Raw genomic sequence first — 57,671 nt, forward strand, 5'->3', positions numbered from 1 at the left:
AATGGACATTAGTATCGGAAACAGGAAAGGGAGGCGAAAGACGGTTTAAATGATGCGCTTACATATAGACTATTATCATAGGTGGACCAAATGAGGATAACTGGATGAAAAAATGGGCAGTAATAATTTCTGCAGTCGGACTGGCGTGTGCTGTTTCCGGGTGTTCCAGTGATTACGTCATGGCGACCAAAGATGGCCGTATGATTTTGACCGATGGAAAACCGGAAATTGATGATGATACGGGGCTGGTGAGTTATCACGATCAGCAAGGTAACGCGATGCAAATTAACCGTGATGATGTTTCACAAATTATTGAACGTTAACAAATGAGGTCAGCATCTGGCTGGCCTTAAGATTTTTCTCTTTCCCTTTTCCCTTCCCTCTGCCATTTTTATATTCCTTATGTCGTGATTATAAAAAGGAAACGGCTATGCAATATCACCGTATATCCCACAGTTCGCTGGAAGTCAGCACCCTGGGGCTTGGCACGATGACGTTTGGTGAACAGAACAGCGAAGCCGACGCCCACGCACAACTCGACTATGCCGTCGCTCAGGGCATTAACCTTATCGACGTTGCCGAAATGTACCCAGTGCCACCGCGCCCCGAAACGCAAGGGTTGACTGAAACCTACGTCGGCAACTGGCTGGCGAAACATGGCAGCCGCGAAAAGTTAATTATCGCCTCCAAAGTGAGCGGACCTTCGCGCAATAATGACAAGGGAATTCGTCCGGATCAGGCGCTGGACCGGAAGAATATCCGCGAAGCGCTGCATGACAGTCTCAGGCGCCTACAGACTGATTACCTCGATCTTTATCAGGTGCACTGGCCGCAGCGCCCGACCAACTGCTTCGGCAAACTCGGTTATAGCTGGACAGATTCTGCGCCTGCGGTTTCGCTGCTGGATACGCTGGACGCACTGGCAGAGTACCAACGCGCGGGGAAAATTCGTTATATCGGCGTGTCAAACGAAACTGCATTTGGCGTAATGCGCTACCTGCATCTGGCAGACAAACACGATCTGCCGCGCATTGTCACCATTCAGAATCCCTACAGTCTGTTAAACCGCAGTTTTGAAGTGGGTCTGGCAGAAGTCAGCCAGTATGAAGGGGTCGAACTGCTGGCCTATTCGTGCCTGGGTTTCGGCACTCTGACCGGGAAATATCTCAACGGTGCAAAACCCGCTGGCGCACGTAATACGCTCTTTAGCCGGTTCACCCGCTATAGCGGTGAGCAAGCGCAAAAAGCCATCGCGGCGTATGTTGATATCGCCAGACGTCATGGTATCGATCCTGCTCAGATGGCACTCGCTTTTGTACGCCGCCAACCATTTGTTGCCAGCACTCTGCTGGGCGCAACCACGATGGAACAGCTGAAAACTAACGTCGAAAGTTTGCATCTGGAGTTGAACGAAGACGTATTGGCTGAAATTGAAGCGGTGCATCAGGTTTATACTTATCCGGCACCGTGATCCTTTCGCCTGGTGTTTTGCACCAGGCGTCTCTTCTCTCTACTTTTCAGAATATATTCACTACTTTTCGCCGCATCTTTCCTGACAAAGCGCAATAGACTCTTCGGGTCAACGCCAGCACGCGTTTCAATATCTGCTCCCATTGTTAAGGATAACCATGTTAATTTTCAAACCTCTTCCCCTCGCCATGTTGCTTACTGGGTGTCTGTCCTCTGCCTGGGGAGCGCAGTTAACCCAACCGCTGACACTTAAAGACGTCACTGTTTATCTGCATGGTGCCAGCCTGCAAGGTGAAGAGACACTCAACTTACCGGCAGGTGAAAGCGAAATTATCTTTACCAATATTGCCGATTCGGTAACCGACGACAGCATCGCCATTTCTATCGATAACGGAGTGACGGTGCTTTCCTCACGTATCGCGTTAATGGAAACACAGCCGAATGCGCTGCCGTCAGATATTCAGCAACAGTTAAAAGCAGCAAAGGTGGAACAGGCAAAGCTGACCGCCGAGAAAAACAATATCGCGGCTCAAATTAAGGTATTAGAGGCAAATAGCACATTAACCAATAAAAGTGCCGCCGAAGTTGGCAAGTATCTGCAAATGGTGAAAGAGAAAAATGGCGAATTGCTAAGGGCCGACAATGAGTTAAAACAGAAACTTGATGATAATCAGCTCATTATCGATAAGTTAGAGCAGCGTGAAAATCAAAGTAACGGGGAGTCCGAAGGAGCGAATGAACCTCAGGTGATTATCGCTAAAGTCTATGCCCCCAAAGCCGTCACTGCGAAGGCGGTGGTGCGCTATATGACACCAGATGCTGTATGGACGCCGCTCTATGATATTCACGCCACGGCCATAAACCAGCCGCTGCGTCTGGTTTATAAGGCTAATATTCGCCAGTATACGGGATTGCCATGGAAAAACGTTAATCTCGTGCTCTCGACCAGTGAACCTGATACCCATCTCACGCTGCCGCAACTGGAAACACAGTATGTGGATGTTCCGGAGTATGGTAGTGCAAACGGCTCGCTTTCAGCATCACCCGTGGTGAGACAGCGTTCGGAATATTTGTCTGACCAGGATGCATCAGAATTGCAGAAAGCCCTGCAGGCCGGTTTGAAAAAAGAAAGGGAGCAACAAGCCGGACGCAAGTATGCCGCACAGGCAGCGCCAGCTTCGGCGCGACCAGAAAGTTTCACCGCGCAAAATGTTCATTATGCGCTTTCGCTGCCGTGGCAAATCGACAGCGATAACACCGCGCGCACGGTGGTCATTAAGGAAGTGTCGATCAACGGTGAATATCGCTTCTTTGCCATTCCGAAAATCAGTAATGACGCGTATCTCCAGGTGCGAATTAAAGAGTGGGAACAGTTGAATCTGATCCCCGGTGAAAGTCAGATCTTCTTTGGCAACAACCGTACCGGTGTGGGCTATTTGCAGCCGCCGGAAGATGGTAAGTCGCTGGATATTCAGCTTAACCGCGATCCTAAGCTGATTATTCAGCGTAAAGCCGTACTCAAAAAAGAGAATGCGTTATCTATCTTTAACGACAGCGCGGTGCGCAACTTCAGTTACACCCTCAATGTAAAGAACAGCTATGGCGAAGCGGTGGATATCACTCTGCTCGACCAGCTCCCTGTCAGTGCGAATAGTGATATTACGGTGGAAAAAATGCAGTATGGCCAGGCGCAGTTTGATGCAAAAACGGGTGAACTGTCCTGGACGCTGAAACTGTCAGGCAAAGAGAACGTAAGTCTGCCATTCTCATACAGCGTGAAGTATCCGAAAGATATGCACCCTTCGGGAATGTGACCTTCACCAGATGGCAGAATATGCCATCTGGTAAAAGCTTAATGACGGCGCTGCCAGATCCACAGTGCCGTTATTGCCAGCGCAAACAGCGCACCGAAGCCAATGCCAATAGGCACGACCGGGATGCCTACCATTACCGCCAGCGAGTAAATGCCCAGCATCAGTAACATGGCACTGTTTTCGCCAAGGTTTTGTACTGCAATCGCATTCCCCGCCCCGACGCTCTTTTTACCCCGCTCTTGTAACAGTGCATTGAGCGGTACAACAAAAAAGCCGCCCAGCACGCCAATCAGCATCAGCAAGGAATAGGCTGGCAGCAGCTCGTGTTGCAGGGAGAAAATCAGTACCACCACACCAATCAAAATCCCGGCGGGCATGCAGCGTGACACAGTTTCCAGCGTAACCAGCTTCGCTGCCGCACCTGCGCCAACCACGATGCCAATCGCAACCATCGCGTTGAGATAGGTCGGCGTGGCATTATCAGTAATGCCCAGCGCCACCGGCACCCACAGCACCAACAGAAAACGCAGCGTCACGCCCGCCCCCCAGAATAAACTGGTGCCCACCAGCGAAAAACGCGTTTCACCATTGCGCCATAGCGAGGTGCAGGCATTCAGGAAACTGCGAATCATGTTGATGAGATTCCACGACTGCCCTGGGCGCGCCGCCGCCAGTTTGGGAATGTAGATATTGGCAACGACCGCACCACCGTAGGCCAGCGCACATGCTGCCAGAGCGACCAGGACATGCCAGTCAGCCAGCACACCACCGGCTACGGAACCGAGCAAAATCGCCGCTATGGTAGAGGCTTCCATTAAACCGTTAGCTTTTACTAACTGACTACCAGTGGTTAATTCGCCGAGAATACCGTATTTAGCCGGTGAATAGGCTGCCGCACCAACACCCACCAGCGTATAGCCGAGAAACGGATTGATACCAAAGCAGATACTGGCTGCGCCCAACAGCTTGAGGCCATTGGCAAACATCATCACCCGGCCTTTGGCGAAGCTATCTGCCACCTGCCCGACAAACGGAGCGAAAAGAATGTAAGCACCTACAAACACCATTTGCAGGATAGGCTGGCTCCACTCCGGATAGAACTGCGCTTTCAGTAACGCCAGAGTGGCAAACAGAAGCGCGTTATCGCCAAACGCAGAGAGAAACTGCGCCACGATAACCGCTTTCATTCCCTTCGACCACAACGAAGTGTTAGTGTACACTGACTCACTCATCGTGTTGTTCCGCTTCATCTACCCAACTTTTCAACGTGACAAAGTCAGGTTTGCCGCTGCCCAGTAATGGCATCTGTTTCAGATAGCGAATATCGCGCGGTACAGCAAGCTCCGGTACGCCATGCTCGCGGGCGTACTGTTGCAACTTATCGCGCGTCAGTTCGTTATCTGTGGTGAAAAGCACCAGCGCCTCACCTTTGCTGGCATCGCTCTTAATCGCAGTGGCATGCACTTTATCTGGCGAAACACCAAGTGCCAGTTGTTCCACCATTTCCAGCGACACCATTTCGCCTGCGATTTTGGCAAAGCGTTTTGCGCGGCCCTGAATCTGCACAAAACCCTGCTCGTCGAAACGCACAATATCGCCAGTGTCATACCAGCCGCGCTCCATTTCGCCGTGAACATTCTCGGCGGTGGGCACTTCCAGTACGCCAGGCTTCTCCACCCGCAGGTAGCCATTCATTATGTTCGGCCCTTTCAGTTGCAGGCGTCCACCGTCTTCGATACCAGGGACCGCCAACAGGCGTGCATCCATTCCAGGTAGAATACGCCCTACTGTACCAGGTTTTGCCGCCATCGGTACGTTGATGGAAACGACTGGCGCGCACTCGGTCACACCATAGCCTTCAAGGATGCGCAGGCCAAATTTATCCTGCCAAAGCTGTTTGGTACTTGCTTGCAGTTTTTCTGCGCCTGCCACCACATAGCGTAGACGATAGAAGTCATATGGGGTGGCAAAGCGCGCGTAGTGACCGAGGAAAGTCGAGGTACCGAACAACACGGTGCAACTGCGGTCATACACCAGCTCCGGCACAATGCGGTAATGCAGCGGGCTTGGATAAAGGAACACTTCTGCGCCTGTGAGCAGTGGCGTAAACAGGCCTACCGTCAGCCCAAAGGAGTGAAACAGCGGTAACGCCGACATAAAGCGATCGTTGGTGGTGAAGTCAGCAATCGTTTTAATCTGCTCGACGTTCGCCAGAATACTTTTATGGCTATGGACGACACCTTTTGGATGGCCTTCAGAACCGGAGGTAAAGAGTATCAGCGCCTCTTCTTCCGGCTGCTGTTTTACCTGGGCCAGACGCGGCATCAACAGATGGGCGAATATCCACACTTTGTCGGCAGTGGTAACATCCGCTTTTAAATCTTCCAGATAAACCCAACGCACCTGAGTAAGCTGTTCCGGCAAATGCCAGAGTTTGCCTTTATCGAGAAACTGGCGGGAGGTGAAAATGGTTTTGATTTCAGCCGCCGTAATAGCACTGGTCAGCCCTTTTACCCCAGCAGTGTAGTTCATCATTGCGGGAATGCGGCGACGAGCAATGGCCCCGAAAATCACTGCCGCACTGATGCCCGCATTGGGCAGCATTAAGCCGATGCGTTCGCCTTCAACGCTGTATTTTTCAAGGATACGACCGACAAACAGCGTTTTCGTGAGCAATTTGCGATAGGTGTCAGGGATAAAGTTGACGTCTTCGACACATTTTTTCCCGGCGCCGAAGCGGTACATTGCACTCAGTAAAGATTCGTACAGCGTTTCGCGCGGACGTATCGCCATTCGCGCTTCCATCATAATTTGATGTAGCATTTCGCCAGCAATTTTACGACGCTCACGGGCACGCGGTGCATCCGGCATCTGCACCTGCGTTGGTGGCAATATATGCAGAGTAATTTGCGGAAACAAGCGACGTTTAACCAAACCTTTTAAACGGCTGAAGTGCGTAAGTTCTGCCCCTTCAATACGCACCGGAATAACCGTTGCACCAGACTTCGCCGCAACAAAACCTGCGCCATCGTAGATTTTCATTAGCGAGCCGGTTGTCGTGATTCGCCCTTCCGGGAAAATCACCACTGGTCGGCCCTGTTCCACCAGACGTACCAAATGTTTAATCGCCATAGGTTGGGTCGGGTCGAGAGGAACAAAGTCGATAAATGATTTCAGCCAACGCATATACCACTGTTGGCTTATTGAAGTGTAAACGGCAAATACCGGACGCACGGGTAAAAACAGTCCAAGCAAAATGCCATCAATAAAAGAGACATGATTAGGCGTGATTAGAACGCGCTCGCCCTTTAGTGCCTGAGTGTCACCCGTAACGCGAACGCGATACAAAACACGGCACAAATTTCGAAAAAAGCTAAAAAGCATTCCAACTCCCTTTGCTCTGATTCAGTAAAAGCGAATGGAGGGAGATTACACGAGATAAAGGAGGCGAGCGACAGTAAATTAGGTGCGAAAAAAAACCTGCGCATCCGCGCAGGTTGGTGCAAGAGACAGGGTACGAAGAGCGTACCGAATAATCTCACCAATCAATACCTCTGGGATCTTGATTGTGGTCTGCATAACGACTCTTCGCCAGCGAGAAAACGCAAAGGAATGAAGGGAAATGCAACGAGGTGTGTAAATTGTCGGTTACTGTTACAGATTGAATGACAGGCAAAAAAAACCTGCGCATCTGCGCAGGCTGGTGTAATTCATGTGCTCAACCCGAAGTTGACTTCACCTATCAATACCTCTGGGATCGCCACTTTAGCAACCTGAAGCCAAACGCCACCAGCGGTCAATCGCAACAGCATTTCGCAAAGTGTAACCAAAGGTTTGCAATCTCTTTTTTTGTCTTACTTATTTGCGTTTGGCTCACATTCCCCACGATGAAAACACGCCGCCCCTTGAACCAACGGGCATTTTCCGTAACACTGACAGAATGTAAGCGTTTACCCACTAAGGTATTTTCATGGCGACCATAAAGGATGTAGCCCGACTGGCAGGCGTTTCAGTCGCCACCGTTTCCCGCGTCATCAATAACTCTCCAAAAGCCAGCGAAGCTTCTCGCCTGGCAGTGCATAGTGCGATGGAATCTCTTAGCTATCACCCAAACGCTAACGCCCGTGCGCTGGCGCAGCAGACCACTGAAACGGTTGGTCTGGTCGTTGGTGATGTTTCCGATCCGTTTTTCGGTGCTATGGTGAAAGCGGTCGAGCAGGTGGCTTATCACACCGGTAATTTCTTATTGATTGGCAATGGTTACCACAACGAACAAAAAGAGCGTCAGGCCATTGAGCAACTGATCCGCCATCGCTGTGCTGCGTTGGTCGTCCATGCCAAAATGATCCCGGATGCCGATTTAGCCTCATTGATGAAACAAATGCCCGGTATGGTGCTGATCAACCGCATCTTGCCTGGCTTTGAAAACCGTTGTATTGCTCTGGACGATCGTTACGGTGCCTGGCTGGCAACGCGTCATTTAATTCAGCAAGGTCATACCCGCATTGGTTATCTGTGCTCTAACCACTCTATTTCTGACGCCGAAGATCGTCTGCAAGGGTATTACGATGCCCTTGCTGAAAGTGGTATTCCGGCCAATGACCGGCTGGTGACATTTGGCGAACCAGACGAAAGCGGCGGCGAACAGGCAATGACCGAGCTTTTGGGACGAGGCAGAAATTTCACTGCGGTAGCCTGTTATAACGATTCAATGGCGGCGGGCGCGATGGGCGTGCTCAATGATAATGGGATTGATGTACCGGGTGAGATTTCATTAATTGGCTTTGATGATGTGCTGGTGTCACGCTATGTGCGCCCCCGCCTGACCACCGTGCGTTACCCAATCGTGACGATGGCGACCCAGGCTGCCGAACTGGCTTTAGCGCTGGCAGATAAACGCCCTCTCCCGGAAATCACTAATGTATTTAGTCCGACGCTGGTACGTCGACATTCAGTGTCAACTCCGTCGCTGGAGGCAAGTCATCATGCAACCAGCGACTAACTGTCGTTAAAGCAATTCCAGCGCCAGTAATTCTTCAATGGTCTGGCGGCGGCGAATCAACCGCGCCTGACCATTATCAAACAGAACTTCTGGTAACAGCGGACGGCTATTGTAGTTGGATGACATTGATGCGCCATATGCTCCCGTATCATGCAGTACCAGATAATCCCCCGCCTTCACTTCAGGCAAGGCGCGGGTTTCGACATTTCCCCCTTCCTGCTGGGTAAAGACATCGCCCGATTCACATAACGGCCCGGCGACGACGGTTTCCACCGTTGGCGAGTGTTCCAGAGAACGACCATCAGCGGCCAGGGCACTGATATGGTGGTAACTGCCGTACATTGCCGGGCGCATCAGATCGTTAAACCCGGCATCAACCAGCACAAAGTGGCGGCGCCCCATTTGTTTGACGCTCCGCACCTGGGTAATTAACACGCCAGACTGCGCGACCAGGAAGCGACCCGGTTCAATTTCCAGTTTCACAGGGTGGCCCAAATGGCGAGCGATTTGCTCACGCGCGGCATTCCACAGACCATAATAATGTTCGGTATCAACTGCCTCTTCACCCTGTTGATAAGTAATAGAAAGCCCACCGCCCGCAGAAATAGCCTGTAAATCCTGGCCAAATTCGATGACCTGACGCACCATAGCTCCACACACCTGTTCCAGATGCGCATAATCAACGCCGGAACCAATGTGCATGTGAATGCCGACCAGCTGCAAATGATGACGTTGTATCACGTCCAGTGCGGCGGGCAGATCGGTATACCAGATGCCGTGCTTGCTATTTTCACCACCGGTATTGGTTTTTTGGCTATGCCCGTGACCAAACCCCGGGTTAACGCGCAGCCATACCCGATGTCCTTGCGAAACCTGGCCCAGTTGGTCGAGCATATCGACAGACCCCGCATTCACCGGAATTTGCAATTCACTGACGCGTTCGAGCGTCGCCTGATCGATAACATCCGCAGTAAAGACAATGTCATCGGGGTGCGCTTGCGGATTGTAACCCGCCACCAGTGCACGCTCTATTTCGCCCAACGAGACGGAATCCACTTTCACGCCCTGCTCACGCATTAAGCGCAAAATATGGATATTGGAACAGGCTTTCTGTGCGAAGCGCACCACATCAAACTGTTTAAGTGCTGCAATCTGCCGACGAATAATTTGCGCATCGTAGGCCCACACCGGGCAGCCAAATTCTGCGGGCAAGCGCAGCAGATTTTCGGCGCTGAGATCAGTATCGGTGCTGAACAGTGAATGTGGCATAACAAACTCCAAATAAGTGCTTTTTTATGATTACGCCACATCATAAAAAGAATAAAAAATATCGATTTATGCCGAGTCTATGCAAAAATGATATGGATTCCCGGAGAGAGATTCATCAGATGGCCGCCGTTAACTTACGTCATATTGAAATTTTTCATGCGGTAATGACCGCCGGAAGCCTGACAGAAGCAGCACAACTGCTACACACCTCGCAGCCAACCGTCAGCCGCGAACTGGCGCGCTTTGAGAAGGTGATCGGGCTAAAATTGTTTGAACGCGTACGTGGACGATTACATCCTACCGTGCAAGGACTGCGTCTGTTTGAAGAGGTGCAGCGCTCCTGGTACGGTCTGGATCGTATTGCCAGCGCCGCAGAAAGTCTGCGCGAGTTTCGCCAGGGAGAACTGTCTATTGCCTGCCTGCCAGTCTTTTCGCAATCTTTTTTACCGCAGCTCCTGCCCCCCTTTCTGGCACGTTATCCCGATGTCAACTTAAATATCGTGCCGCAGGAATCCCCGCTACTTGAAGAGTGGCTCTCGGCCCAGCGTCACGATTTAGGGCTCACCGAGACGCTCCATACGCCTGCGGGAACAAAACGTACCGAATTACTCTCTTTAGATGAGGTGTGTGTGTTACCTCCGGGTCATCCGCTGGCGGCAAAAGAGATATTAACGCCGGATGATTTTCAGGGGGAGAACTACATCAGCCTTTCCCGTACTGACAGCTATCGTCAGTTGCTGGATCAGCTATTTACTGAACATCAGGTAAAACGACGCATGATCGTTGAAACCCACAGCGCCGCGTCAGTCTGCGCAATGGTACGGGCGGGAGTAGGGGTTTCGGTGGTTAACCCGCTCACCGCACTGGATTATGCGGCAAGCGGAATAGTCGTGCGGCGATTCAGTATTGCGGTTCCGTTCACCGTCAGCCTGATTCGCCCTCTGCATCGCCCCTCATCAGCTTTAGTACAAACTTTTAGCAAACATTTACAGGCAGGCTTACCGAAATTGGTTGCCTCCCTTGAAGCTATTTTGTAGCGAATTACGACAGCATAAAGGCGACGGCATCATCGGCATGAATCGCAGCGGTGTCAAACACGGGCAGGACACTGCGCTCTTCTGGCACTAGTAAACCAATTTCAGTACAGCCAAAGATAACGCCCTGCGCGCCTTGTTCAGCCAGTCGGGCAATCACCTGCGCATAATAAGCGCGTGACGCTTCGGTGAATTGCCCCAGACACAGTTCTTCAAAAATAATCTGATTAATTTTTGCTCGCTCATCCGCTTCAGGCACCAGACAATCGAGTGAAAATTTCTCTGCCAGCCGCCCGCGATAAAAATCCTGTTCCATCGTGTAGCGCGTTCCCAGCAGCGCCACGCGAGTCATTCCAGCCCCGGTAATTGCACGTCCAGTGGCATCCGCTATGTGTAAGAAAGGCAGTGAGCAACGAGACTCAATGGCCCCTGCCACTTTGTGCATCGTATTCGTACATAACACAATGCCTTCTGCGCCCGCCCGCTGTAAGCCAAGCGCCGCCTCAGCCAGAATGTCCCCGGTTTTGTCCCACTCACCGCGACGCTGGCACTCTTCTATTTCATGAAAATCGACGCTATGTAGCAGCACTTGCGCAGAGTGAAGCCCGCCAAGCCGCTGTTTAATGCCTTCATTTATCAGACGATAGTAAGGAATGGTGGATTCCCAGCTCATTCCCCCCAGCAAACCAATTGTTTTCATTCCTCTCTCTCCTGATGTGTGTCACCGCAACAAGGCTGAATAAGGAACGAGACAAACGCCTCAGCGGCCTGGTGCCCAATCTCTATTAACGAAAAAAAGGCCGGATGTACAGCACATCCGGCCCATGAAATTAGACACCAATATTTCTCAACTTCTCACCAGCCATCAGTTTGCGTTCAATATGTTCCAGCGTGACATTCTTGGTTTCCGGAATGAGCCAGAAAGTGATGCCCACAAACGCAATGTTCAGCGCAGTGTAGAGCCAGAACGTACCGGCAGCGCCAATGCTATCAAGCAGAGTCAGGAAGGTCGCGCCGATAATCATATTCGACACCCAGTTTGTCGTCGTCGAACAGGTGATGCCAAAATCGCGGCATTTCAGCGGCTGAATTTCAGAACACAGGATCCACACTACTGGTGCGGCGCTCATCGCATAACCGGCAATACACATCATCGTCATGCCAACAGAGAGCCAGGACAAGCCACTGGAAGCCGTACCGTTATCAAACTGCATCAGGCAATAGCCCAGCACCAGGGTGCCTAATGCCATCACGCTAAAACCAATTTTCAGTGCCGGTTTACGCCCGGCTTTATCTACCGTAAAGACCGCAATAAAGGTGGCGAACATAAAAGTCAGTCCCACGACCAGAGTCGCAATCATCTGCTGTTCGGTCGTCGTAAAGCCCGCCATTTTGAAAATGCGCGGCGCGTAGTACATGATGATGTTCATACCGGTAAACTGCTGCATCGCCTGCAACAACATACCGAGAAACACGACACGACGGACGTTACGATTTATCTTAAACAGCGCCCAGCCGCCCTGTTTTAACTTCAGGCTTTCACGAATTTCGTTGAGTTCGTCTCGCGCTTTTTCCGACGTATCGCGCAACATACGCAGCACTTCTTCTGCCTCAATATGACGGCCTTTTTCTGCTAGCCAGCGCGGGCTATTCGGCAGGAAGACCACCAGAATAATCAACAAGACTGCCGGAAAAGCAAGAACCCCTAACATTGCGCGCCAGTTACCGCTATAACTGAACGCTGTATCAGATAAAAACGCCAGCACGATGCCGAGTGTGACCATCAACTGGTACATACTGATCATCTTACCGCGAACATTTTCACTTGCCATTTCAGAAAGATACAGAGGAGCGGTGTAAGAGGCGATTCCGACAGCAATGCCCAGCACCACACGAGCGGCGATTAACATCTCTACGTTGGTTGCAAAAGCGGACCCTATCGAACCGAGTACAAACAGGATGGCCCCCGCCATCAGGCTATATTTACGCCCCAGGCGAAACGACAGCCAACCATTAAACAGCGCACCAATTGCTGCACCGAGCATCATGCTACTGACCACCCATTCCTGCAAACGACTGGTCAGCGCAAAATGATCGGTAATGAACGGCAACGCTCCGGCGATTACGCCGATATCAAGCCCAAATAACAATCCTGCGACCGCAGCAGCTACCGAAACAAACATATTCATACGCCGCGTATCCCGCAAAGAACGTGGCGTTAAAGCCGATTCCGTATTGATAGTAACCATTTTTTCCTGCCAGCAGAGAGTAAGACATAGTGAAAAAATACGTGAACAAATCACACTGGTGTCATGTCGGAAATAGCGTAAATATGGATTAAATTGCTGCGACATATAGTTATGTGATGGATATTCCAATTTTCAAATTAAGTTGAATTACTGAAATTATTATTAACCTCATAATTTTAAAGAAGATAAAACTCATTAATTGATAATTGATATGGATTATTTCATAACCATAATATGGATTATGATGATCTACAGGTATAAAAAACCCTGCCATGCGGCAGGGTCATAAAAGTTATCAGAATGGATGATGCATTACCCGCTGTCACAGAACCGAGACTATCAAATGAAGGATTTAAAAGGGCTAAGCCTTCTGCACTGGCGTCAGTGCGTGGCTGTTCATCGGTATCAACAACCAACGTCTGACCGTGACTTTGGGCCATTACCGGGACGATCTCATCTTTAAATCGTCCGGCGTCAATCGCCGCTCGCGCTTTTTGTTGCGAACTAAGTGCGTAAGCATCCTGCAACTGACGGCTGATGCCATATTCGCGAGCCAGATTTTCGGCGGTGACACCAATGTGATAATCATTGAAGGCATCCCACAACCCATCATGCACTAGACTATCAACCAACTGGCTATTGCCAAGCTGCGCACCAGTGCGGCTATCAATCAGAACATGTGGTGCGCGGCTCATGTTTTCCTGGCCCCCGGCGATGACAATAACGCCCCGGCAATCACAACGTCTTTCATCACAACCTCGCACTCAATAGTAAATAATTGTTAACTGGAGTTATCTTAATTGTTTAAAAAAGTGATTTTTATCACAAAGGAAATAGGCCTGATCAGCAGTCAGAGACATAACTGGCACGTAAGGTTTGCAACCACTAACCCACCAATAGAAGGGTAGATAAGGCGTTAATCTCCCATACTTAACCTGGTTTATGGTAAATTGCCCTCCATTTTATTTAATTTGTAGATGATACATTCAGATAATGTCTAATATTTGGTCAAAAGAAGAAACGCTATGGAGTTTCGCGCTCTACGGCACAGCCGTTGGTGCAGGCACGCTCTTCCTTCCTATTCAGTTAGGTTCGGCAGGGGCTGTGGTCCTGTTTATTACTGCTCTGGTCGCCTGGCCTTTAACATATTGGCCACATAAAGCCTTATGCCAGTTCATCCTCTCATCAAAAACATCAGCAGGTGAAGGGATAACGGGCGCGGTAACACACTACTATGGCAAGAAAATTGGTAATCTGATTACTACGCTGTACTTCATCGCCTTTTTTGTGGTCGTGTTGATATATGCAGTGGCAATTACCAACTCACTTACGGAACAGCTGTCAAAGCATATGATTATTGATCTTCGTATCCGTATGCTAGTGAGTCTGGGTGTTGTATTAATTCTGAATCTCATTTTTCTGATGGGACGCCATGCCACCATTCGGGTAATGGGATTTTTGGTATTCCCATTGATTGCCTATTTCTTATTTCTTTCTATTTACCTTATCGGTAGCTGGCAACCCGCTCTATTAACAACCCAGGTAGAGTTCAATCAGAATACCCTTCACCAGATATGGATATCGATTCCCGTGATGGTTTTCGCCTTTAGCCATACCCCCATTATTTCTACGTTTGCCATAGACAGACGTGAAAAATATGGCGAACACGCTATGGATAAATGCAAAAAAATTATGAAAGTCGCTTATCTCATCATCTGCATAAGTGTACTGTTCTTTGTCTTTAGCTGCCTGCTTTCGATTCCACCTTCATATATTGAAGCGGCTAAAAAAGAAGGGGTTACCATTTTATCGGCGCTATCTATGCTACCAAACGCCCCGGCATGGTTGTCGATTTCCGGGATTATTGTCGCAGTAGTTGCGATGTCGAAATCATTCCTGGGTACGTACTTTGGCGTTATTGAAGGTGCCACAGAGGTCGTCAAAACAACATTACAGCAGGTTGGTGTAAAGAAAAGTCGTGCATTTAACCGTGCACTATCAATTATGGTGGTATCGCTGATTACCTTCATTGTTTGTTGCATTAACCCAAACGCGATTTCGATGATTTACGCGATCAGCGGCCCGCTCATTGCCATGATACTTTTCATCATGCCTACGCTATCAACTTATCTCATCCCGGCACTGAAACCCTGGCGTTCAATAGGAAATCTGATTACGCTGATCGTGGGTATCCTGTGCGTATCAGTAATGTTCTTTAGCTAACATCCATTGTGAATGGTTCAAAATTGCCACAATTTTGAACCATTCCAATTTTCATAATGCGCATTTGTTATTATTCCACTCTATCACGACTCGAGTTATATCCTGGCATTATCAGGTAGTTAAACACACAAAGAGAGCTGAACATCTTAAATAAGACTATTTAAGATGCATAACTTAGATTCGCAAGATCACTTCTGATCATTCAAAAACAATTTGCGATAGAATTAATATATCAGGAAAAACAAAGTACAACTAAAAATGGCTGGTAGATAAGGCGAAGATAACCTGGAGCGGGCGAAGGGAATCGAACCCTCGTATAGAGCTTGGGAAGCTCTCGTTCTACCATTGAACTACGCCCGCTTCGAGATGCGTAAGGCATTATAAACCTTACGCTCTCCTTAGCAAGTGCCACGTTACTGACTGCTGATTAATTCGCCATCAGCATTTGGGCTTGCTGCCCTGAGGTGGCAAGTAACGTAGTGGATCAATTGCCGTTGCACGGTAACGAATCTGGAAATGCAGGCGAACAGATGCCGCATCAGTGCTCCCCATGGTGGCGATTTTTTGCCCAGCCTTCACGCTTTGCCCATTATTTACCAGCATCGTGTCATTATGGGCGTAGGCCGTAATGTAATCTTCACTGTGTTTAATCATAATGAGATTACCGTAGCCACGCAGCTGATTGCCCACATACACCACCTTTCCGGCCCCTGCGGCGTAAATAGGTGTCCCCCGTGGAGCCGAGATATCAATCCCTTTATTGCCGCCATCTGCTGTCGAATAAGGCATGATAACTTTCCCTGTCGTTGGCCATAACCAACAACGTTGTCCTACTGGTGGCCAGGAAGATTTTGGTACTGCGGACGACGGTGTAACCGATGCGGTTTTGGTCGTTGATTTGGCGGTTGATTTACGTGAACTACTGCTACTTTTCGCTCCCCCCAGTTTTAGCTTCTGACCGACTTCAATGGTGTAAGGGGGGGAAATGCCGTTCAGTCGCGCAAGTTCTTTTACGCTGGTTCCCGTGGTGCGCGAAATACGATATAGCGTATCCCCCCGTTTCACGGTGTAAACGGAGCCGGAATACGTTCCTGTATCGGATGACTTGCTACCCGAACAGCCCGCCAAAAGCAGCCCAACCGATAACAACATCGCGATCCCCAGAGATTTTTTATTCAGGCGTCCCGCACTCAAAATCTTTCCTCGCTTAAAAAACAAGACGCCATATCATAGCAGCCAGCCTCCTGATACCCAATCTCTTGCTTCTGGAAAAACGAGGTAATAGAAAAAGAGGTTAATTTCATTTGGCAAAGAGAAGTATCACCAGCAAAATATTCACTGTAGAGGTATCGAATTTCCTGACTTTTTTATCCTATTACCCATCCTGATGCGTAATAATCCCAATTTATCACATTGATTTTATCGCCACTCATATTGATACGTATCACTGTCCCTATTCCGGGGCCTGTTTCGTATCATATCTGTGTTTTTTTAACATCATCACACTTCCTTCCTCCCCTAACGCTTATTGTCGTTTCTGGCGTAAATCTTGCCTGCTAAGACTAAATCTTTGCCATAAGAACCAAATGTTCAAATCGAGGGGATTTCTTCGGTAATGTAGCGTTCCAGATTACCAATAGAGACTGCGCCAGAGTGATCTTTCAATGTACATGCGCCTTCACAAAGACGGTCCTGTGGACATACCCTGCCGCAGATTTCTGGTAAGGAGCTGGTCTGGTGGCAGAGTTCTGCCGCTTCAATAATCTTCCCTTCCTGTACCAGACGGATGTAATCCGGAATAGCGTTATGCAACGGGCAATGCCAGTTACAGTTAGCTTTTTCGGCACAATAAACACAGCGATCGCTTTCATAAGCCGCCTGTTTTTGATCAAGGCTGCAATAAATTTCACCAAAGTGTTTTTTCCGTTCACTCGCTGAAATTTTATCTGCGCCTTTACGCGGGTTAACAGGGAGAAACACTGCACTGCGAGATAGCGGAGCATCTGATGACGCTTTTCCTTCTGCCGTTTTGCGCTGGCGGGCCATCTTTATCTGCCGTAACCCTTTATCGTCCATCAGCCGCAACGCCTGTGTTGGGCAGACCTCAATACAGGCTTGCGTGCCGGAACTGCGCTGGTTACAAAGGTCGCATTTCTGCGCAATCGTATCGACCATCTCAATAACGCCAAAGGGGCAAGCGATTGCGCATCTTTTACAACCAATACATTTTTGCTCGTTCAGTTGTACGCTATCAGGCTGGAAAGTCAGAGCATTAACCGGGCAAGCCGTAACGCAAGGGGCATTGTTACAGTGATGGCAGGCCACCGGATTCGCAGCCAGGCCTTTCCCTACAACATGGATACGCGGTCGAAAGTCACTGTGACTCAGCGGCCAGTTTTCTTGATTGTGTGCCACCGCACAGGCAATTTCACAAGCATGACAGCCTATACATTCCGCAGCTTCAGCAGCGATAAACTTATTCATTTGCATCCCTTTCATTTAATGAGTTATGTCTTCTCAAATTTCGCGATGCAATAAACGGGCATATATTAGGTAGCATGACCGTTTTAATTATAATTTTGTGACTAAGTTCAAATTACTGCCCCTCAATCTGTGCCGCTTTCATTATTTCAACATTGCCTACCAAAAGAGAGCAATCCAGATAAAAACGATTAAATGCGAGAGCGCGGCATGCCAGAATGATTAATGAAATATCAATATGAGAAAATTACAGATAATTCCATTGTCAGGTTCTCTTCTCATTTTCGTGGTTTAACCTCGATTATGTGATTGCCTCCGCAATTCCTGTCTCTAACTCCCCTTCCTCGCAAAAACTGGCACTCCACGAGCATGTGTTTAGACAGTTTCATAAACGTAAACGGTTGCTTTTTACTCTGGCGGGCGAAAGGAGAAACACTGATGAGCGCCATAGATTCCCAACTACCCTCATCTTCAGGGCAAGACTGCCCAACTGATGAGGTTGACCGCATATTATCACCAGGAAAGCTGATCATACTCGGTCTGCAACACGTCCTTGTCATGTACGCAGGTGCAGTCGCTGTTCCTCTTATGATTGGTGACCGACTGGGCCTCTCAAAAGAAGCTATTGCGATGCTCATTAGCTCGGATCTCTTTTGCTGCGGCATCGTCACATTATTGCAATGTATCGGTATAGGCCGCTTTATGGGGATCCGCCTGCCGGTGATTATGTCGGTGACCTTTGCTGCTGTAACACCTATGATAGCCATTGGGATGAATCCGGATATCGGCCTGCTGGGGATATTTGGCGCCACTATTGCCGCGGGTTTTATCACCACATTATTAGCGCCACTTATTGGTCGCTTGATGCCTTTATTCCCGCCACTGGTTACCGGTGTGGTTATTACTTCTATCGGGCTTAGCATCATTCAGGTGGGTATTGACTGGGCCGCAGGAGGTAAAGGGAATCCGCAATATGGTAATCCCGTTTATTTAGGTATCTCCTTTGCCGTCTTAATTTTTATCTTACTCATTACTCGCTATGCGAAAGGATTTATGTCCAACGTCGCCGTATTACTGGGGATTGTATTTGGCTTTTTACTTTCGTGGATGATGAATGAAGTCAATTTATCCGGGCTACATGATGCTTCGTGGTTTGCAATTGTCACGCCAATGTCGTTTGGTATACCCGTTTTCGATCCCGTCTCCATTCTGACCATGACCGCCGTGTTAATCATTGTGTTTATTGAATCGATGGGGATGTTTCTGGCACTGGGTGAAATTGTTGGTCGAAAACTGTCTTCACAAGACATTATTCGCGGGCTGCGCGTAGATGGTGTCGGAACAATGATTGGCGGTACGTTTAACAGCTTCCCACATACTTCGTTTTCGCAGAACGTCGGTCTGGTCAGCGTAACGCGTGTCCACAGTCGCTGGGTATGTATCTCTTCCGGGATCATTTTAATCATGTTCGGCATGGTACTGGCGACAGGAATTCGAATTCTGTCGCGTTGTAACTACACCACCAACCGTTACAACCTCTATATTGTGGCGATCAGTCTCGGCGTTGGCATGACGCCGACGCTCTCTCACGATTTCTTTTCTAAGTTACCAGCCGTACTGCAACCGTTGCTACATAGCGGCATTATGCTCGCAACCCTTAGCGCCGTTGTGCTGAACGTCTTCTTTAATGGCTATCAGCATCATGCTGACCTGGTGAAGGAATCCGTCTCTGATAAAGATTTAAAAGTCAGGACAGTACGTATGTGGCTTCTGATGCGCAAGCTGAAGAAAAATGAGCATGGAGAATAATATGAATCTTTTAATGCGCGCTATCTTCAGCCTGTTGTTGCTCTTTATGATCTCCATTCCTGTCATCTCTGACTGTGTTGCAATGGCCATTGAAAGTCGCTTCAAATATATGATGCTGCTTTTTTAAATGATCTTTTCCTGTCGACATCCGCTCAAAACGGGCGGTTGTCGATAAACGCTCACTTGGGTAATCATTTCATTCTTCAATTATCTATAATGACGAGTGATTAGAATTACATGTGAGAAATTATGCAAACGGAACACGTCATTATACTGGATGCTCAGGGGATTCCCACGGGGACACTGGAAAAGTATGCCGCACACACGGCAGACACCCTCTTACATCTCGCATTCTCCTGCTGGCTGTTCAATGCCAAAGGGCAATTATTAGTTACCCGCCGCGCACTGAGCAAAAAAGCATGGCCGGGCGTGTGGACTAACTCGGTTTGTGGGCACCCACAGCTGGAAGAAAGCAACGAAGATGCGGTGATCCGCCGTTGCCGTTATGAGCTTGGTGTGGAAATTACGCCTCCTGAATCCATCTATCCTGACTTTTGCTATCGCGCCACCGATCCGAATGGCATTGTGGAAAATGAAGTGTGCCCGGTATTTGCCGCACGCGCGACCAGTGCGTTACAGATCAACGATGATGAAGTAATGGATTATCAATGGTGTGATTTAGCAGATGTATTACACGGTATTGATGCCACACCGTGGGCATTCAGCCCGTGGATGGCGATGCAGGCGACAAACCGCGAAGCCAGAAAACGATTGTCTGCATTTACACAGCTTAAATAAAAAACCCCGACATTTGCCGGGGCTATGAGCATAACGTAATACTTATTTCACCGGACGCATCGCCGGGAACAGAATAACGTCGCGGATGGTATGGCTGTTGGTAAACAGCATTACCATACGGTCGATACCAATTCCCAGACCTGCTGTCGGCGGTAAGCCGTGTTCCAGTGCGGTGACGTAGTCTTCATCGTAGAACATCGCTTCATCGTCACCGGCATCTTTCGCGGCAACCTGATCCAGGAAGCGCTGTGCCTGATCTTCCGCATCATTCAGCTCGCTGAAGCCGTTACCGATTTCACGACCACCAATGAAGAACTCAAAGCGGTCAGTGATTTCCGGGTTAACGTCGTTACGACGCGCCAGCGGAGACACTTCTGCCGGATATTCAGTAATGAAGGTTGGCTGAATCAGATGAGCTTCTGCCACTTCTTCGAAGATCTCGGTAACGATACGGCCCAGCCCCCAGCTCTTCTCAACGTGGATGCCGATAGATTCAGCAATCGCTTTCGCAGAGTCGAAGTTGTCCAGATCTGCCATGTTGGTTTCCGGGCGGTATTTCTTGATCGCTTCACGCATGGTCAGTTTTTCGAACGGTTTGCCGAAGTCCAGCGTTACGTCGCCATAGGTCACTTCCGTCTTACCGAGAATATCCTGCGCCAGAGTACGGAACAGCGATTCGGTCAGCTCGATCAGATCTTTGTAATCTGCGTAAGCCATATAGAGTTCCATCATGGTGAACTCTGGGTTATGACGTACGGAGATACCTTCGTTACGGAAGTTACGGTTGATTTCGAATACACGCTCAAAGCCACCGACCACCAGACGCTTGAGGTACAGTTCCGGCGCGATACGCAGGTACATGTCGAGATCCAGCGCGTTATGGTGGGTGATAAACGGACGCGCAGCCGCACCGCCTGGGATCACCTGCATCATTGGAGTTTCAACTTCCATAAAGCCGCGCTTCACCATGAACTGGCGAATGCCAGAAAGGATTTGGGAACGCACTTTAAAGGTGTTGCGGGAGTCATCGTTAGAGATGAGGTCCAGATAGCGCTGACGATAACGCGCTTCCTGATCCTGCAAGCCGTGGAATTTATCCGGCAGCGGACGCAGTGCTTTGGTCAGCAGACGCAGCTCAGTGCAGTGGATAGACAGTTCACCCGTTTTGGTTTTGAACAGCTTACCTTTCGCGCCAAGGATGTCGCCGAGGTCCCATTTTTTGAACTGCTCGTTGTAAACGCCTTCCGGCAGATCGTCACGGGCTACGTACAGCTGAATGCGGCCACCAACGTCCTGCAGGGTCACGAAGGAGGCTTTACCCATAATACGACGGGTCATCATACGGCCAGCAACGGCTACTTCGATGTTCAGCGCTTCCAGTTCTTCGTTCTCTTTGCCGTCGAATTCTGCGTGCAATTGGTCAGAGGTATGATCGCGACGGAAATCGTTCGGGAAGGCAATCCCCTGCTCACGCAGGTTCGCCAGCTTCTCACGACGCGTTTTCAGTTCATTGTTAAGATCGACTACCGCGTCAGCACCCTGTGCGTGTTGTTCAGACATGTTGGTTCCTCATAACCCTGCTTTCAAACTTGCTTCGATAAATTGATCCAGGCTGCCGTCCAGCACTGCCTGCGTGTTGCGGGTTTCAACCCCGGTGCGCAGATCTTTAATGCGGGAGTCATCAAGGACATAAGAACGAATCTGGCTGCCCCAGCCGATGTCGGATTTGTTGTCTTCCATCGCTTGTTTCTCGGCATTCTTCTTCTGCATCTCCAGTTCATAAAGCTTCGCTTTCATCTGCTTCATGGCCTGGTCTTTGTTCTTGTGCTGGGAACGGTCGTTCTGGCACTGGGTCACGATCCCGGTCGGGATGTGAGTAATACGCACCGCAGATTCGGTACGGTTAACGTGCTGACCACCCGCGCCGGACGCGCGATAAACGTCGATGCGCAGATCCGCCGGATTGATTTCGATATCAATATCATCATCGACTTCCGGGTAAACAAACGCGGAGCTGAACGACGTATGGCGGCGACCGCCGGAGTCGAACGGGCTCTTACGCACCAGGCGGTGAACACCGGTTTCTGTACGCAGCCAGCCGTAAGCGTAATCGCCAGAGATTTTGATAGTTACGGATTTAATACCCGCGACTTCACCTTCCGACTCTTCGATAATTTCAGTTTTGAAACCACGTGATTCTGCCCAGCGCAGATACATACGCTCAAGCATGCTCGCCCAGTCCTGTGCTTCCGTACCGCCAGAACCAGCCTGAATATCGAGGTAGCAGTCGGCACTGTCATATTCGCCAGAGAACATACGGCGGAACTCAAGCTGCGCCAGTTTTTCTTCGAGGGCGTCGAGTTCAGCAACGGCTTCGTTAAAGGTTTCTTCGTCATCAGCTTCTACAGCCAGTTCCAGCAGACCAGAAACATCTTCCAGCCCCTGTTTCATTTGGTCGAGGGTGTCGACAACGGCTTCGAGGGAGGAACGCTCTTTACCCAGCGCCTGTGCGCGTTCGGGGTCGTTCCAGACATCCGGCTGTTCCAGCTCGGCGTTTACTTCTTCCAGACGCTCTTTCTTGGCGTCATAGTCAAAGATACCCCCTAAGAACGTCGGAGCGTTCCGTGAGGTCCTGAATGCGATTATTTACCGGATTAATTTCAAACATGGTCTGATTTCTTTTATTGAGCTAGTCAAAGTGCGGTGATAAGCGCGGGATTGTACCGAATTCACGCTCTTTTTTATAGATAATATGACGCTAAATTGGCCAGATATTGTCGATGATAATTTGCAGGCTGCGGTTGCCGCGAAACTCGTTAATATCCAGCTTGTAAGCCAGTTGCACTTCGCGCACGCCGTTATCGGGCCAGAGGGCGGTATCGACATTAAAAGCAATACCATCCAGCAGCGGACCACCGCCGACCGGTTCGACCATCACCTTCAAATGACGTTCGCCCACCAGCCGCTGTTGCAGCAGACGGAAATGACCGTCAAACAGCGGCTCCGGGAACATCTGCCCCCACGGGCCAGCATCGCGCAGCAGTTGCGCCACTTCCATGGTCATTTCGGCTGGGCTTAACGGACCATCTGACACCACTTCGCCTTGCAATAGCGAAGGATCCAGCCACTCAGTAACCAGTTCGCCAAACCGTTGTTGAAAGAGTTCGAATTTATCCTCTTCCAGCGACAAGCCTGCCGCCATCGCATGACCGCCAAACTTCAGCATCATGCCCGGGTAGAGCGAGTCTAGTCGCTCCAGCGCATCACGCATATGCAGCCCCTGAATAGAGCGACCGGAACCTTTCAGCGTACCGTCACCCGCAGGCGCAAAGGCGATAACCGGACGGTGAAAACGCTCTTTGATGCGCGAAGCCAGAATACCGACCACCCCCTGATGCCATTCGGGGTGATACATTGCCAACCCTCCGGGTAGCGTGTTGCGGCTGCGCTCAAGTTTCTCGCACAGGGTCAGAGCTTCGACCTGCATTCCCTGTTCGATCTCTTTACGTGTCTGGTTTAGCGCATCAAGTTCATTTGCCAGCACACGCGCTTCGCCGATGTTATCGCACAGCAACAGCGCCACACCAACGGACATATCGTCCAGTCGTCCGGCAGCATTGAGACGCGGCCCCAGCGCAAAACCTAAATCGCTGGCGGCGAGTTTTTGTGCATCGCGGTTGGCTACTTCCAGCAGCGCTTTAATCCCCGGACGGCACTTTCCGGCACGGATGCGACTCATCCCCTGCCAGGTCAGAATGCGATTATTAGCGTCCAGCGGCACGACGTCTGCCACTGTCCCCAGCGCTACCAGATCCAGCAGTTCTGCCAGGTTAGGAATTGCGATGCCGCGCTCATCAAACCAGCTCTGATCGCGCAAAAAGGTGCGCAGCGCCAGCATCAGATAAAATGCCACCCCCACACCTGCCAGTGATTTCGACGGGAAATTGCAGTCGCGCAAGTTAGGGTTAATGATCGCTTCTGCCGCAGGTAACGTTTCGCCCGGCAAATGGTGATCGGTAACGATAACCGGAATGCCCAACGAGCGAGCATGTTCAACCCCCGCATGGGAGGAAATGCCGTTATCCACCGTGACAATTAGCTGCGCGCCACGGGCATGCGCCTGATCGACCACTTCCGGACTTAAACCGTAGCCGTCTTCGAAACGGTTTGGCACCAGGTAGTCGATATTGCTGCAACCAAGCGAGCGCATCGCCAGCACGCTTAGAGCCGTGCTGGTCGCGCCGTCGGCGTCGAAATCACCGACCACAATAATCCGCGTTCCTTCGCGAAAAGCGTTGTAAAGGATCTCAACGGCCTTTTCGACGCCGCTCAGTTGCTGCCAGGGCAGCATACCTTTAACACTGCGTTCCAGTTCTTGCGCACTGCGTACTCCCCGGCTGGCGTATAAACGGCGCAGCAAGGGCGGCAATTCAGCGGGCAAGTCTGCCGTTTCATCGACTTCACGGCGACGAAGTTGTATATGTTGTTTCACGCGAATTATTTACCGCTGGTCATTTTTTGGTGTTCGTCGAGGAATTCTTTCATCTCTTTCGGCGGCTGGTAACCCGGAACAAGTGTGCCATTGCTCAGCACAACTGCCGGAGTACCGCTTACGCCAAGCTGAACGCCCAGCGCGTATTGGTCGGCAATATCCACGTCGCAGCTGGCTGGTGCGACGCTTTTACCCGCCATCACGTCATCAAACGCTTTGTTTTTATCTTTCGCACACCAGATGGCTTTCATTTGTTGCTCAGCCTGGCTCTCCAGCCCCTGGCGCGGGAAAGCAAGATAACGCACGGTGATCCCCAGCGCGTTGTAGTCTGCCATTTGCTCATGCAGTTTGTGGCAGTAACCACAGGTAATATCAGTAAACACGGTGATGACGTGTTTTTCCTGCGGCGCTTTATAAACGATCATCTCCTTTTCAAGCGCGTTCAGCTGCTTTAACAGCATCTTATTGGTGACATTGACCGGAGCCGTGCCGCTAACGTCATACATCGGCCCCTGAATGATATGTTTACCATCATCGGTGATGTACAACACACCACTGTTAGTCAGAACTGTCTTCATGCCAGCCACGGGCGCGGGCTGAATATCGCTGCTTTTGATGCCCATTTTGGCTAACGTTTGTTGAATTGCCGCATCATCTGCCTGAACAAACCCTGAAAACGCCGCCAACAAAGTAAACAACATAAAACCTTTTTTCATAAATCTTCCTTTCAGATATCACGCCCGCGGGTGATGCTGTTGATGAAGTTGCCGCAGACGCTCGGTAGCGACATGCGTATAAATTTGCGTGGTAGAGAGATCGCTGTGGCCCAGTAGCATCTGAACCACGCGTAAATCCGCACCATGATTTAATAAATGAGTGGCAAAGGCGTGACGCAACACATGCGGTGACAGTTTTTCGCTGTCGATACCCGCCAGCACAGCATAATGTTTAATGCGGTGCCAAAACGTTTGTCTCGTCATCTGCTGCGCACGCTGGCTGGGAAACAACACGTCAATCGACACACCGTTTAGCAACCACGGTCGGCTATGTTCCAGATAGGTTTCCAGCCAGTAAACCGCCTCTTCACCTAACGGCACCAGGCGTTCTTTGTTGCCTTTACCAATGACCCGCACCACCCCCTGACGCAGGCTGATATCACTCATTGTCAGTCCGACCAGTTCAGAGACACGCAGCCCGGTCGCATACAACACTTCAAGCATGGCTTTATCGCGCAGCTCCAGTGGCTGATCAATTAATGGTGCCTGTAATAATCGTTCGACCTGCGCTTCACTTAAATCTTTTGGCAAACGCTGGGGCAATTTCGGTGAAGCCAGATGCGCACTGGGATCGTCTTCACGAAACTTTTCGCGATAAAGATACTGGAACAATCGACGCACTGCACTCAGCAAACGCGCTGAGCTGGTGGCTTTATACCCGCCCTCCAGCCGTTCTGCCAGTAATGCCTGCAAATCGTCACTTTGCGCCGTCGCCAGCGTCACCCCGTGATGATGCAACCACTCCACCATCATTGACAGATCGCGACGGTATGCGTTCAATGTATTTTCAGCCAGATTTTTTTCCAGCCACAGAGCATCAAGAAACTGCTCGATGCGTGCCAGATCCTGTTTCACTTGCGCCCCTTATGGTCACTCATTTGATCCATTATGCCTTATTGTGCCGTGACTAAAGCGATTCTGATACACTAGCCGCAAAAGCCACAGCAGAATCGAGAAGCTTACGTTATGAATATGGGTCTTTTTTACGGTTCCAGCACCTGTTACACCGAAATGGCGGCAGAAAAAATCCGCGATATTATCGGCCCAGAACTGGTGACCTTACATAACCTCAAGGACGACTCCCCGAAATTAATGGAACAGTACGATGTGCTCATTCTGGGTATCCCGACCTGGGATTTCGGCGAAATCCAGGAAGACTGGGAAGCCGTCTGGGATCAGCTCGACGGCCTGAACCTCGAAGGTAAAATTGTTGCGCTGTATGGGCTAGGCGATCAACTAGGATACGGCGAGTGGTTCCTCGATGCGCTCGGCATGCTGCATGACAAACTCTCGACCAAAGGCGTGAAGTTCGTCGGCTACTGGCCAACGGAAGGATATGAGTTTACCAGCCCGAAACCGGTGATTGCTGACGGACAACTGTTCGTGGGGCTGGCGCTGGACGAAACTAACCAGTATGACCTTAGCGACGAGCGTATTCAGAGCTGGTGCGAGCAAATCCTCAACGAAATGGCAGAGCATTACGCCTGATCTCACCGACGGCCTGGCGCATATGCTTTGCCGTCATGTTCACCTTTGCGTCTCTTGTTGCAACAAAATCCTCCGTAAATCCCGCCATTCGGCCTCGTCCATGCTGTCGGCTGCCAGCCATAAATGTTGCTGTTTACCGCTATCAGACCGTAAACACAGCATCATGCCGCTTTTAATCATCCACGGGGCTTTGACGATGCTCCACTCCTGCCCTTGCCAACGCAAACGCCCGTCCATCAACAGGCGAATTTCCCCATGGCGAGCATTAATACGCCGCTGGCTGCGAACGCAATCAAACACCACCAGCGAAAGTAACACCATCCATAACGGGGTGTAACTTAACGGCCAGGGCATAAGTAAAATAACAGCGGCAACCAGCCCATGAATCAGCAAGGAAAGCCACTGCGCGCGCCAGGAGACGCGTAAATCAGATTGCCACAGGACCACGTTCCCGATTCCGTGTCTGGATGAGTCGGACCATCATTTCAAGTTCTGCATCGGCCGGTTTACCATGATTCATCAACCAGTTGAACAGATCGGGATCGTCACATTCCAGCAGACGAATAAAGATGCGTTTTTCGTCATCGCTTAAGCTGTCGTACTCATGTTCGAAAAACGGCATGATTGAAATATCAAGTTCGCGCATACCACGGCGGCATGCCCAATGAATGCGGGCTTTGTTGTTAATGTCCATCTTCTACCTGTCTCACGAAAATCCAGTACCTGGCTATTGTAACGTGTTTTTCGACTTCTTTTACGGGAATATCAGTAAACACAATCACGATCGCGAAATTAACCCACAACATTTCATGGGCTTCATTTTTTTGGAAGTCGCCTCGCAAAGGCAATCAGAAGGCACAGATCGCGTAGTGAAAGCACTTGCATTGCCTCATAGCTCTTTTACCATTAGCCATAAATACGCCGTTTGTAAAACAGGACTCATTATGGCTTTTACACCTTTTCCTCCCCGTCAGCCTGGGGCTTCTGCCCGTTTACCACTGACGCTGATGACGCTTGATGACTGGGCGCTTGCCACCATTACTGGCCCGGACAGCGAAAAATATATGCAGGGTCAGGTGACAGCAGATGTCAGCCAGATGACAGAAGATCAGCACCTGCTCGCTGCGCATTGCGACGCCAAAGGCAAAATGTGGAGCAATTTACGTCTGTTCCGCGACGGCGACGGCTTTGCGTGGATTGAACGACGCAGCGTGCGCGAGTCGCAACTGACTGAACTGAAAAAATATGCGGTATTCTCTAAAGTGACCATCGCACCAGACGATGAACGTGTGCTGCTAGGTGTTGCCGGTTTTCAGGCACGCGCCGCGCTGACAAATCTCTTTAGTGAACTGCCTGCGAAAGAAAAACAGGTAGTCAAAGAAGGTGCAACTACCCTGCTATGGTTTGAACACCCGGCAGAACGTTTCCTGATCGTAACCGATGAAGCTACCGCCAATACGCTGACCGATAAACTGCGCGGTGAAGCGGAACTGAACAATAGCCAACAGTGGCTGGCATTAAACATTGAAGCGGGTTTCCCGGTGATTGATGCCGCCAATAGCGGGCAGTTTATCCCACAGGCAACCAACCTCCAGGCGCTGGGCGGTATCAGCTTTAAGAAAGGCTGTTACACCGGGCAAGAGATGGTGGCGCGGGCCAAATTCCGCGGAGCTAACAAACGCGCGCTCTGGTTGCTGACGGGTAGCGCCAGCCGACTGCCGGAAGCCGGTGAAGACTTAGAGCTGAAAATGGGCGAGAACTGGCGTCGTACTGGTACGGTGCTGGCCGCCGTTCAGCTCGACGATGGCCGACTGCTGGTGCAGGCTGTAATGAATAACGATATGGAACCGGACAGCGTGTTCCGCGTGCGCGACGATGCGAATACATTGCATATCGAGCCGCTGCCGTATTCGCTGGAAGAGTAAATCTCTGTATCGCTTCGGGCATCTATTGCCTGAAGCGACACTGGTGTGTCTTTTCAGGCCTACAAAGGCGTACCAATTACGCCTGCCCAACATACAAATAAATCGCCAGGAAGTGGCACACACTGCCGCCCAGCACAAAACCGTGCCAGATAGCATGGTTATAAGGAATGCGTTTGCAGACGTAGAAAATCACCCCGAGCGAGTAGACCACCCCGCCCACCGCCAGTAACGTCACGCCACCCGCAGCCAGCTTCATCGCTAGTTGATACACTACTATCAGCGACAGCCACCCCATCGCCAGATAGGTCACCAAAGATAAAATTTTGAATCGGTGCGCAATAGTGAGCTTGAACAAAATCCCCAGTAGCGCCAGGCTCCAGATAACAATCATCAGCCCACGCGCCAACGGTGAATCCAGCCCCACCAGCAAAAACGGCGTGTAGGTTCCGGCAATCAGCAGGTAAATGGCGCAGTGGTCAAATTTCTTCAGCCACATTTTTGCCCGTTGATGAGGAATGGCGTGATAAAGCGTTGAAGCGAGGAACAACAGGATCATGCTGCCGCCATATAGACTATAGCTGGTTATCGCCGTGGCGCTGGCATTGAGATCCACCGCCTGAACCAGTAGCAACACCAGCCCAACGATACCAAACACCAGCCCAATGCCGTGACTGACGCTGTTGGCAATTTCCTCTGCCAGCGAATATCCCTGCTTAATGAGAGGCTTCTGAACCATAACTTACTCCGGAGAAACGTACACGCACGTGTAAACCTCTCCAGCGTAACTGAGAATAGTTCCAGTGAACACCTGTTAGCTAAAATAAATTCTGATTTGGGACTAATCTCCGAAAACTCATGAAATTAAAAGCAAAACTTCAACTAACAGGCGTGAGTTCAATTTAAAGACATTTAAATTCAATTACATAAAACTGTGTCTGACCGGGATAAATATCGGCAATGACCCTTTTCAGTTCGACAAGAGTCATGTTTTCCTGTGCAGCATGTTTTTCGGTGAGAGTATCCAGTGTTACGGTTGAGGTTGCAGTAACTTCAATCGTGCAAAAATAACCGTCATCTTCAAAGCGCCCAACGCGCAGCACATCACCCGTTTTAAAGTGCGATTCAGACTCGTCACGAATAGTGATGGTTTTACGCCCAGCCAGAATGTCATCCTGGAAACGTAGAAAAAAAGTGATGTCATTTGGCTGCATGGTATATTTCCTATAATAATTGACTCATCTGGAACCTATGATAGTGAAAAAACTCACCTTACCGAAAGATTTCTTATGGGGCGGCGCCGTTGCCGCTCATCAGGTCGAAGGCGGCTGGAACAATGGCGGCAAAGGGCCGAGTATTTGTGACGTACTGACCGGCGGCGCACACGGCGTGCCGCGCGAAATAACCAAAGAAGCTCTACCAGACAAATACTATCCGAACCATGAAGCCGTTGATTTTTATGGCCACTACAAAGAAGACATCAAGCTGTTTGCCGAAATGGGCTTCAAATGTTTTCGTACTTCCATTGCCTGGACGCGCATTTTTCCAAAAGGCGATGAAACACAGCCAAACGAAGAAGGGCTGAAGTTCTACGATGATATGTTCGATGAACTGCTGAAATACAACATCGAACCGGTGATCACACTCTCTCATTTTGAAATGCCGCTCCATCTGGTGCAGCAATACGGCGGTTGGACTAACCGTAAATTAGTTGATTTCTTTGTGCGTTTCTCTGAAGTCGTTTTCGAACGCTATAAGCATAAGGTCAAATACTGGATGACCTTCAATGAAATTAACAACCAGCGCAACTGGCGTGCGCCGCTGTTTGGTTACTGCTGCTCCGGTGTGGTGTATACCGAGCATGAAAACCCGGAAGAAACCATGTACCAGGTGCTGCATCACCAGTTTGTCGCCAGCGCCCTGGCGGTGAAAGCCGCGCGTCGCATTAACCCGGAGATGAAAGTCGGCTGTATGCTGGCGATGGTGCCGCTCTATCCTTACTCCTGTAACCCGGACGATGTGATGTTCGCTCAGGAGTCGATGCGCGAACGCTACGTCTTTACCGATGTGCAGCTGCGTGGCTATTACCCATCCTATGTGTTGAACGAGTGGGAGCGTCGCGGATTTAGCATCAAAATGGAAGACGGCGATCTCGAAGTGCTGCGCGAAGGCACCTGCGATTATCTTGGTTTCAGCTATTACATGACCAACGCAGTGAAGGCCGAAGGCGGCACCGGCGATGCGATCTCTGGCTTTGAAGGCAGCGTACCAAACCCATATGTTAAAGCATCTGACTGGGGCTGGCAGATTGATCCTGTGGGTCTGCGTTACGCGCTCTGCGAATTGTATGAGCGTTACCAGAAGCCGCTGTTTATTGTCGAAAACGGTTTTGGCGCTTACGACAAAGTGGAAGAAGATGGCAGCATCAACGACGACTACCGTATTGATTACCTGCGCGCTCATATTGAAGAGATGAAAAAAGCGGTGACTTACGATGGCGTGGATCTGATGGGCTACACGCCGTGGGGCTGCATCGACTGCGTGTCGTTCACCACCGGGCAGTACAGCAAACGCTACGGCTTTATCTATGTGAATAAACATGACGACGGTACTGGTGATATGTCGCGCTCACGTAAGAAGAGCTTTAACTGGTACAAAGAGGTGATTGCCAGCAACGGCGAGAAGCTTTAACTCCTGCATGTTACCCGCCAACTGGCGGGTAACATCTTGAATGAGTCTTACCAGGTCTTACCTATTTTAAATTCCCAGCGTACATCTTCCATTTTGGTTGGCGACTTCGCTTCCTGCATTACCGGGAAGAAGGCTCCGGCACCAAACCATAATTTCAGTGAATCAACGGCAATATTAAATGACGGACCAACAACCCATTCAGTAGTTCCAGAATGGTTATTAATTACGCTGCCATTAGGCAGTTTTTTCGTTCCTGAGGCATTATTGCTGTAGGCACTTTCCAGACCAATATCCAGCGGTAAATCGCTAAACATATACCGCACCTGGGTATTCCACTGGAATTCGTTACCTCGTTCCACGTCCTGGTTACCACGCTCAAATGGTCCCTGATATACAAAATCCATATCCCCTTTAAAGTTAGGAGTGAATGATTTTGTTAAAGAGAGTGATACTCTTCCTCCCCAGGCGCTATTCCCAGGCAAATGATTATCTCCATCTTGCCCGGTGGGTAGTAATAATGCCCCTCCTACCGTAACCCAAAACGGATCACCTCTTCGCTGGCTCATTAAAGCATAAGTGACCCCCACCGATTGATCGCCCATTCCCTCTATGTGCTCAGGAGACAGATTTTCTCGTTTGTTATTGATATAAGAACCCACAGTTGATAATTCCAGTCTGTCGGTCAAACCGTAACGAATCTTCAATAACCATATTTGGGAGTCAACATCCGGACTTCCGTGCCCTTCGATTTGATGATCTTTATCGCGAAATGAGCTATTCACGGCGGTTAATAACATTCCTTCCGGCAATACTGAACCACCCGCAATAGCGGTATTAACTGGTGCACCTAATAGATTACTGGGCTTATTTTCTCCGTCAGCTGCCATTGCATTCATTGATAGAAAACATGTTATTAATGGCAGAAATATAAATCGTTTCATCATTCCCTCCGGGTATGAAAAACAAAGCGCTAAGTTAAGAAACATTTGTTCTGTTTATATTTATTTTGGATTTATAATTTAAATAAATAGCTTGCTGAGTTTAATATACGGAAAGTTTTATAACTATATTGAGAGGCAAATAACAATTCCGGAGGAAAAATATTTACGATTACATGTAAGTATACTGTGATATTTTTATTAAATAATAGCAAAATAAAATTATGCACAATGAATCATTAGACTCTAAAAAATGGGTGATTTAACTCCTGATAATACACTGATGATAAACACCAGGTTGCCTGACAAGGGCCAAAGACTTACTGTAATATATTGAATTAGTAAGACTTTGTGGCTTGGAAAAAGCGTTCACGCCGCATCCGGCATAAACAAAGCGTACTTTATTAACAAGCAGAAAAGGCGCCGAAGCGCCTTTAGAAAATTGTCGAATCAGTAAATTACTGGTATTCGCTAATCGGTACGCAGGAGCAGAACAGGTTACGGTCGCCGTAAACATCATCCAGACGTTTCACTGTCGGCCAGTATTTGTCTGCCACGCCTGCCGGGAATACGGCAACTTCACGGCTGTACGGATGCGCCCACTCGGCGACCAGTTCGTTCTGAATGTGCGGCGCGTTCACCAGTGGGTTATCTTCCAGTGGCCAGACACCAGCTTTCACCTGGTCAATCTCTGCGCGGATAGCCAGCATCGCATCGATAAAGCGATCCAGTTCCACTTTGCTTTCAGATTCAGTTGGTTCAACCATCAGCGTCCCCGCCACCGGGAACGACATGGTAGGCGCGTGGAAACCGTAGTCGATCAGGCGCTTGGCAATATCCAGTTCGCTGATGCCGGTTTCTTCTTTCAACGGACGAATGTCGAGAATACATTCGTGCGCCACGCGACCGTCGCGACCGGTATACAGCACCGGGAAGGCATCTTTCAGGCGGCTGGCAATGTAGTTGGCGTTGAGGATTGCCACCTGACTTGCTTTTTTCAGCCCTTCTGCGCCCATCATGCGGATGTACATCCAGCTGATTGGCAGAATGGATGCGCTACCAAACGGTGCTGCAGAAACCGCACTCTGACGGGTTAACATACCTTCGATTTGCACCACGCTATGACCCGGCACAAACGGCGCCAGATGCGATTTCACGCCGATTGGTCCCATACCTGGACCACCACCGCCGTGCGGAATGCAGAAAGTTTTATGCAGGTTGAGGTGCGAAACGTCCGCGCCAATAAAGCCCGGCGAGGTAATGCCAACCTGAGCATTCATGTTCGCGCCATCAAGATAAACCTGACCACCGAACTGATGCACGATTTCACACACTTCACGGATCGTTTCTTCGTACACGCCGTGGGTGGAAGGATAGGTCACCATGATGCAGGAGAGATTATCGCCCGCCTGTTCTGCTTTCGCGCGCAGGTCAGCCAGATCGATATTGCCATTTTTATCACACGCCACAACCACCACCTGCATTCCTGCCATATGTGCAGAAGCCGGGTTAGTACCGTGAGCAGAGGCCGGGATCAGGCAGATATCGCGATGCCCTTCATTGCGGCTTTCATGATAACGGCGAATCGCCAGCAGGCCCGCGTATTCGCCCTGTGCGCCAGAGTTAGGCTGCATACAAACGGCGTCGTAACCGGTCAGTTTCACCAGCCAGTCGGCCAGCTGCGCGATCATCTGCTGATAACCTTCGGCCTGTTCCGGCGGGCAGAACGGGTGTAGTTCGGCAAACTCAGGCCAGGTGATCGGGATCATCTCAGCAGCGGCATTCAGTTTCATGGTGCAGGAACCCAGCGGGATCATCGCCTGATTCAGCGCCAGATCTTTACGCTCCAGCGAGTGCATATAGCGCATCATTTCGGTTTCGCTGTGATAGCGATTAAACACCGGATGGGTGAGGATTTCGTCGTCGCGCAGCATCGCAGGCTGAATAGAGCGGCTATCGTGAGCCACGTCTTTGTCCAGCATGTCGATGTCCAGCCCGTGGTTATCGCCCAGCAGTATGCTGAAAAGCTGCATCACGTTTTCACGCGTGGTGGTTTCATCAAGGGTGATCCCAACCGCGTTCAGAATATCGCTACGCAGGTTGATTTCAGCCGCTTCAGCACGCGCCAGTACGCTTGCTTTGTCTGTCACTTCCACACACAAGGTGTCGAAATAGTGCGTATGACGCAGCTTCAGGCCTTTTTGTTGCAGGCCCGCTGCCAGAATATCGGTCAGGCGATGGATGCGGTTAGCGATGCGTTTCAGGCCGACCGGGCCGTGATAAACGGCATACAGGCTGGCGATGTTTGCCAGCAGTACCTGGGAAGTACAAATGTTGGAGTTCGCTTTCTCACGGCGGATATGTTGCTCGCGAGTCTGCATCGCCATGCGCAGAGCGGTATTGCCAGCTGCATCTTTCGATACACCGATAATGCGACCCGGCATCGAGCGTTTGTATTCATCTTTCGCCGCAAAGAATGCTGCGTGCGGGCCACCGTATCCCATCGGCACGCCGAAACGTTGTGCCGAACCAAAGACGATATCCGCGCCCTGTTTACCCGGCGCGGTTAAAAGCACCAGCGCCATAATATCGGCGGCGACGCTGACCACAATTTTGCGTGATTTCAGTTCGCTGATAAGCGCTGTGTAGTCGTGGATTTCACCGGTCGTGCCGACCTGCTGTAACAGCACGCCGAAGACGTCCTGATGGTCGAGCACTTTCTGCGCATCATCAACAATCACTTCAAAACCAAAGGATTCTGCACGAGTGCGGACCACATCCAGCGTTTGCGGATGCACGTCAGATGCAACGAAGAAGCGGTTGGCATTTTTCAGTTTACTGACGCGTTTCGCCATCGCCATTGCTTCGGCGGCAGCGGTGGCTTCGTCCAGCAAAGAAGCAGAGGCCATATCCAGCCCAGTCAAATCCAGCGTTACCTGCTGGAAGTTGAGCAGTGCTTCAAGGCGGCCCTGGGAGACTTCAGGTTGATACGGAGTATACGCGGTATACCAGCCTGGGTTTTCCAGCATATTGCGCAGAATAACCGGCGGCAGCTGCACGGCGGTATAACCCATGCCGATGTAAGACGTGAAGCGTTTATTGCGACTGGCAATAGCCTTGAGTTCTGCCAGCGCGGCGTATTCGGTCGCCGGTGCGCCAACCTGTGGCGGGGTCGCAAGCTGAATATCTTTCGGCACTATCTGGCCTGTCAGCGCGTTTAACGATTGTGCGCCAACGGCATTCAGCATTTCTTGCTGTTGCGCGGCGTCCGGTCCGATATGGCGTTCAATAAAAGCGCCGCTGTTTTCAAGCTGGCTTAACGTCTGTGTCATGAGCGATGGTTCCTGAAACGTGCAGTGAATTGTGAACCTCTCTCCTTACGAAGAGAGTGAGAGTGAGGCGTGAATGTTCCTCACCCTGCTCCTCTCCCGCAGAAGAGGAATAAAGCCGTTACTCGTCTTCTAACAATGCTTCGTATGCGGTTGCATCCAGCAGTGATTCCAGTTCGCTTTCATCACTGGCTTTGATTTTAAAGATCCAGCCGCCTGCATACGGTTCGCTGTTCACCAGTTCCGGGGAATCGCTCAGTACGTCGTTTACCGCCACGATTTCACCGCTTACTGGCGCATAAATGTCTGACGCTGCTTTTACCGATTCGGCAACCGCGCAGTCATCGCCCGCGCTTACCGTTGCACCCACTTCCGGCAGGTCAACAAACACCATATCGCCTAACAGCTCCTGGGCATGTTCGGTGATGCCAACGGTGTAAGTGCCGTCGGCGTCTTTACGCAGCCATTCGTGTTCTTTGCTGTATTTCAGTTCTGCTGGTACGTTGCTCATCAATCAATCTCCAAAAAAGTAAATCACGCGACGGCTTTGCCGTTACGCACAAAAACAGGTTTCGTCACTTTAACCGGCATTTCACGGTTGCGAATTTGCACAATCGCCGTTTCGCCAATACCTTCCGGCACACGCGCCAGCGCAATGCTGTAACCCAGCGTTGGGGAGAAAGTACCACTGGTGATAACACCTTCATGCTGGTTGCCCTGCGCATCGGTAAAACGTACCGGCAGTTCATTACGCAGCACGCCTTTTTCGGTCATCACCAGACCAACCAGTTTTTCTGTGCCATGTTCACGCTGCGCTTCCAGCGCTTCACGACCGATAAAGTCACGCTCTGCCGGTTCCCAGGCGATAGTCCAGCTCATGTTGGCGGCTAAAGGAGAAATAGTTTCGTCCATATCCTGACCATAAAGATTCATCCCTGCCTCCAGACGCAGCGTGTCACGCGCGCCCAGACCGCAGGGCTTAACGCCAGCGTCCACCAGCGCTCGCCAGAAATCTGCCGCTTTTTCATTGGGTAGCGCAATTTCATAGCCCGCTTCACCGGTGTAACCGGTGGTGGCAATAAACAGATCGCCCACCTGTACGCCAAAGAACGGTTTCATCCCTTCCACGGCCTGACGCTGAGCGTCATTAAACAGTGTGGCAGCTTTTGCCTGGGCATTCGGCCCTTGTACGGCAATCATGGAAAGGTCATCACGAACGGTTATTTCAATGCTGAAGGGTTCAGCGTGTTGGGTAATCCAGGAGAGGTCTTTTTCGCGGGTGGCAGAGTTAACAACGAGGCGGAAGAAATCTTCAGTAAAGTAGTAGACAATCAGGTCATCTATCACCCCGCCAGAGGCGTTCAACATCCCCGAGTAAAGGGCTTTGCCACTTTTGGTGAGCTTCGCCACATCATTCGCCAGCAGATAACGCAGAAACTCCCGGGTGCGACTGCCGCGAAGATCGACGATGGTCATATGTGACACATCAAACATTCCGGCATCGGTACGTACCGCATGATGTTCGTCGATTTGCGAACCGTAATGCAGCGGCATCATCCAGCCGTGGAAATCCACCATGCGAGCGCCGCAAAGCGTGTGTTGTTCGTACAAAGGAGTCTGTTGTGCCATCTTGTCCTCATTGAATAAGCGGGGCTGACAACTTTTCATGATGAAATTATCACCACGAAACCCAGCATCGGAGCCACTCCCGGTCCCCAACGCAATCGTTCTCTTTTGCCTGAACTTACCACCGAAACAGACTGTTAACCATAAGGTAAAATTGATCATCACATTAGCTTATGGTTAAAAACCGCCAAAATCTCAACAGAACAAAAAACCAAAAAACACATCAACTTCTATACAAAGATGATGCGATGAGAAAATTAATTTGCATAAGACAATATTAAGAGCTGAAAAAATGTCAAATAACACTAAATCAAAAATTCATGATATTAGAAAATGTAATGCGAAAATGCAGGTGAAATTAGTTTATTTCAAATGAGGAAAATCTCCCGGCGAAAAAACCGGGAGATGAAAGTGTGATGGGTATCAAATAAACAGCAGAAGAGAAATTTTTAACGCAGCCATTCAGGCAAATCGTTTAATCCCATTGCCTGACGGATAAGTTGTGGCTTAACGCCAGGAAGCGTGTCGGCCAGTTTCAGACCAATATCACGCAGCAATTTTTTCGCCGGATTAGCCCCGGAAAACAGATCGCGAAAGCCCTGCATACCTGCCAGCATCAGCGCCGCGCTGTGCTTGCGGCTACGCTCATAGCGACGCAGATAAATGTACTGCCCGATGTCTTTACCCTGACGATGTAACCGTTTCAGTTCGGCAATCAGCTCTGCGGCATCCATAAAGCCGAGATTTACCCCCTGCCCCGCCAGCGGGTGAATGGTATGCGCGGCGTCGCCCACCAGCGCCAGACGGTGCGCGGCAAACTGGCGCGCATAACGCCCCGTCAGCGGGAACACCTGACGCTCGCTCTCAACCTTGCATAAGCCCAGGCGATTATCAAAAGCGATATTTAACGCGCGATTAAATTCGTCTTCCCCTGCCTGCTGCATCCGCAGCGCTTCCTCTGGCGACAGTGACCAGACAATCGAGCAAAGATGCGGATCGCTAAGTGGTAAAAAGGCCAGAATACCGTCGCCATGGAAAACCTGCCGCGCCACCGCATCATGCGGCTCTTCCGTGCGAATGGTCGCCACCAGCGCGTGATGCTGATAATCCCAGAAAGTCAGCGGAATATCGGCTTTGTTGCGCAACCAGGAATGAGCACCGTCCGCACCAATCACCAAACGCGCCGTTAACATACTGCCGTCTTTCAGCGTCAGGAAGGTTTCATTTTCTCCCCAGGCGACCTGCTGTAATTCTGCTGGGGCTAACAGAGTGATATCTGACGACTGCTGCGCTTTGTTCCACAGCGCGTAGTGAATCACTGAGTTTTCAACGATATATCCAAGATGGCTATAGCCCATGCTTTGATCGTCAAACGAGATGTGACCAAAACTGTCTTTATCCCACACTTCCATACCGTGATAACAGCTGGCTCTGCGGGAGAGTATGTCCTGCCAGACGCCAAGACGGGTGAGTAATTTTTCGCTGGCGGCATTAATAGCCGAAACGCGCAGTTGTGGTGGTGCATCTGCCGCCAGAGGTTGCGGTACGCGCTGCTCCAGTACGGCAACGCGTAAGCCGCTGCCCTGCAAGCCGCAGGCAATCACCAGCCCCACCATGCCGCCGCCAACAATGGCTACATCAACACTTTGCATTGTTTATTCCTTAAAACCGCCTTCAACGCGCCACCCAACCGAGGGTGCGCTGCGCCAGCACATCGCGTGCCGGGGTAAATAATTCCATCGTCATCAGCCCGATGTTGCGCCCGATAACCAGTGGTGCCCAACGATTAGCAAAAAGATGTACAAGGCTGTCCGTGACGCCGATGGTCGCTTCACGATCGCTCTGCCGACGCTGCTGATAACGGCACAATACGCCGTAATCACCAATGTCTTCTCCGCGCTCCTGCGCCTGAGTCAGGGTTTCCGCAAGGCTCATGACATCACGCATACCGAGGTTAAACCCTTGCCCGGCGATCGGGTGCAGGGTTTGCGCCGCATTGCCCACCAGCACGGTGCGATGGGTAATAGGTTTGGTGGCGCGGGTTAACACCAGTGGATAAGCACTGCGTTTACCGGCGTGGGTAATTTGCCCCAGTCGCCAGCCAAAGGCAGACTGGAGTTCACGGCAAAACGTCTCGTCGCTCCACGCCAGCACCTCTTCACGCCGTTCCAGTGGATGACACCAGACCAGCGAACAGCGTCCGTCAGACATCGGCAACATCGCCAGTGGGCCATGTTGCGTGAAGCGTTCAAAAGCGCGCCCTTCGTGCGCAACGGAGGTCGCAACATTCGCAATCACTGCCAGTTGTTCATAAGGCTCCTGCTGCCAGTCAACGCCGCACGCGGTGGCTAACGCTGAATGGGTGCCGTCAGCCGCCACCAGCACGTGGCTCATCAGCGTCTCACCACTCTCCAGCGTCACTTCAACGTGACTCTGAGTACGGGCAACGTTAGCCACGCGATCAGGGCAATGCAGCGTTACGCCTGGTGCTTTGCGCAGCAAGGCAAACAGCCGTTGCCCGACATTGTGCAATTCGACAACCTGCCCCAGCGCCGCCAGTTGGTAATCTTCTGCAGCGAGGGTAACGAATCCGGCATGACCACGATCGCTGACATGTACGGTGGTGATGGCGGTTGCGCAATCAGCCAAAGATTGCCAGACACCAATGCGCGCCAGTTGCTGACAAGTGCCGGCTGCCAGCGCAATAGCTCGTCCATCAAAGCCCGGATGAGCATGTGACTCTGGCGCGGTCGCTTCAATCAAATGTATCGGCAGCGCCCCGTGACTTAACCGGGAAATAGCCAGCGCCAGCGTCGCGCCCGCCATGCCACCACCGACGATGATTACGCTCATTGCTTTCTCGCAGCTGCCATTAACGCTTCAATTTCTTCTGGCTTTTTCACCACACTGGCGGTGAGGTTTTCGTTGCCGGTTTCGGTAATCACAATATCGTCTTCAATACGAACACCGATACCGCGATATTGTTCTGGCACATCTGCATCCGGCGCAATATACAGCCCAGGCTCTACGGTCAGTACCATGCCCGGCTCAAGAATGCGCGAGCGCTCCTGACCATAAACACCCACGTCATGGACATCCAGACCTAACCAATGGCTAAGGCCATGCATAAAGAAAGGACGATAGGCGTTCTGAGCGATCAGTTCATCTACGTCACCCTTCAGGATGCCGAGTTTTACCAGACCGCTAACCATGATGCGCACCACTTCACCAGTGACGTCCTGAATGGAAGTTCCCGGACGATACAGGCGCAGGCTGGTTTCAAGAGACTCCAGCACAATGTCGTAGATTTCACGCTGAGCCTGAGAGAATTTACCGTTGACCGGGAAGGTGCGGGTAATATCGCCAGCGTAACCTTTGTATTCACAGCCAGCATCAATCAACACCAGATCACCGTCACGCAGTTCACACTCGTTTTCGGTGTAGTGCAGAATGCAGCCGTTTTCACCGCTGCCGACAATGGTGTTATAGGAAGGATAGCGCGCACCGTGACGGTTAAATTCGTGGTGAATTTCGCCTTCCAGATGGTACTCAAACATTCCCGGACGGCATTTTTCCATCGCCCGGGTATGCGCCAGGGCGGTGATTTCCCCTGCGCGGCGAAGTACGGCAATCTCTTCTGGTGATTTGAACAGGCGCATTTCATGAACACCAGGACGCCAGTCGATCATCGTTGCCGGTGCGGTGAGATTTTGCCGCGAGCCTTTACGCAGTTTTTCCAGCGCACTATTCACGATTTCATCAGCATATGCATATTCACCCTGGGCGTGGTAAACCACATCCAGACCATTAAGCAGTTGATAAAGTTGCTGATTGATTTCACTGAACGCCAGTGCGCGGTCAACGCCCAGTTTCTCTGGCGCAGCATCCTGGCCTAAGCGACGACCAAACCAGATCTCTGCCGTCAGGTCACGAACGCGGTTAAACAGAACGCTGTGGTTATGAGTGTCATCACTTTTAATCAGCACCAGCACCGCTTCCGGTTCGTTAAAGCCGGTGAAGTACCAGAAGTCACTGTTCTGACGATAGGGGTATTCGCTGTCGGCGCTACGTGTTACTTCTGGTGCAGCAAAAATCAGCGCGGCGCTGCCGGGTTGCATTTGCTCCACCAGGGCCTGACGGCGACGCTGAAATTCTTGCTGGGATATCTCACTCATAACTCTCTCCTTACGTTTTTTGTTTTTAGTGTAGAGTCGGTTTTTGTACTTCTGGCGCGGTCGGTTGCGGATGAGTAAAGGTGTCGTGGCATAACAGCGCGGCAACACGGACGTACTCGATGATCTCTTCAAGCGACATTTCAAGCTCTTCCTGATCTTCGTCTTCGTCGTAGCCCAGCTGCGCGATGTTACGCAGATCGTCGATGGCTTCACCGGTTTCGCCGGTCACTTTGTCCAGCGTCGGTTGCGTAACGCCAAGACCAAGCAGGAAGTGATTGACCCAACCGGCCAGCGCATCAGCACGATCGAAAACGCTGACGTCATCGCCATCAGGCAGATAAAGCTGAAAAAGGAAGCCATCATCCTGCAGGGCATCGCTGGTGGCAGAGTGCATTTTGCGCAGTGCCTGTGCCAGCTCATGACCGAAAGCCATGCCTTCGTTCGTCAGGTCGTGAAGTAGCGGCAGCCATGAGCTGTCATCGTTACCGCCACAGATCATCCCGCTGAGTAAACCATGCATCTCAGCAGGTGTCAGACCCGTCCCTTGTTGGTTCAGATACTGGTTCATTTCGTTGTAACCAGGCATTTCGTTCTGTATAGACATAAGCATTCGTCGTCAAAGGGAGGAATATTCATGATATGCTACCACTTTGGGCCCTGGTGGACCAGAAAAGGGCTTGTCTCTTCTCATCAGGGTAGCTATAGTGTCGCCCCTTCGCAGACCATGGGTCTAAAGACGAAGGCAGCGCAGTCAATCAGCAGGAAGGTGGCATGTCTGCACAACCCGTCGATATCCAAATTTTTGGCCGTTCACTGCGTGTGAACTGCCCGCCTGACCAAAGGGATGCGTTGAATCAGGCCGCGGACGATCTGAACCAACGGTTGCAAGATCTGAAAGAACGCACTAGAGTCACAAATACTGAGCAACTGGTCTTCATTGCCGCATTGAATATCAGTTATGAACTTGCTCAGGAAAAAGCGAAGACGCGTGATTACGCGGCAAGCATGGAACAACGTATTCGGATGCTGCAACAGACCATAGAACAAGCGTTACTTGAACAAGGTCGCATCACCGAAAAAACTAACCAAAACTTTGAATGACACTTTTCGGTTTACTGTGATAGAGTAACCGTGAAGACAAAATTTCTCTGAGATGTTCGCAAGCGGGCCAGTCCCCTGAGCCGATATTTCATACCACAAGAATGTGGCGCTCCGCGGTTGGTGAGCATGCTCGGTCCGTCCGAGAAGCCTTAAAACTGCGACGACACATTCACCTTGAACCAAGGGTTCAAGGGTTACAGCCTGCGGCGGCATCTCGGAGATTCCCTTCTTATCTGGCAGCAGCCATGACGCAACAACCAGAACGCCCACAAACATTATCCCGACAAGAAATCCGCAAAATGATTCGGCAACGTCGTCGTGCGTTAACGCCGGAACAACAGCAGGAAATGGGTCAACAAGCCGCTACCCGGATGATGACTTATCCCCCGGTGGTGATGGCACATACGGTCGCTCTATTCCTCTCTTTTGATGGCGAACTCGACACCCAGCCACTCATAGAACAACTCTGGCGCGCCGGTAAGCGCGTATATCTTCCCGTTTTGCATCCCTTTAGTGCCGGTAATTTGCTGTTCCTGAATTACCATCCGCAAAGCGAACTGGTAATGAACAGGTTGAAGATCCATGAGCCAAAACTGGATGTGCGTGACGTTCTTCCTCTTTCCCGATTAGACGTGTTGATCACACCGCTGGTCGCCTTTGATGAGTACGGTCAGCGCCTGGGAATGGGCGGTGGTTTTTATGATCGGACCTTACAAAACTGGCAGCACTATAAACTGCAACCGGTAGGTTATGCGCATGATTGTCAGTTGGTGGAAAAACTCCCCGTTGAAGAGTGGGATATCCCACTTCCTGCGGTGGTTACACCGTCGAAAGTCTGGGAGTGGTGAGGGCGACACATCTGCATCGCCCTGATTGACATCGTTGATTCTTTGACCTAATTTAGTGAGTAAGGGTAAGGGAGGATTGCTCCTCCCCTGTGACTGACTGTTAATAAGCTGGGAAACTTATGAGTAACAGTACAATCAGTATGATGGCAAGTCGCATCATAACCCTTCTCCTTCAAGCCCTCGCTTCGGTGAGGGCTTTTCCGTTGCAGCCCTGTGCTGCCTCGCCATCCTGAATCCGCATTAAATAAACACAACGCATTGATCTGACTTTGATTTATTTCTTCGAGCAGACTCGCAAAGGCGATTGCAACGCACGACAAATGGCAGCGACATGCGCGGGAAAACGGATAAAAAAACGGGCAAGTCACTGACTTGCCCGTTTTTTGTCAGAGAAAGGGAATTAGTACAGCAGACGGGCGCGAATGGTGCCTGGAATAGCTTTCATTGCCTGCAGCGCTTTTTCGGCAACGTCTTCGTCGGCTTCAATATCAATAACCACATACCCCATCTGCGCTGAGGTTTGCAGATACTGTGCAGCGATGTTAACGCCCTGCTCGGCAAAGATTTTGTTCAGCGCAGTCAACACGCCCGGACGGTTTTCGTGGATGTGCATCAGACGACGCCCACCATGCAGTGGCAGCGAGACTTCCGGGAAGTTCACCGCAGAGAGCGTTGAGCCATTGTCAGAGTACTTGATTAATTTACCCGCAACTTCCAGGCCGATATTCTCCTGCGCTTCCTGAGTCGAACCGCCGATGTGTGGCGTCAGAAGGACGTTGTCGAACTCGCAAAGCGGAGAGGTAAACGGATCGCTGTTGGTCGCCGGTTCCGTCGGGAATACGTCGATTGCCGCACCTGCCAGATGTTTACTCGCCAACGCATCACACAGCGCTGGAATATCCACCACAGTACCGCGCGAGGCATTAATCAGCAGCGAGCCGGGCTTCATTAACGAAATCTCTTTCGCGCCCATCATATTTTTGGTGGACGGATTCTCTGGTACATGCAGACTCACCACATCGCTCATATTCAGCAGGTCAGAAAGATGCTGTACCTGAGTGGCGTTGCCCAGCGGCAGTTTGTTTTCAATATCATAAAAGTAAACATACATTCCCAGCGATTCAGCCAGAATGCCCAATTGCGTACCAATATGACCATAGCCGATGATACCCAGCTTTTTACCTCGCGCTTCAAAAGAACCCGCAGCCATTTTGTTCCACACGCCACGATGCGCTTTAGCGTTGGCCTCCGGCACGCCGCGCAATAGCAGCAGAAGTTCGCCAATCACCAGCTCCGCAACAGAGCGCGTATTTGAGAACGGTGCGTTAAATACCGGGATCCCGCGTTTTGCCGCCGCATCCAGATCAACCTGGTTTGTTCCGATACAGAAACAGCCAATAGCGACCAGTTTTTCTGCGGCGTTGATCACGTCTTCAGTCAGATGGGTACGGGATCGCAGGCCGATGAAGTGGGCATCGCGGATGGATTCTTTTAATTGCTCATCATCCAGCGCGCCTTTGTGGAATTCGATGTTGGTGTAACCAGCTGCACGAAGGCTTTCCAGCGCCTTTTGGTGCACGCCTTCTACCAGCAGAAACTTAATTTTGTCTTTCTCCAGCGATACCTTTGCCATTTACCCAATCCTGTCTTTTGAAATGTTGTGTGCGGATTTGCATCCGCCTTTCAACATATCAAAAAATAATATTGCGGCAATATGAACGTTTGCGTCGCGATGTTGAGGAAATATCACGCAAAGGTATTTCTTGGATGAATATGCTGGTTTAGAGGATTTATTTAGAGCAATCGACAACAGCCAAGTAAAAACGTGACACATGTCACCAAATTTAACGAAGAGAATTTTTTTAACGGGGGAGGTTCCCCCGTCAGATCATTTCACAATGGTTTTGACACCGTCAGGTGTGCCAATCAGCGCAACGTCCGCGCCACGGTTAGCAAACAAGCCAACAGTCACCACGCCTGGAATCGCATTTATGGCGTTTTCCATCGCTATCGGATCAAGGATTTCCATACCGTGGACGTCGAGGATCACGTTGCCGTTATCAGTCACCACGCCCTGACGGTATTCCGGACGACCGCCCAGTTTCACCAGCTGGCGCGCCACTGCACTACGTGCCATCGGGATAACTTCTACTGGCAGCGGGAATTTACCCAGAATATCAACCTGTTTGGAAGCATCTGCAATACAGATAAATTTTTCCGCAACCGAAGCAATGATTTTTTCACGGGTCAGCGCCGCGCCGCCGCCTTTGATCATTTGCATGTGGCCGTTGATTTCATCTGCGCCATCAACGTAGATGCCGAGGCTGTCGACTTCGTTGAGATCAAAAACGTGAATGCCGAGGCTTTTCAGTTTTTCAGTGGAAGCATCTGAACTGGAAACGGCCCCTTCAATCTGGCCTTTCATCGTGCCGAGCGCGTCAATAAAGTGTGCGGCGGTGGAACCTGTACCTACACCAACAATGGTGCCGGGCTGAACATACTGAAGTGCCGCCCATCCTACTGCTTTTTTCAATTCATCCTGCGTCATGATCGTTTCGCCTGTGGTATGAAATTTCACACGCATTATACTCTAAATAATTCGAGTTGCAGGAAGGCGACAAGAGAGTGAATCCCCAGGAGCTTACAGAAGTAAGTGACTGGGGTGAGCGAACGCAGACGCAGCACATGCAACTTGAAGTATGACGAGTATATACAAAAAAGCGAGTCAGACCCCGCTGACAAGCCGCGTGGTTAACTCATCCATAAAATATCTCGCAATGGCGGGCATCCCCTTTCGCCCCGCAAACAAAGCATACAACGGTCTGGGTATGCCGCTCCACGGTGCAAACAGGCGCACCAACTCCCCGTTCGCAAGCTCCTGTTTACAGGCAAACTGAGGCAATAACGCCACGCCATTTCCACCAAGCACTGCCTGCAGCATGACGCGAAGGTTATTTGACTGCAAACGCGCCTCAGGCTGCAGCGTAATCTCCTGTTCGCCATTAATTAACTGCCACTGGCTCCCGCCATTGTTTGTCAGGCGGAAGGATCCCGTCGACGCGGTTAAGATCGTCAATGGCCTTCACCTGCGGATGGCGGGTCAGCCACTGCGAACTGGCAACTAAAATATCGGCCTGAGTATGTAATTTTTTATAATGCAGCGTCGAGTCCGCAAGCGCACCGGAAGCCGTAACCAGCGCAATATCAATACCTTCAGCGACCATATCCACCGGGCGATTAATTGCCAGCATTTGCACCTTCGCCAGGGGCCAGCGGGCGATAAACTCACTGACAAACTCACCAAACCATGTTTCAGCCATAAATACCGGCGCGCTGACGCGCAGCATTCCCTGTGGGCTTTCCTGGGCGGCCATCACCACCGCTCTGGCCCGTTCCCCCTGAGCCACCCGCGCCCGACACTCGACGGCAAACTGTTCGCCTGCCGCCGTCAGGGCCAGACGCCGCGTAGTTCGCTGGATAAGCCGCACGCCAAGGCGCTCTTCCAGCGCTGCCATTCGTCGACTTAATACCGATTTCGACACCCCCGCACGCAGCGCCGCCTGGCTGTAACTACCTTCATCGGCAATCAGGGCAAAGTAGTAGTAATCATTCCAGTCGATCATAATTGTTCTATTTTCACAACAATGAAGTTCAGTTATGTCTATTTAATCATCACATAAACAACAGTTAAACTTCTCTCATCACAGAAACGAGAGCAAGCCCATGAAAATTCTCCATATCGACAGCAGCCCAATGCTTAAACATTCAAGTTCGCGGAAATTAAGCCAGGCGCTGGTAGAAGCGCTTTGCCAACGCTTCGCGCAAGCCACGATTATTCATCGCGACGTTGGCCTGACACCGCCGCCCCATTTGCGTGAAGAAACTTTTCTGGCGCTTTGCGGTAAAGCGGAGTGCGAGAACGCACAAATTCAGCAGGAGGTGAATGGGATCCACGCCTCTATTGAAGAACTGGCATCGTGCGATGTGCTCATTATTGGCGCGCCGATGATTAATCACAGCGTTTCATCTGGCCTCAAAACCTGGATAGATCAGGTCTGCCAGGCTGGTTTAACGTTTCGTTTTACCGCCGCAGGTGCCGTTGGGTTACTGACAGATAAACCGACGTTTATTGTCTCGACACGCGGCGGTATCTATTGCGATGAAGCACATCTGGCGCTGGATCATCAGGAAAGCTATCTGCAAGCCACGCTGAAACTAATGGGAATTACCAATACTCATATTTTACGTGCGGAAGGCGTCGACAAAACCCAGCCGGGGCGTGAACTTGCCGAGCAAAATGCATTGGCGCAAATCCCTGATCTTATAACACAAGTATTTAACCAACATCTTTAATAGAAAAGGAGTTATTATGTCTATTAAACAACATTTATTTGCCGCGTTATTTCTTTGCATTCTCACAGGACACGCATTTGCAGCAACCGAGATACAAAAACCAGGCAATAATCTTGAGCAGATCTCAAAAGTGAGTTTGGTTACGCTTTGCCATCAAAAATTTAGGGGATTATACCTCTACTCTGGCATCTTCGATAAAAATTGGCCAGTCTGCCATCGTTGAAGGCCCATGGGGAAAGTTTGATTTTACTCTCCCTTGCTCCCGCCAGGTCTGGATAGCAGGAGGCATCGGCATTATCCCCTTTATCGCCCAGCTTGAGTATCGTAAACATCATGGCGCGACCTCTGTTCCTGTGGATCTCTGGTATTGCGTCAGCCGAAGCGAGGATGCATGGTATGTTGATAAACTTACCTCACTTTGTGTCCTGGCCGGTGTCACACTGCATCTGCGTGATGCACATAAAGGTGAACGTCTACAGGCGCACTATCTCACTGATAAAATAGCAAATAAAGGTGAAACCCATTTTTGGTTTTGCGGCCCACAGAGTTTTGCCAAAGCGCTCAGCAAAGGGTTATATGAAAATGGGATTGCCAGCCAAAACTTCCATTACGACCGCTTTTGTATGCGTTAAATGCTCTGTACCCAACGTAAAATTGTGTCATAGTTCGGCATAAGTAAATTTGAGGAGCAAGCCATAGCAATGAAACGCCCGGACTACAGAACATTACAGGCACTGGATGCGGTGATACGTGAACGAGGATTTGAGCGCGCGGCACAAAAGCTGTGCATTACGCAATCAGCTGTATCACAGCGCATTAAGCAACTGGAAAATATGTTCGGGCAGCCGCTGTTGGTGCGTACCGTGCCGCCGCGCCCGACGGAACAAGGGCAAAAATTGCTGGCACTGCTGCGCCAGGTGGAGTTGCTGGAAGAAGAGTGGCTGGGCGATGAACAAACTGGTTCGACTCCGCTGCTGCTTTCACTGGCGGTCAACGCCGACAGTCTGGCGACGTGGTTACTTCCGGCACTGGCTCCTGTGTTGGCTGATTCGCCTATCCGTCTCAATTTGCAGGTAGAAGATGAAACCCGCACTCAGGAACGTCTGCGTCGCGGCGAAGTGGTCGGCGCGGTGAGTATTCAACATCAGGCGCTGCCGAGTTGTCTTGTCGATAAGCTCGGTGCGCTCGACTATCTGTTCGTCAGCTCAAGACCGTTTGCTAAAAAATATTTCCCTAACGGCGTAACGCGTTCGGCATTATTGAAAGCACCTGTGGTCGCCTTTGACCATCTTGACGATATGCACCAGGCCTTTTTGCAGCAAAACTTCGATCTGCCTCCAGGCAGCGTACCCTGCCATATCGTTAATTCTTCGGAAGCGTTCGTCCAACTTGCTCGTCAGGGCACCACCTGCTGTATGATCCCGCACCTGCAAATCGAGAAAGAACTCGCCAGCGGCGAACTGATTGACTTAACGCCTGGGCTATTTCAACGCCGGATGCTCTACTGGCACCGCTTTGCTCCTGAAAGTCGCATGATGCGTAAAGTCACTGATGCGTTACTCGATTATGGTCACAAAGTCCTTCGTCAGGATTAATCCATCAAATAATGCCTGGTAGCACATATCAGGCATTACCCTCACTTCTTTTTGCATTCCTTGAGTCACATCACAAAATAGACAAATCTCAGGCGGCAAAAAACGACGTCTGAATGCATTTTTTTTGCTGGCGACAAACCCATGTAAAAAGCTCACCGTAAGCGCAAATACCCTCATTTTGATTGCGTTTTATGGAGCAAATAATGTCTAACGTGCAGGAGTGGCAACAGCTTGCCAACAAGGAATTGAGCCGTCGGGAGAAAACTGTCGACTCGCTGGTTCAGCAAACCGCAGAAGGGATCGCCATCAAACCGCTGTATACCGAAGCCGACCTCGATAATCTGGAAGTGACTGGTACACTTCCTGGTTTGCCGCCCTATGTTCGTGGCCCGCGTGCCACTATGTATACTGCCCAGCCGTGGACCATCCGTCAGTATGCCGGTTTCTCGACAGCAAAAGAGTCCAACGCTTTTTATCGCCGTAACCTGGCCGCCGGGCAAAAAGGCCTTTCCGTTGCGTTTGACCTTGCCACCCACCGTGGCTACGACTCCGATAACCCGCGCGTGGCGGGCGACGTCGGCAAAGCGGGCGTCGCTATCGACACCGTAGAAGATATGAAGGTTCTGTTCGACCAGATCCCGCTGGATAAAATGTCAGTTTCGATGACGATGAACGGCGCAGTCCTGCCAGTACTGGCGTTTTATATCGTCGCCGCAGAAGAGCAAGGCGTAACACCCGATAAACTGACCGGCACCATTCAAAACGATATCCTCAAAGAGTATCTTTGCCGCAACACCTATATTTACCCCCCAAAACCGTCAATGCGAATTATCGCAGACATCATCGCCTGGTGTTCTGGCAACATGCCGCGCTTTAATACCATCAGTATCAGCGGTTACCACATGGGTGAAGTCGGTGCCAACTGCGTACAGCAGGTAGCATTTACGCTCGCCGATGGGATTGAGTACATCAAAGCGGCGATCTCTGCCGGTCTGAAAATTGATGACTTCGCTCCTCGCCTGTCGTTCTTCTTCGGCATTGGCATGGATCTGTTTATGAACGTCGCCATGTTGCGTGCGGCACGTTATTTATGGAGCGAAGCGGTCAGTGGATTTGGCGCACAAGCTCCGAAATCACTGGCGCTGCGTACCCACTGCCAGACTTCAGGCTGGAGCCTCACTGAACAGGATCCGTATAACAACGTTATCCGCACCACCATTGAAGCACTGGCCGCAACGTTGGGCGGTACTCAGTCACTGCATACCAACGCCTTTGATGAAGCGCTTGGTTTGCCAACCGATTTCTCAGCACGCATTGCCCGCAACACCCAGATCATCATCCAGGAAGAATCAGAACTCTGCCGCACCGTCGATCCGCTGGCCGGTTCTTATTACGTTGAGTCGCTGACCGATCAAATCGTTAAACAAGCCAGAGCCATTATCCAACAGATCGACGAGGCTGGCGGCATGGCGAAAGCGATCGAAGCAGGTCTGCCAAAACGAATGATCGAAGAAGCGTCTGCGCGCGAACAGTCACTGATCGACCAGGGCAAACGTGTCATCGTTGGTGTCAACAAGTACAAACTGGATCACGAAGACGAAACCGATGTACTTGAGATCGACAACGTGATGGTGCGTAACGAGCAAATTGCTTCGCTGGAACGCATTCGCGCCACCCGTGATGATGCCGCCGTAACCGCCGCGTTGAACGCCCTGACTCACGCCGCACAGCATAACGAAAACCTGCTGGCTGCCGCTGTTAATGCCGCTCGCGTTCGCGCCACTCTGGGTGAAATCTCCGATGCGCTGGAAACTGCTTTCGACCGTTATCTGGTGCCGAGCCAGTGTGTGACCGGCGTGATTGCGCAAAGCTATCATCAGTCGGAGAAATCTGCCTCCGAGTTCGATGCCATTGTTGCGCAAACGGAACAGTTCCTTGCCGACAATGGCCGTCGCCCGCGCATTCTGATCGCCAAAATGGGTCAGGATGGGCACGATCGCGGCGCGAAAGTGATCGCCAGCGCCTATTCCGATCTCGGTTTCGACGTAGATTTAAGCCCGATGTTCTCTACACCTGAAGAGATCGCCCGCCTGGCAGTAGAAAACGACGTTCACGTAGTGGGCGCATCCTCACTGGCTGCCGGTCATAAAACATTGATCCCGGAACTGGTAGAAGCATTGAAAAAATGGGGACGCGAAGATATTTGCGTGGTCGCGGGTGGCGTTATTCCACCGCAGGATTATGCCTTCCTGCAAGAGCGCGGCGTGGCGGCGATTTATGGTCCAGGTACGCCTATGCTCGACAGTGTGCGCGACGTGCTGAACCTGATAAGCCAGCATCATGATTAATGAAGCCACGCTGGCAGAAAGTATTCGCCGCTTACGTCAGGGTGAGCGTGCCACGCTCGCCCAGGCCATGACGCTGGTGGAAAGCCGTCACCCGCGTCATCAGGCGCTAAGTACGCAGCTGCTTGATGCCATTATGCCGTACTGCGGTAACGCCTTGCGACTGGGCGTTACTGGCACACCCGGTGCGGGGAAAAGTACCTTTCTTGAAGCCTTTGGCATGTTGTTGATTCGTGAGGGATTAAAGGTTGCGGTTATCGCGGTCGATCCCAGCAGCCCGGTTACTGGCGGTAGCATTCTCGGGGATAAAACCCGCATGAATGACCTGGCGCGCGCCGAGGCGGCGTTTATTCGCCCTGTACCATCCTCCGGTCATCTGGGCGGTGCCAGTCAGCGAGCGCGGGAATTAATGCTGTTATGCGAAGCGGCAGGTTATGACGTCGTGATTGTCGAAACGGTTGGCGTCGGGCAGTCGGAAACGGAAGTCGCCCGCATGGTGGACTGTTTTATCTCGCTGCAAATTGCCGGTGGCGGTGATGATCTGCAGGGCATTAAAAAGGGGCTGATGGAAGTGGCAGATCTGATCGTTATCAACAAAGACGATGGCGATAACCATACCAATGTCGCTATTGCCCGTCATATGTACGAAAGTGCACTGCATATTTTGCGGCGTAAATACGACGAATGGCAGCCACGGGTTCTGACTTGTAGCGCACTGGAAAAACGTGGAATCGATGAGATCTGGCACGCCATCATCGACTTCAAAACCGCGCTAACTGCCAGTGGTCGTTTACAACAAGTGCGGCAACAACAATCGGTGGATTGGCTGCGTAAGCAGACCGAAGAAGAAGTACTGAATCACCTGTTCGCGAATGAAGATTTCGATCGCTATTACCGCCAGACGCTTTTAGCGGTCAAAAACAATACGCTCTCACCACGCACCGGCCTGCGGCAGCTCAGTGAATTTATTCAGACTCAATATTTTGACTAAAGGAATTTTTATGTCTTATCAGTATGTGAACGTTGTCACTATCAACAAAGTAGCGGTCATTGAGTTTAACTATGGACGCAAACTTAATGCCTTAAGTAAAGTCTTTATTGATGACCTTATACAGGCATTGAGCGATCTCAACCGTCCAGAAATCCGTTGTATCATTCTGCGCGCCCCGAGCGGATCTAAAGTCTTCTCTGCCGGTCACGATATCCACGAACTACCGTCTGGCGGTCGCGATCCTCTCTCCTACGACGATCCATTGCGCCAGATCACCCGCATGATCCAAAAATTCCCGAAACCGATCATTTCGATGGTGGAAGGTAGTGTCTGGGGCGGCGCATTTGAAATGATCATGAGTTCCGATCTGATCATCGCCGCCAGTACCTCAACCTTCTCAATGACGCCTGTAAACCTCGGCGTCCCGTATAACCTGGTCGGCATTCACAACCTGACCCGCGATGCGGGCTTCCACATTGTCAAGGAGCTGATTTTTACCGCTTCGCCAATCACCGCCCAGCGCGCGCTGGCTGTCGGCATCCTCAACCATGTTGTGGAAGTGGAAGAACTGGAAGATTTCACCTTACAAATGGCGCACCACATCTCTGAGAAAGCGCCGTTAGCCATTGCAGTTATCAAAGAAGAGCTGCGAGTACTGGGCGAAGCGCACACCATGAACTCCGATGAATTTGAACGTATTCAGGGGATGCGCCGCGCGGTTTATGACAGCGAAGATTACCAGGAAGGGATGAACGCCTTCCTCGAAAAACGTAAACCTAATTTCGTTGGTCATTAATCCCTGCGAACGAAGGAGTGAAAATGGCAACTCAGTGGACAAGGATGACCGCCGATGAAGCGGCAGAAATTATCCAACATAACGACATGGTGGCATTTAGCGGCTTTACCCCAGCGGGTTCGCCGAAAGCCCTACCTACCGCAATTGCCCGCAAAGCTAACGAACAGCATGAGGCCAAAAAGCCGTATCAAATTCGCCTGCTGACGGGGGCGTCAATCAGCGCCGCCGCTGACGATGTACTTTCTGACGCCGATGCTGTTTCCTGGCGTGCGCCATATCAAACATCGTCCGGTTTGCGTAAAAAAATCAATCAGGGCGCGGTGAGTTTCGTTGACCTGCATTTGAGCGAAGTGGCGCAAATGGTCAATTACGGTTTCTTCGGCGACATTGATATTGCCGTCATTGAAGCATCGGCACTGGCACCGGATGGTCGGGTCTGGTTAACCAGCGGGATCGGTAACGCACCAACCTGGCTGCTGCGTGCGAAGAAAGTGATCATTGAACTCAATCACTATCACGATCCGCGCGTTGCAGAACTGGCGGATATTGTGATTCCTGGCGCACCACCGCGGCGTAATAGCGTGTCGATCTTCCATGCAATGGATCGCGTCGGTACCCGCTATGTGCAAATCGATCCGAAAAAAATTGTCGCCGTCGTGGAAACCAACTTGCCCGACGCCGGTAACATGCTGGATAAGCAAAATCCAATGTGCCAACAGATTGCCGATAACGTGGTCACGTTCTTGTTGCAGGAAATGGCGCATGGGCGTATTCCACCGGAATTTCTGCCGCTGCAAAGTGGCGTGGGCAATATCAATAATGCAGTCATGGCACGACTGGGGGAAAACCCGGAGATACCGCCGTTCATGATGTATTCAGAAGTACTTCAGGAATCGGTGGTACATTTACTGGAAACTGGCAAAATCACCGGTGCCAGCGCCTCCAGTCTGACAATCTCTGCCAATTCACTAAGCAAGATTTACGACAATATGGACTACTTCGCCAGCCGTATTGTGTTGCGTCCGCAAGAGATTTCCAATAACCCGGAAATCATCCGTCGCCTTGGCGTTATTGCTCTGAACGTCGGTCTGGAGTTTGATATTTACGGGCATGCCAACTCAACACACGTAGCCGGGGTCGATCTGATGAACGGCATCGGCGGCAGCGGTGATTTTGAACGCAACGCGTATCTGTCGATCTTTATGGCCCCGTCTATTGCTAAAGAGGGCAAGATCTCAACCGTCGTGCCAATGTGTAGCCATGTTGATCACAGCGAACACAGCGTCAAAGTGATCATCACTGAACAAGGGATCGCCGATCTGCGTGGTCTTTCCCCGCTTCAACGCGCCCGCACTATCATTGATAATTGTGCACATCCCATGTATCGGGATTATCTGCATCGCTATCTGGAAAATGCGCCTGGTGGACATATTCATCACGATCTTAGCCACGTCTTCGACTTACACCGTAATTTAATCGCAACCGGCTCAATGCTGGGTTAATGGTTCGTCCCGTCACGATCTTCAGCAATATGCTGAAGCATCGTGGCGGTATATCGATGATTTCTGATTGAATAAAGATATTCCTGCATATACATCGGCCTGTGCGGCGCATCAAAATATTTCAGCGTTGCAGGATTCACCAGTCGCCAGGCAAAATGCGGGATCACCGTCAGAAAATGTCCGCGTTCCACGGCGCTGATTTTAGCCATAAAACTGTAGGGGCGATAAATAATAGTTGGATTGATCCCACAAGGTCGCATATTCGCATCAATCATTGCTTCGAAGTTGGCCCGGTTCTGAAAGCGCATTTGTAGCCAGGGTAGCTCCTGAAGCAGCTCTTGCTCTTGTCGCTCTTCATAACGGCGAGAAACGAGAAAGCCCAATCGCAGTGGCGGCAATTCGCTGATCGTCAGGTTTTCCAGCTCTTGAACTCGAGCAGATACATACTGTGGGGAGATAATAAAATCTAACTGTCGGTCAAAAAGATTATCGATAACGCCGTTTTCGCTGAACTCAACAGGTTGGGCGCTCACCCCTTCGTACTTATCTCCGAGACTAATCAACTGATCAAAAATAATCGTCGGATAGGTGTTATCGATACCAATTACAATTTCACGAGAACGACGACCAGAATTATGAATTTCATTATCAATGGCAGAAAGTCGTTGATAAACCGGGAACAGTTTTTGGTACAGTTCCTGCCCGGCTTTATTGAGACTGATATTATTATCTTTACGGGTAAATAGCGTATAGCCGATTTGTTCTTCCAGCGCGGCAATGCTTTTACCAAATGGCGAAGCAGTCATATGTATTTTTTCTGCCGCCCGGGCAATATTATTGGTTTGCGCTAATAAAATTGCGCATCTTTTTCGAAATAAAAATATCCATACCCCTCCCCATATTCTTGTCCGCTTAACCGTTTCAGTCAGCCTATCCTTGATGAAACCGCGAGAAAAGATAGGTGATTACGTCATGGTTTTACAGAAAATTACAGAAAAAGAAGGCAATATCGGGTAAAAATATTAGCCCGACGAATACGTCGGGCTACAAATATTATTGTGCGGCTGGTGTTTTAGCAGGTTGTTGGTCCACAGGTTCTAACTGGAAGACGACATCGACCTGATCATCAAACTGAATAGCGGCCTGCTCGTAAGTTTCCTGGGCAGAGACCGGTGCGGCATCGGCTTTCATCATCCGCACCATCGGGCTGGGCTGATAGTTGGAAACATGGTAGCGCACGCTATATACCGGCCCCAGTTTGCGATTAAAACCGTTCGCCAGTTCCTGAGCCTGATGAATCGCGTTATCAATCGCTGCTTTACGAGCTTTGTCTTTATAGGCATCCGGCTGCGCCACGCCCAGCGACACAGAACGGATTTCATTAAGACCCGCCTTCAGCGCGCCATCCAGCAAGGAATTCAATTTGTCTAACTGACGGAGCGTGACTTCCACCGTTCTCACAGCGCGATATCCTTTCAGAATACTTTTACCATTCTGGTAATCGTAATCCGGCTGGGTGCGTAAGTTCGCTGAGCTGATATCTTTTTTCGCGATCTGATTGAGTTCAAGGAAGGAAATGTATTGTGCGACGCGCTCATCTGCCTGTTTCTTGGCTGTAGCGGCATCCTTCGCGGCCACGTTGACTTCAATAGCAAGAGTGGCAATGTCTGGCACCGCATCCACACTTGCCGTACCGGAGGTGACAATATGCGGTCCATCCGGCAATTCACTTGCCTGCGCTGCCATCCCACTAAAACCCATAAATGCCGCCAGGGCGATAACTTTGAACTTCACGTGAGTCTCTCCGTGTTAATTGACTTGCCCAAAATTCAGGACCTCTGGAGGCAAGCTTAGCGGCTCTGTTTTATTTTTCCATCAGATAGCGCCTAACTGAACAAGACTTGCGCATGAACAATTCCATCCTTCGCCAGCTGCATGGCAATAAACCACATAACACATCCCACTACCAGATTGATAATGCGCTGTGCTTTTGCCGTGCGCAGACGCGGTGCCAGCCAGGCTGCGAGAAGAGCCAGACCAAAGAACCACAGAAAAGAGGCGCTAATTGTCCCGAGCGCAAACCAACGTTTTGGTTCGACATCAAGCTGCCCGCCAAGGCTGCCCAGTACAACAAAAGTATCCAGGTAAACATGCGGATTCAGCCAGGTCACTGCCAGCATAGTGGCGATAATTTTCCATCTTCCTTGCTTCAGGACTTTAGCACTGGCTAACTCAATATTACTGCTCATCGCTGTTTTAAACGCGCCAAAACCATACCAGAGCAAGAAGGCAACGCCGCCCCAGGTGACCAGCGCCAGCAACCACGGCGACTGCATCAATAACGCACTGCCACCAAAAATCCCCGCGCAAATCAGGACCAAATCGCTGATAGCACAAAGTAAGGCAATCATAATGTGGTACTGACGACGAATACCCTGATTCATCACAAAAGCATTTTGTGGACCAAGCGGCAGAATCATAGCTGCACCAAGTGCAAGGCCTTGAAAGTAATAAGATATCACGTAATTTATTCCGAGCTAGTTATCTGATTTGC

The 57,671-nt window shown here is 50.6% G+C and carries 54 protein-coding genes, 1 tRNA gene, 1 other RNA gene and 3 pseudogenes; 24 read left to right on the top strand and 35 right to left on the bottom strand.

Annotated features, from left to right (window positions below; all coding sequences use genetic code 11):
- Positions 1-104: 104 nt before the first annotated feature.
- The 3 genes from ygdR to A7090_RS09685 all read left to right on the top strand — a co-directional run bounded on the left by ygdR (position 105) and on the right by A7090_RS09685 (position 3,284).
- Positions 105-323 carry a lipoprotein YgdR gene (gene ygdR, locus A7090_RS09675; protein ID WP_105273870.1) on the top strand — a complete coding sequence of 73 codons (219 nt, stop codon included), beginning with the start codon at positions 105-107 and terminating at the stop codon, positions 321-323.
- Positions 324-430: 107 nt separating this feature from the next.
- Positions 431-1,471, top strand: a complete 1,041-nt coding sequence (locus A7090_RS09680) for an NADP(H)-dependent aldo-keto reductase (RefSeq protein ID WP_105273871.1) — start codon at positions 431-433, stop codon at positions 1,469-1,471.
- A gap of 157 nt (positions 1,472-1,628) precedes the next feature.
- Positions 1,629-3,284, top strand: a complete 1,656-nt coding sequence (locus A7090_RS09685) for a DUF4139 domain-containing protein (protein WP_105273872.1) — start codon at positions 1,629-1,631, stop codon at positions 3,282-3,284.
- Positions 3,285-3,322: 38 nt separating this feature from the next.
- Here the strand turns inward: A7090_RS09685 and lplT are convergent, their stop codons facing one another.
- Both lplT and aas read right to left on the bottom strand, forming a co-directional pair.
- Entirely contained in the window at positions 3,323-4,516 is a 1,194-nt protein-coding gene (gene lplT, locus A7090_RS09690) for a lysophospholipid transporter LplT (RefSeq protein ID WP_105273873.1), read from the bottom strand.
- Positions 4,509-6,668, bottom strand: coding sequence for a bifunctional acyl-ACP--phospholipid O-acyltransferase/long-chain-fatty-acid--ACP ligase (aas, locus tag A7090_RS09695; protein WP_105273874.1), 2,160 nt, complete (start codon positions 6,666-6,668; stop codon positions 4,509-4,511). The genes lplT and aas overlap by 8 nt, the downstream gene beginning before the upstream one ends.
- Positions 6,669-7,254: 586 nt before the next feature.
- Between aas and galR the strand changes: the two genes are divergently transcribed.
- Positions 7,255-8,286, top strand: coding sequence for an HTH-type transcriptional regulator GalR (gene galR / locus A7090_RS09700; protein ID WP_105273875.1), 1,032 nt, complete (start codon positions 7,255-7,257; stop codon positions 8,284-8,286).
- Positions 8,287-8,292: 6 nt separating this feature from the next.
- Here the strand turns inward: galR and lysA are convergent, their stop codons facing one another.
- Entirely contained in the window at positions 8,293-9,555 is a 1,263-nt protein-coding gene (gene lysA / locus A7090_RS09705) for a diaminopimelate decarboxylase (RefSeq protein WP_105273876.1), read from the bottom strand.
- 119 nt (positions 9,556-9,674) lie between these two features.
- Here lysA and lysR point away from each other — a divergent pair, with 119 nt between their 5' ends.
- Positions 9,675-10,592, top strand: a complete 918-nt coding sequence (gene lysR, locus A7090_RS09710) for a DNA-binding transcriptional regulator LysR (RefSeq protein WP_105273877.1) — start codon at positions 9,675-9,677, stop codon at positions 10,590-10,592.
- A gap of 4 nt (positions 10,593-10,596) precedes the next feature.
- On the opposite strand, the gene ygeA is transcribed toward lysR, so the two are convergent.
- From ygeA to A7090_RS09725, 3 genes and pseudogenes are all read right to left on the bottom strand, one after another.
- Positions 10,597-11,289: an amino acid racemase gene (ygeA, locus tag A7090_RS09715; protein ID WP_105273878.1), complete on the bottom strand. Its 693-nt coding sequence runs from the start codon at positions 11,287-11,289 to the stop codon at positions 10,597-10,599.
- A 130-nt stretch (positions 11,290-11,419) separates the two neighbouring features.
- A complete protein-coding gene (gene araE, locus A7090_RS09720) occupies positions 11,420-12,838 on the bottom strand; it encodes an arabinose-proton symporter AraE (protein WP_105273879.1) in 1,419 nt (472 codons plus the stop codon).
- A gap of 299 nt (positions 12,839-13,137) precedes the next feature.
- Positions 13,138-13,560 (bottom strand): annotated as a pseudogene (locus A7090_RS09725) (thiolase family protein); the annotation flags it as partial.
- 271 nt (positions 13,561-13,831) lie between these two features.
- Here A7090_RS09725 and A7090_RS09730 point away from each other — a divergent pair.
- Positions 13,832-15,061 (top strand): amino acid permease, encoded by a 1,230-nt coding sequence (locus tag A7090_RS09730; RefSeq protein WP_105273880.1) that lies wholly within the window; start codon positions 13,832-13,834, stop codon positions 15,059-15,061.
- Positions 15,062-15,347: 286 nt separating this feature from the next.
- On the opposite strand, the gene A7090_RS09735 is transcribed toward A7090_RS09730, so the two are convergent.
- From A7090_RS09735 to A7090_RS09750, 3 genes and pseudogenes are all read right to left on the bottom strand, one after another.
- Positions 15,348-15,421, bottom strand: a tRNA-Gly gene (locus tag A7090_RS09735).
- Between the two features lie 78 nt (positions 15,422-15,499).
- On the bottom strand, positions 15,500-16,255 hold the full coding sequence (actS, locus tag A7090_RS09740; protein WP_105273881.1) for an amidase activator ActS: 756 nt from the start codon (positions 16,253-16,255) through the stop codon (positions 15,500-15,502).
- A 414-nt stretch (positions 16,256-16,669) separates the two neighbouring features.
- Positions 16,670-17,545 (bottom strand): annotated as a pseudogene (locus A7090_RS09750) (4Fe-4S dicluster domain-containing protein); the annotation flags it as partial.
- Between the two features lie 435 nt (positions 17,546-17,980).
- On the opposite strand from A7090_RS09750, the gene A7090_RS09760 reads away from it, so the two are divergent.
- Together A7090_RS09760 and yqfG are read left to right on the top strand one after the other, a co-directional pair.
- Entirely contained in the window at positions 17,981-19,351 is a 1,371-nt protein-coding gene (locus tag A7090_RS09760; protein WP_105273884.1) for a nucleobase:cation symporter-2 family protein, read from the top strand.
- A 1-nt stretch (position 19,352) separates the two neighbouring features.
- On the top strand, positions 19,353-19,478 hold the full coding sequence (yqfG, locus tag A7090_RS09765; protein WP_105267226.1) for a protein YqfG: 126 nt from the start codon (positions 19,353-19,355) through the stop codon (positions 19,476-19,478).
- Here the strand turns inward: yqfG and A7090_RS25755 are convergent.
- Positions 19,475-19,546 carry a hypothetical protein gene (locus tag A7090_RS25755; protein WP_123056944.1) on the bottom strand — a complete coding sequence of 24 codons (72 nt, stop codon included), beginning with the start codon at positions 19,544-19,546 and terminating at the stop codon, positions 19,475-19,477. The two genes, yqfG and A7090_RS25755, sit on opposite strands and share 4 nt — an antisense overlap.
- Positions 19,547-19,600: 54 nt before the next feature.
- On the opposite strand from A7090_RS25755, the gene idi reads away from it, so the two are divergent.
- Complete coding sequence (gene idi, locus A7090_RS09770; protein ID WP_105273885.1) at positions 19,601-20,149, top strand: isopentenyl-diphosphate Delta-isomerase; 549 nt, start codon at positions 19,601-19,603, stop codon at positions 20,147-20,149.
- 42 nt (positions 20,150-20,191) lie between these two features.
- Here idi and lysS read toward each other — a convergent pair whose 3' ends face one another.
- From lysS to xerD, 5 genes are all read right to left on the bottom strand, one after another.
- Positions 20,192-21,709 (bottom strand): lysine--tRNA ligase, encoded by a 1,518-nt coding sequence (lysS, locus tag A7090_RS09775; RefSeq protein ID WP_105273886.1) that lies wholly within the window; start codon positions 21,707-21,709, stop codon positions 20,192-20,194.
- Positions 21,710-21,718: 9 nt separating this feature from the next.
- A protein-coding gene (prfB, locus tag A7090_RS09780; RefSeq protein ID WP_097402380.1) for a peptide chain release factor 2 occupies positions 21,719-22,817 on the bottom strand; the annotation gives its coding sequence in 2 pieces (ribosomal slippage) (positions 21,719-22,741 and positions 22,743-22,817; 1,098 coding nt in all).
- A 90-nt stretch (positions 22,818-22,907) separates the two neighbouring features.
- A complete protein-coding gene (recJ, locus tag A7090_RS09785) occupies positions 22,908-24,641 on the bottom strand; it encodes a single-stranded-DNA-specific exonuclease RecJ (protein WP_105273887.1) in 1,734 nt (577 codons plus the stop codon).
- Between the two features lie 5 nt (positions 24,642-24,646).
- Complete coding sequence (gene dsbC, locus A7090_RS09790) at positions 24,647-25,357, bottom strand: bifunctional protein-disulfide isomerase/oxidoreductase DsbC (RefSeq protein ID WP_105273888.1); 711 nt, start codon at positions 25,355-25,357, stop codon at positions 24,647-24,649.
- Between the two features lie 18 nt (positions 25,358-25,375).
- Positions 25,376-26,272, bottom strand: a complete 897-nt coding sequence (gene xerD / locus A7090_RS09795; RefSeq protein WP_105273889.1) for a site-specific tyrosine recombinase XerD — start codon at positions 26,270-26,272, stop codon at positions 25,376-25,378.
- A gap of 111 nt (positions 26,273-26,383) precedes the next feature.
- Here xerD and fldB point away from each other — a divergent pair, with 111 nt between their 5' ends.
- The gene (gene fldB, locus A7090_RS09800; RefSeq protein WP_105273890.1) at positions 26,384-26,905 is read left to right on the top strand and encodes a flavodoxin FldB; all 522 of its coding nucleotides are present in this window, start codon (positions 26,384-26,386) and stop codon (positions 26,903-26,905) included.
- A 39-nt stretch (positions 26,906-26,944) separates the two neighbouring features.
- On the opposite strand, the gene A7090_RS09805 is transcribed toward fldB, so the two are convergent.
- Complete coding sequence (locus A7090_RS09805; RefSeq protein ID WP_105273891.1) at positions 26,945-27,352, bottom strand: protein YgfX; 408 nt, start codon at positions 27,350-27,352, stop codon at positions 26,945-26,947.
- On the bottom strand, positions 27,333-27,599 hold the full coding sequence (sdhE, locus tag A7090_RS09810; RefSeq protein ID WP_000354046.1) for an FAD assembly factor SdhE: 267 nt from the start codon (positions 27,597-27,599) through the stop codon (positions 27,333-27,335). The genes A7090_RS09805 and sdhE overlap by 20 nt, the downstream gene beginning before the upstream one ends.
- Before the next feature lie 250 nt (positions 27,600-27,849).
- Between sdhE and ygfZ the strand changes: the two genes are divergently transcribed.
- Positions 27,850-28,830 (top strand): tRNA-modifying protein YgfZ, encoded by a 981-nt coding sequence (gene ygfZ / locus A7090_RS09815; protein ID WP_105273892.1) that lies wholly within the window; start codon positions 27,850-27,852, stop codon positions 28,828-28,830.
- A gap of 76 nt (positions 28,831-28,906) precedes the next feature.
- Here ygfZ and trhA read toward each other — a convergent pair whose 3' ends face one another.
- Both trhA and yqfB read right to left on the bottom strand, forming a co-directional pair.
- Entirely contained in the window at positions 28,907-29,566 is a 660-nt protein-coding gene (trhA, locus tag A7090_RS09820; protein ID WP_105273893.1) for a PAQR family membrane homeostasis protein TrhA, read from the bottom strand.
- 163 nt (positions 29,567-29,729) lie between these two features.
- Complete coding sequence (yqfB, locus tag A7090_RS09825) at positions 29,730-30,041, bottom strand: N(4)-acetylcytidine aminohydrolase (protein WP_105273894.1); 312 nt, start codon at positions 30,039-30,041, stop codon at positions 29,730-29,732.
- Positions 30,042-30,084: 43 nt separating this feature from the next.
- Between yqfB and bglA the strand changes: the two genes are divergently transcribed.
- Complete coding sequence (gene bglA, locus A7090_RS09830) at positions 30,085-31,518, top strand: 6-phospho-beta-glucosidase BglA (RefSeq protein ID WP_157941454.1); 1,434 nt, start codon at positions 30,085-30,087, stop codon at positions 31,516-31,518.
- Positions 31,519-31,565: 47 nt separating this feature from the next.
- Here bglA and A7090_RS09835 read toward each other — a convergent pair whose 3' ends face one another.
- The 4 genes from A7090_RS09835 to gcvT all read right to left on the bottom strand — a co-directional run bounded on the left by A7090_RS09835 (position 31,566) and on the right by gcvT (position 37,414).
- The gene (locus A7090_RS09835; protein WP_105273896.1) at positions 31,566-32,459 is read right to left on the bottom strand and encodes a transporter; all 894 of its coding nucleotides are present in this window, start codon (positions 32,457-32,459) and stop codon (positions 31,566-31,568) included.
- Between the two features lie 455 nt (positions 32,460-32,914).
- Positions 32,915-35,788 (bottom strand): aminomethyl-transferring glycine dehydrogenase, encoded by a 2,874-nt coding sequence (gene gcvP / locus A7090_RS09845; protein WP_105273898.1) that lies wholly within the window; start codon positions 35,786-35,788, stop codon positions 32,915-32,917.
- Between the two features lie 118 nt (positions 35,789-35,906).
- Positions 35,907-36,296, bottom strand: a complete 390-nt coding sequence (gene gcvH / locus A7090_RS09850) for a glycine cleavage system protein GcvH (protein ID WP_105273899.1) — start codon at positions 36,294-36,296, stop codon at positions 35,907-35,909.
- A 23-nt stretch (positions 36,297-36,319) separates the two neighbouring features.
- On the bottom strand, positions 36,320-37,414 hold the full coding sequence (gene gcvT / locus A7090_RS09855) for a glycine cleavage system aminomethyltransferase GcvT (protein WP_105273900.1): 1,095 nt from the start codon (positions 37,412-37,414) through the stop codon (positions 36,320-36,322).
- A 289-nt stretch (positions 37,415-37,703) separates the two neighbouring features.
- Here gcvT and A7090_RS27245 point away from each other — a divergent pair, with 289 nt between their 5' ends.
- Positions 37,704-37,787, top strand: a complete 84-nt coding sequence (locus A7090_RS27245; RefSeq protein WP_446718724.1) for a hypothetical protein — start codon at positions 37,704-37,706, stop codon at positions 37,785-37,787.
- A 73-nt stretch (positions 37,788-37,860) separates the two neighbouring features.
- Here the strand turns inward: A7090_RS27245 and ubiI are convergent, their stop codons facing one another.
- From ubiI to ygfB, 4 genes are read right to left on the bottom strand one after another with little or no spacing between them, the layout of a single operon-like run.
- Entirely contained in the window at positions 37,861-39,063 is a 1,203-nt protein-coding gene (gene ubiI, locus A7090_RS09860) for an FAD-dependent 2-octaprenylphenol hydroxylase (protein ID WP_105273901.1), read from the bottom strand.
- Between the two features lie 22 nt (positions 39,064-39,085).
- Positions 39,086-40,264: a 2-octaprenyl-6-methoxyphenyl hydroxylase gene (ubiH, locus tag A7090_RS09865; protein WP_105273902.1), complete on the bottom strand. Its 1,179-nt coding sequence runs from the start codon at positions 40,262-40,264 to the stop codon at positions 39,086-39,088.
- The gene (pepP, locus tag A7090_RS09870; RefSeq protein WP_105273903.1) at positions 40,261-41,586 is read right to left on the bottom strand and encodes a Xaa-Pro aminopeptidase; all 1,326 of its coding nucleotides are present in this window, start codon (positions 41,584-41,586) and stop codon (positions 40,261-40,263) included. Before pepP ends, ubiH begins: the two co-directional genes overlap by 4 nt.
- Before the next feature lie 25 nt (positions 41,587-41,611).
- Positions 41,612-42,190, bottom strand: a complete 579-nt coding sequence (gene ygfB, locus A7090_RS09875) for a UPF0149 family protein YgfB (protein WP_157941455.1) — start codon at positions 42,188-42,190, stop codon at positions 41,612-41,614.
- A gap of 167 nt (positions 42,191-42,357) precedes the next feature.
- Between ygfB and zapA the strand changes: the two genes are divergently transcribed.
- From zapA to A7090_RS09895, 3 genes are all read left to right on the top strand, one after another.
- A complete protein-coding gene (gene zapA / locus A7090_RS09885; protein ID WP_001276008.1) occupies positions 42,358-42,687 on the top strand; it encodes a cell division protein ZapA in 330 nt (109 codons plus the stop codon).
- Between the two features lie 41 nt (positions 42,688-42,728).
- Positions 42,729-42,912: non-coding RNA, 6S RNA (gene ssrS / locus A7090_RS09890), on the top strand.
- Positions 42,913-42,932: 20 nt separating this feature from the next.
- The gene (locus tag A7090_RS09895) at positions 42,933-43,535 is read left to right on the top strand and encodes a 5-formyltetrahydrofolate cyclo-ligase (protein ID WP_105273905.1); all 603 of its coding nucleotides are present in this window, start codon (positions 42,933-42,935) and stop codon (positions 43,533-43,535) included.
- 100 nt (positions 43,536-43,635) lie between these two features.
- Here the strand turns inward: A7090_RS09895 and A7090_RS09900 are convergent, their stop codons facing one another.
- From A7090_RS09900 to A7090_RS09915, 5 genes are all read right to left on the bottom strand, one after another.
- Positions 43,636-43,695: a type I toxin-antitoxin system Ibs family toxin gene (locus A7090_RS09900; protein ID WP_001387035.1), complete on the bottom strand. Its 60-nt coding sequence runs from the start codon at positions 43,693-43,695 to the stop codon at positions 43,636-43,638.
- 240 nt (positions 43,696-43,935) lie between these two features.
- Positions 43,936-45,168 carry a phosphoglycerate dehydrogenase gene (gene serA / locus A7090_RS09905; RefSeq protein ID WP_105273906.1) on the bottom strand — a complete coding sequence of 411 codons (1,233 nt, stop codon included), beginning with the start codon at positions 45,166-45,168 and terminating at the stop codon, positions 43,936-43,938.
- 255 nt (positions 45,169-45,423) lie between these two features.
- Positions 45,424-46,083 (bottom strand): ribose-5-phosphate isomerase RpiA, encoded by a 660-nt coding sequence (gene rpiA / locus A7090_RS09910; RefSeq protein WP_000189743.1) that lies wholly within the window; start codon positions 46,081-46,083, stop codon positions 45,424-45,426.
- 177 nt (positions 46,084-46,260) lie between these two features.
- Positions 46,261-46,500, bottom strand: coding sequence for a LysR substrate-binding domain-containing protein (locus tag A7090_RS25760; protein WP_446718723.1), 240 nt, complete (start codon positions 46,498-46,500; stop codon positions 46,261-46,263).
- Positions 46,501-46,537: 37 nt separating this feature from the next.
- Positions 46,538-47,158, bottom strand: a complete 621-nt coding sequence (locus A7090_RS09915; RefSeq protein WP_123056943.1) for a LysR family transcriptional regulator — start codon at positions 47,156-47,158, stop codon at positions 46,538-46,540.
- 100 nt (positions 47,159-47,258) lie between these two features.
- Between A7090_RS09915 and A7090_RS09920 the strand changes: the two genes are divergently transcribed.
- The 8 genes from A7090_RS09920 (at position 47,259) to scpC (ending at position 55,117) form a co-directional block, all read left to right on the top strand.
- Entirely contained in the window at positions 47,259-47,888 is a 630-nt protein-coding gene (locus tag A7090_RS09920) for an FMN-dependent NADH-azoreductase (RefSeq protein WP_105273907.1), read from the top strand.
- A gap of 16 nt (positions 47,889-47,904) precedes the next feature.
- Positions 47,905-48,111: a hypothetical protein gene (locus tag A7090_RS09925; RefSeq protein WP_105273908.1), complete on the top strand. Its 207-nt coding sequence runs from the start codon at positions 47,905-47,907 to the stop codon at positions 48,109-48,111.
- Between the two features lie 82 nt (positions 48,112-48,193).
- Complete coding sequence (locus A7090_RS09930) at positions 48,194-48,520, top strand: ferric reductase (protein ID WP_240246430.1); 327 nt, start codon at positions 48,194-48,196, stop codon at positions 48,518-48,520.
- Between the two features lie 69 nt (positions 48,521-48,589).
- Positions 48,590-49,483 (top strand): DNA-binding transcriptional regulator ArgP, encoded by an 894-nt coding sequence (gene argP / locus A7090_RS09935; protein WP_105273910.1) that lies wholly within the window; start codon positions 48,590-48,592, stop codon positions 49,481-49,483.
- 203 nt (positions 49,484-49,686) lie between these two features.
- Positions 49,687-51,831, top strand: a complete 2,145-nt coding sequence (scpA, locus tag A7090_RS09940; RefSeq protein WP_105273911.1) for a methylmalonyl-CoA mutase — start codon at positions 49,687-49,689, stop codon at positions 51,829-51,831.
- Positions 51,824-52,819 (top strand): methylmalonyl Co-A mutase-associated GTPase MeaB, encoded by a 996-nt coding sequence (meaB, locus tag A7090_RS09945; RefSeq protein WP_105273912.1) that lies wholly within the window; start codon positions 51,824-51,826, stop codon positions 52,817-52,819. The genes scpA and meaB overlap by 8 nt, the downstream gene beginning before the upstream one ends.
- Positions 52,820-52,829: 10 nt before the next feature.
- Entirely contained in the window at positions 52,830-53,615 is a 786-nt protein-coding gene (gene scpB, locus A7090_RS09950) for a methylmalonyl-CoA decarboxylase (protein ID WP_105273913.1), read from the top strand.
- Between the two features lie 23 nt (positions 53,616-53,638).
- Positions 53,639-55,117 carry a propionyl-CoA:succinate CoA transferase gene (scpC, locus tag A7090_RS09955; RefSeq protein WP_105273914.1) on the top strand — a complete coding sequence of 493 codons (1,479 nt, stop codon included), beginning with the start codon at positions 53,639-53,641 and terminating at the stop codon, positions 55,115-55,117.
- Here the strand turns inward: scpC and srsR are convergent.
- The 3 genes and pseudogenes from srsR to argO form a co-directional block, all read right to left on the bottom strand.
- Positions 55,114-56,005: pseudogene (srsR, locus tag A7090_RS09960) on the bottom strand (LysR family transcriptional regulator SrsR). The gene scpC and the pseudogene srsR sit on opposite strands and share 4 nt — an antisense overlap.
- Positions 56,006-56,170: 165 nt before the next feature.
- Entirely contained in the window at positions 56,171-56,911 is a 741-nt protein-coding gene (locus A7090_RS09965) for an oxidative stress defense protein (RefSeq protein WP_105273916.1), read from the bottom strand.
- Positions 56,912-57,003: 92 nt separating this feature from the next.
- The gene (gene argO, locus A7090_RS09970; protein WP_105273917.1) at positions 57,004-57,639 is read right to left on the bottom strand and encodes an arginine exporter ArgO; all 636 of its coding nucleotides are present in this window, start codon (positions 57,637-57,639) and stop codon (positions 57,004-57,006) included.
- Between the last annotated feature and the right edge of the window lie 32 nt (positions 57,640-57,671).

The organism is Escherichia sp. MOD1-EC7003, assembly GCF_002965065.1.
Taxonomy (GTDB): Bacteria; Pseudomonadota; Gammaproteobacteria; order Enterobacterales; family Enterobacteriaceae; genus Escherichia.

Excerpts from the sequence above, each read along its gene's own strand:
- ygdR (WP_105273870.1), top strand. The coding sequence starts at position 105 with ATGAAAAAATGGGCAGTAATAATTTCTGCAGTCGGACTGGCGTGTGCT.
- A7090_RS09680 (WP_105273871.1), top strand. The coding sequence starts at position 431 with ATGCAATATCACCGTATATCCCACAGTTCGCTGGAAGTCAGCACCCTG.
- A7090_RS09685 (WP_105273872.1), top strand. The coding sequence starts at position 1,629 with ATGTTAATTTTCAAACCTCTTCCCCTCGCCATGTTGCTTACTGGGTGT.
- lplT (WP_105273873.1), bottom strand. The coding sequence starts at position 4,516 with ATGAGTGAGTCAGTGTACACTAACACTTCGTTGTGGTCGAAGGGAATG.
- aas (WP_105273874.1), bottom strand. The coding sequence starts at position 6,668 with ATGCTTTTTAGCTTTTTTCGAAATTTGTGCCGTGTTTTGTATCGCGTT.
- galR (WP_105273875.1), top strand. The coding sequence starts at position 7,255 with ATGGCGACCATAAAGGATGTAGCCCGACTGGCAGGCGTTTCAGTCGCC.
- lysA (WP_105273876.1), bottom strand. The coding sequence starts at position 9,555 with ATGCCACATTCACTGTTCAGCACCGATACTGATCTCAGCGCCGAAAAT.
- lysR (WP_105273877.1), top strand. The coding sequence starts at position 9,675 with ATGGCCGCCGTTAACTTACGTCATATTGAAATTTTTCATGCGGTAATG.
- ygeA (WP_105273878.1), bottom strand. The coding sequence starts at position 11,289 with ATGAAAACAATTGGTTTGCTGGGGGGAATGAGCTGGGAATCCACCATT.
- araE (WP_105273879.1), bottom strand. The coding sequence starts at position 12,838 with ATGGTTACTATCAATACGGAATCGGCTTTAACGCCACGTTCTTTGCGG.
- A7090_RS09730 (WP_105273880.1), top strand. The coding sequence starts at position 13,832 with ATGTCTAATATTTGGTCAAAAGAAGAAACGCTATGGAGTTTCGCGCTC.
- A7090_RS09760 (WP_105273884.1), top strand. The coding sequence starts at position 17,981 with ATGAGCGCCATAGATTCCCAACTACCCTCATCTTCAGGGCAAGACTGC.
- yqfG (WP_105267226.1), top strand. The coding sequence starts at position 19,353 with ATGAATCTTTTAATGCGCGCTATCTTCAGCCTGTTGTTGCTCTTTATG.
- idi (WP_105273885.1), top strand. The coding sequence starts at position 19,601 with ATGCAAACGGAACACGTCATTATACTGGATGCTCAGGGGATTCCCACG.
- lysS (WP_105273886.1), bottom strand. The coding sequence starts at position 21,709 with ATGTCTGAACAACACGCACAGGGTGCTGACGCGGTAGTCGATCTTAAC.
- dsbC (WP_105273888.1), bottom strand. The coding sequence starts at position 25,357 with ATGAAAAAAGGTTTTATGTTGTTTACTTTGTTGGCGGCGTTTTCAGGG.
- fldB (WP_105273890.1), top strand. The coding sequence starts at position 26,384 with ATGAATATGGGTCTTTTTTACGGTTCCAGCACCTGTTACACCGAAATG.
- sdhE (WP_000354046.1), bottom strand. The coding sequence starts at position 27,599 with ATGGACATTAACAACAAAGCCCGCATTCATTGGGCATGCCGCCGTGGT.
- ygfZ (WP_105273892.1), top strand. The coding sequence starts at position 27,850 with ATGGCTTTTACACCTTTTCCTCCCCGTCAGCCTGGGGCTTCTGCCCGT.
- trhA (WP_105273893.1), bottom strand. The coding sequence starts at position 29,566 with ATGGTTCAGAAGCCTCTCATTAAGCAGGGATATTCGCTGGCAGAGGAA.
- yqfB (WP_105273894.1), bottom strand. The coding sequence starts at position 30,041 with ATGCAGCCAAATGACATCACTTTTTTTCTACGTTTCCAGGATGACATT.
- A7090_RS09835 (WP_105273896.1), bottom strand. The coding sequence starts at position 32,459 with ATGAAACGATTTATATTTCTGCCATTAATAACATGTTTTCTATCAATG.
- gcvP (WP_105273898.1), bottom strand. The coding sequence starts at position 35,788 with ATGACACAGACGTTAAGCCAGCTTGAAAACAGCGGCGCTTTTATTGAA.
- gcvH (WP_105273899.1), bottom strand. The coding sequence starts at position 36,296 with ATGAGCAACGTACCAGCAGAACTGAAATACAGCAAAGAACACGAATGG.
- gcvT (WP_105273900.1), bottom strand. The coding sequence starts at position 37,414 with ATGGCACAACAGACTCCTTTGTACGAACAACACACGCTTTGCGGCGCT.
- A7090_RS27245 (WP_446718724.1), top strand. The coding sequence starts at position 37,704 with ATGTCAAATAACACTAAATCAAAAATTCATGATATTAGAAAATGTAAT.
- ubiI (WP_105273901.1), bottom strand. The coding sequence starts at position 39,063 with ATGCAAAGTGTTGATGTAGCCATTGTTGGCGGCGGCATGGTGGGGCTG.
- ubiH (WP_105273902.1), bottom strand. The coding sequence starts at position 40,264 with ATGAGCGTAATCATCGTCGGTGGTGGCATGGCGGGCGCGACGCTGGCG.
- pepP (WP_105273903.1), bottom strand. The coding sequence starts at position 41,586 with ATGAGTGAGATATCCCAGCAAGAATTTCAGCGTCGCCGTCAGGCCCTG.
- ygfB (WP_157941455.1), bottom strand. The coding sequence starts at position 42,190 with ATGTCTATACAGAACGAAATGCCTGGTTACAACGAAATGAACCAGTAT.
- zapA (WP_001276008.1), top strand. The coding sequence starts at position 42,358 with ATGTCTGCACAACCCGTCGATATCCAAATTTTTGGCCGTTCACTGCGT.
- A7090_RS09895 (WP_105273905.1), top strand. The coding sequence starts at position 42,933 with ATGACGCAACAACCAGAACGCCCACAAACATTATCCCGACAAGAAATC.
- serA (WP_105273906.1), bottom strand. The coding sequence starts at position 45,168 with ATGGCAAAGGTATCGCTGGAGAAAGACAAAATTAAGTTTCTGCTGGTA.
- rpiA (WP_000189743.1), bottom strand. The coding sequence starts at position 46,083 with ATGACGCAGGATGAATTGAAAAAAGCAGTAGGATGGGCGGCACTTCAG.
- A7090_RS09915 (WP_123056943.1), bottom strand. The coding sequence starts at position 47,158 with ATGATCGACTGGAATGATTACTACTACTTTGCCCTGATTGCCGATGAA.
- A7090_RS09920 (WP_105273907.1), top strand. The coding sequence starts at position 47,259 with ATGAAAATTCTCCATATCGACAGCAGCCCAATGCTTAAACATTCAAGT.
- A7090_RS09925 (WP_105273908.1), top strand. The coding sequence starts at position 47,905 with ATGTCTATTAAACAACATTTATTTGCCGCGTTATTTCTTTGCATTCTC.
- argP (WP_105273910.1), top strand. The coding sequence starts at position 48,590 with ATGAAACGCCCGGACTACAGAACATTACAGGCACTGGATGCGGTGATA.
- scpA (WP_105273911.1), top strand. The coding sequence starts at position 49,687 with ATGTCTAACGTGCAGGAGTGGCAACAGCTTGCCAACAAGGAATTGAGC.
- meaB (WP_105273912.1), top strand. The coding sequence starts at position 51,824 with ATGATTAATGAAGCCACGCTGGCAGAAAGTATTCGCCGCTTACGTCAG.
- scpB (WP_105273913.1), top strand. The coding sequence starts at position 52,830 with ATGTCTTATCAGTATGTGAACGTTGTCACTATCAACAAAGTAGCGGTC.
- scpC (WP_105273914.1), top strand. The coding sequence starts at position 53,639 with ATGGCAACTCAGTGGACAAGGATGACCGCCGATGAAGCGGCAGAAATT.